The organism is Enterobacter cloacae complex sp. P38RS, assembly GCF_014930775.1.
GTDB classification, from domain to species: domain Bacteria; phylum Pseudomonadota; class Gammaproteobacteria; order Enterobacterales; family Enterobacteriaceae; genus Enterobacter; species Enterobacter bugandensis.
The window spans coordinates 340,073-395,833 of the sequence record NZ_JADBRS010000001.1; the positions used below are offsets into that span (position 1 = coordinate 340,073).

Sequence of the window (55,761 nt, forward strand, 5' to 3'; positions counted from 1 at the left end):
TGCTCCAGGATCTGCGTCTGCTCTTTGGTGCTGCGAAAACGCGACAGCATCTCGATGCGTACCGGCCAGTTGGCGAAACGGTCCCGGAAGTTGTCGAAGTGCTGCTGGGCGAGCAGGGTGGTCGGCACCAGCACCGCCACCTGCTTGTTGTTTTCCACCGCAAGGAAGGCGGCGCGCATTGCCACTTCGGTTTTGCCGAAGCCGACGTCGCCGCAGACTAAGCGGTCCATTGCCAGCGGCTGGCACATGTCGCTCAGCACGGCATTAATGGCCTGGGCCTGATCCGGCGTAGTTTCAAACGGGAAGCTGTCGCAGAACAGCTGGTACTGTTCTTTGTCGTGCTTAAAGGCGAAGCCCTCTTTGGCCGCGCGCTGGGCGTAGATATCCAGCAGTTCGGCCGCCACGTCGCGCACTTTTTCCGCCGCTTTCTGGCGTGCACGCGCCCAGGCGTCGCCGCCCAGCTTGTGCAGCGGCGCATTTTCCTCCGCGCCGCCCGCATAGCGGCTGATCAGGTGCAGCGACGAGACCGGTACATAGAGTTTGGCGTCGTTGGCGTAGGTCAGCATCAGGTATTCACCTTTGATACCGCCCGCTTCCAGCGTGGTCATCCCCTGATAGCGGCCAACGCCGTGCTCCAGGTGAACAATCGGCTGGCCTGGATGCAGCTCGGCCAGGTTGCGGATCAGCGTGTCCGGGTTGATGGTCCGACGGCTGTCCTGACGGCGGCGCGCGACGCGCTCGCCCAGCAGGTCGCTTTCGCAAATCAGCGCCAGGTTGTTGAGCGTGTCGATGAACCCGTGCTCGGCGGCGCCGATCATCAGATAACGACCGTTTCCGGTTGCTTCGCTCAGGCGAAGAATGCGCTTCGGCGCCACCTTAATGCGTCCCAGCAGCTCACCCAAAGCTTCGCGGCGGCCTTCACTCTCAACGGAGAACACCACCGGCCCGGTAAAGGATTCCAGGAACTTGCGCAGATTATCCAGCGGCGATTTCTGCTGCGCCTGTACGGCCAGCTCCGGCAGCGTGCGGAAGGCGAGGTTGGTATTGGCGGCCTTATCGGCAAGCGAATCGGTTTTCAGCTGCATGCGCGGCCAGCGCTTCAGCTCGGCGTTGAGTTCGTCGGTGCGCAGCCACAGCGCTTCCGGCGGCAGGAGCGGACGCATCGGGTCAACGCCCCGGTTTTCGAAGCGTGCGCGGGTTTCGCTTTCAAAGCGGCTGGCGCTGGCGTCGATATCGCCGGTGTTCACAATCAGCGTATTCGCCGGGAAGTAGCTGAACAGGGCGGGCAGCGGCTCGCTGAAGAACAGCGGCTGCCAGTATTCGATTCCGGCCGGGAGCGTACCTTTGCTGACCTGCTGATAGATATGTTCTGCATCGCGCTTTACGTCGAATCTGTCGCGCCACTGGCTGCGGAACAGCTCGATGGCGGTTTTGTCCGTCGGGAACTCGTGGGCAGGCAGTAAATTGATGGATTCCACCTCTTCCAGCGTGCGCTGGGTGTCGGCATCGAACACGCGCAGGCTGTCGATTTCATCATCAAAGAAATCCAGACGATACGGCTGGTCGCTGCCCATCGGGTAAAGGTCGAGCAGCGCGCCGCGGGTGGCATATTCCCCGTGCTCCATGACCTGATCGACATGGCGATATCCGGCACCGTCAAGCTGGTCTCGCAGGGTGTCGCGAGACAGGCGCTGGCCTTTTTTCATCACCAGCGCGTGGCCGTGCAGATAGCTGTGCGGGCAGACGCGCTGCATCAGGGTATTCACCGGCACAATCAGCACGCCGCGCTGCATGGTCGGGAGTTGATATAGCGTCGACAGGCGCGAGGAGATGATCTCCTGATGCGGGGAGAAACTGTCATACGGCAGCGTTTCCCAGTCGGCCAGGCTGAACACCAGGCTATCGGTGAACTGGCGGATTTCATCGTGCAGGCGCAGGGCGTTTTGCATATCCGGGGCAACCAGCACCACCGGGCCAGGGTGCCGCTCAGCGATTTCTGCCACCAGCGTGGCGCAGGCCGCGCCCGTGAGTTCACCCAGCTGGCGCTGGTCGCCCGCTTTGACGGGCAAGGAATAACGATAGTGTTCAGGCATGGCTATGTCAGAGTCTCTTATGGATATACCAACAGTATTGGGGCATATCACTGATACGCAATGTCTTTATTATCCTCGATCGTTTTACATAAGCAAATTGTAACCGCACGGCAGGGCTAAACGCCCCCAAAACGGGGGCGGAGAGGGCATTAACGGGTGGCAGGTGACAGGCTCCGCGCAGACGGAGGAGAGAAGAAAAGGTCCCCGAACAGCGCGGTGGAAATTTTACGCACCCCAAGCCCGGCAAGGGTACAGATCAGCAGGCTGGCAAACGGGTAGATCAGAATTAAGCACAGCTCTGCCCAGACCGGCCAGTAAGCGGCATTCATCTCGCCAATCAGGATCAGGCTGAAGGCCTCAATTAAGATGCGGTGGGTGGTATAGATCGCAATGGTGTTTGAGCCAATCACGTTCAGCAGGTTGTTGGGATGTACGGCATAACGCTGCTCAAGGCTGTAGAACAGTTTCATGATCAACACGATCGACAGCAGAGAAAGCAGGAGAGGAACGTTAGTAAACCACAGCACCACGGAGACGGCCGCGAAAGCGCCAGTAGCCAGCCAGGTGCGGCGCAGGTTGAAACTTTTCATCCACGCCATCAGCTCGGCGCCATACCACGCCCCCAGGCTGTAGTAGATCATGTTGCGTACCACGCTGTTCATTCCCCACCACGGCAGCGGCAGGAAGTTGATCGCGATGCTCGCCAGCGCAAGCAGTCCGAGTACCGGCAGCTTCCAGCGGCTCAGCAGTTTACACAGCGTGAAGTAGACCACCAGAGCATACAGATACCACAGGCTGGTGCTGGCGGTGAGCATGCCCCGCACAAATCCTGCCAGGGAATCGGCGTAGGCCGCGTTCGACGAGGTGGCAAGCTCGCGATCGGGCGCCAGCCAGGCGTTCAGGTGGGTCAGCGCCTGCCATTGCAGGATCCCCCACAGCGCCAGAACCCAGACAATACTCCAGATCCGCTTGTCGAGGCTGGTGCGCCAGTCTACCTCATCAATATAACGACGGATCAGATAGCCGGAGATAAAGAAGAAAACCGGCATCCGGAACGGGGCGAGATAGAGGTTAAAATAGACCCAGCATTTGGCGAGGAGACCGGAGAGCGGATGCTGTAGCCCGCTGAGATGAGGATAAAAGGTGATGACCGAGTGGTAAATCACCACCAGACAGATGCACAGCCCTTTTATCTGGTTTATCCATAATGCTTTTTGCTTCATTGTTCGCAACTACCTTATTGCCATAGACGAACGAGCAATTGTTGTTAAACGAAACCGTGATGTAATGGGTAACAGTCTGTATCAGGAGGTTTTTCGGAAAAGGTGGAGGTTGCGAGGCGCGGTTTCAGACATTAGTACCCTGATTTATCTGAATTTTTCGGAAAAATGATTACCAAAGCTTACGGTTTCAGTCATTTACCCTTAACGGATTCGCTTATATACTCGTGGGTCTGCTATCAGCAAACAGACGGACTTCATGTATCAACCTGTCGCACTCTTCATAGGCTTACGTTACATGCGTGGGCGCGCCGCGGACCGCTTCGGTCGCTTTGTCTCCTGGCTTTCGACTATTGGCATTACGCTCGGCGTGATGGCTCTGGTGACGGTGCTTTCCGTCATGAATGGCTTCGAGCGCGAGCTGCAAAACAACATCCTGGGGCTGATGCCGCAGGCCGTTCTCTCATCGAATAACGGTTCCGTTAACCCGCAACAGCTGCCGGAAAGCGCGGCGAAGTTACAGGGCGTCACGCGCGTTGCGCCCTTAACCACTGGCGATGTGGTGCTGCAAAGCGCCCGCAGCGTGGCGGTCGGCGTGATGCTGGGGATTGACCCGGCGCAAAAAGACCCGCTGACGCCGTTCCTGGTTAACGTGAAGCAAACCGATCTGGAAGCCGGAAAATACAACGTGATTCTGGGTGAGCAGCTTGCCGGACAGCTTGGCGTCAACCGCGGCGATCAGCTGCGCGTGATGGTGCCGTCCGCCAGCCAGTTTACGCCAATGGGTCGCCTGCCGAGCCAGCGCCTGTTTAACGTGATTGGTACTTTTGCCGCCAACAGCGAAGTTGACGGCTATCAGATGCTGGTGAACATTCAGGATGCGTCACGCCTGATGCGCTACCCGGCGGGAAATATCACCGGCTGGCGCCTGTGGCTCGATCAGCCCCTGAAGGTCGATACCCTCAGCCAGCAAAAACTGCCGGACGGCACCAAATGGCAGGACTGGCGCGAGCGTAAAGGCGAGCTGTTCCAGGCCGTGCGCATGGAAAAAAACATGATGGGGCTGCTGCTGAGCCTGATCGTCGCCGTGGCTGCATTTAACATCATCACCTCGCTGGGCCTGATGGTGATGGAGAAGCAGGGCGAAGTCGCCATCCTGCAAACCCAGGGGCTGACGCCGCGCCAGATCATGGCGGTCTTTATGGTGCAGGGGGCCAGTGCAGGCATTATCGGCGCGCTGCTGGGCGCCGTGCTCGGCGCGCTGCTTGCCAGCCAGCTTAATAACTTAATGCCGATCATCGGCGCGCTCCTTGACGGCGCGGCGCTGCCGGTGGCTATCGAGCCGCTGCAGGTGGTCGGAATTGCGCTGGCCGCGATGGCCATTGCGCTGCTTTCTACGCTTTACCCTTCCTGGCGCGCTGCCGCCACTCAACCCGCTGAGGCTTTACGTTATGAATAAGATCCTGTTGCAATGCGACAACCTGTCCAAACGCTATCAGGAAGGCACTGTGCAGACTGACGTGCTGCACAATGTGAGCTTCAGCGTGGGCGAGGGCGAGATGATGGCGATTGTCGGCAGCTCCGGCTCGGGGAAAAGTACGCTGCTGCACCTGCTGGGCGGGCTGGACACGCCAACCAACGGCGACGTGATCTTCTCCGGTCAGCCGATGAGCAAAATGTCCTCTGCGGCGAAGGCCGAGCTGCGTAACCGCGAGCTGGGCTTTATCTACCAGTTCCACCACCTGCTGCCGGACTTTACGGCGCTGGAAAACGTGGCGATGCCGCTGCTGATTGGCAAAAAGAAACCGGCAGAAATCAACGCCCGCGCCAGCGATATGCTGAAAGCGGTAGGGCTGGGCCACCGGGGAAATCACCGCCCGTCGGAGCTGTCCGGTGGCGAGCGCCAGCGTGTGGCGATTGCCCGTGCGCTGGTCAACAACCCGCGTCTGGTGCTGGCGGATGAACCGACCGGTAACCTGGACGCGCGCAATGCGGACAGTATCTTCCAGCTTCTCGGCGAGCTGAACGCCTCGCAGGGAACCGCGTTTCTTGTGGTGACTCACGATCTGCAGCTGGCAAAACGCATGGGTCGCCAGCTTGAGATGCGCGACGGCCATCTGAATGCGGAACTGACCCTGATGGGGGCAGAGTAATGGCGTCACCGTTATCGTTACTCATCGGGTTACGCTTTAGCCGCGGCCGCCGTCGCGGCGGTATGGTGTCGCTGATCTCCGTGATCTCCACCATCGGTATTGCGCTGGGCGTGGCGGTCCTGATTGTCGGCTTAAGCGCCATGAACGGCTTTGAGCGCGAACTGAATAACCGCATTCTGGCGGTGGTGCCGCACGGGGAGATCGAGCCGGTTAACCAGCCGTGGGCCAACTGGAGCGATGCGCTCGCCAAAGTGGAAAAAGTGCCGGGCATTGCCGCGGCCGCGCCATACATTAACTTTACCGGGCTGGTGGAGAGCGGGGTAAACCTGCGCGCCATTCAGGTGAAAGGGGTGAATCCGGCCCAGGAGGAGCGGCTCAGCGCGCTGCCGAAATATGTGCAGAACGGCGCGTGGGCGAACTTTAAGGCCGGCGAGCAGCAGATCATTATGGGTAAAGGCGTTGCCGATGCCCTGAAGGTGAAGCAGGGCGACTGGGTGTCAATCATGATCCCGAATGCCAGCGCCGATCACAAACTGCAGCAGCCAAAACGCGTGCGCCTGCACGTCACCGGTATTCTTCAGCTGAGCGGCCAGCTTGACCATAGCTTTGCGATGGTTCCGCTGGAAGATGCGCGCCAGTATCTCGACATGGGCGACAGCGTGACGGGCATTGCCATTAAGGTGAACGACGTCTTTAACGCCAACAAACTGGTGCGTGATGCCGGCAGCGTGACCAATAACTATGTCTACATCAAAAGCTGGATCGGCACTTACGGCTATATGTACCGTGATATCCAGATGATCCGTGCGATCATGTATCTGGCGATGGTGCTGGTGATAGGCGTGGCGTGCTTTAATATCGTCTCGACGCTGGTAATGGCGGTTAAGGACAAGAGCGGCGACATCGCCGTGTTGCGTACCCTTGGGGCAAAAGACGGTCTTATTCGCGCCATCTTTGTCTGGTACGGTTTGCTGGCAGGGCTGTTCGGCAGCCTTTGCGGCGTGGTGATTGGCGTGGTGGTTTCTCTGCAGCTGACGCCGATTATCAACGGCATTGAAAAGCTTATTGGTCACCAGTTCCTGTCCGGTGACATCTATTTTATTGACTTCCTGCCGTCTGAACTGCACTGGCTGGACGTTTTTTATGTGCTGGTTACAGCACTTTTACTGAGTCTGCTGGCAAGCTGGTATCCGGCGCGTCGCGCAAGCCGAATTGATCCGGCGAGGGTATTAAGTGGCCAGTAATTACGTCATGGTGTAGCGGTCCTGAGGCCGCTATGTCAGAAAGAGGAATGCGTTATGTATTATGGATTTGATATTGGCGGCACCAAGATTGCGCTCGGCGTGTTTGATAAAGACCTCAAACTGCAGTGGGAAACCCGCGTTCCCACGCCGCGCGAAAGCTACGATGAATTTTTAACCGCCATTACTGCGCTGGTGGCGCAGGCGGATGAACGCTTTGGCGTGAAAGGCAGCGTCGGCATTGGTATTCCGGGCATGCCCGAAACCGACAACGGTACGCTGTATGCCGCCAACGTGCCTGCCGCCAGCGGTAAACCGCTCCGCGCCGACCTCTCGGCCCTCCTTAAACGCGACGTGCGTTTAGATAACGATGCCAACTGCTTTGCCCTCTCTGAAGCCTGGGACGATGAATTCCGCCGCTATCCGCTGGTGATGGGGCTGATCCTCGGTACCGGCGTAGGCGGGGGGATTGTCATCAACGGCAAGCCGATTACCGGGCGCAGCTACATCACCGGGGAGTTTGGTCATATCCGTCTCCCGGTGGATGCGCTGGAGGTGGTAGGGCGTGATTTCCCGCTGACCCGCTGCGGCTGCGGCCAGCACGGCTGCATCGAGAACTCTCTCTCAGGACGCGGGTTTGCATGGCTTTACGAACACTTCTATCATCAGAAACTTGAGGCCCCTCAAATCATTACCCTGTGGGAGCAGGGGGATGCGCAGGCGCATGAGCACGTCGAGCGCTATCTGGATCTGCTGGCGGTGTGTCTGGGAAATATTCTCACCATCATCGACCCGGATCTGCTGGTGATCGGGGGAGGGCTGTCAAACTTTACTGCGATTACGGAACGGTTGTCCGGGCGTCTGCCCCGACATTTATTGCCGGTCGCCCGCGTGCCGCGCATTGAACGCGCGCGACACGGGGACGCGGGAGGCATGCGCGGAGCCGCATTCCTTCATCTCACCGATTAGTTTACGAGGTCTTTATGCTGTCGCGTCGCCAGGGTCGACTCAGCCGTTTTCGCAAAAACAAACGCCGCTTACGAGAGCGCTTGCGCCAGCGGATCTTTTTCAGAGACAGAATCATGCCAGAAGCGATGGATAAACCCAGAGTGGTGGTACTGACCGGGGCGGGGATCTCCGCCGAGTCAGGAATTCAAACCTTCCGTGCGGCAGACGGGCTGTGGGAAGAGCACCGCGTCGAGGACGTGGCGACGCCGGAAGGCTTTGCCCGCGATCCGGATCTCGTGCAGGCGTTTTACAACGCTCGCCGTCGACAGCTTCAGCAGCCTGAGATTGCGCCGAACGCGGCGCATCTGGCGCTGGCGAAGCTGGAAGAGGCGCTCGGGGATCGTTTTCTGCTGGTGACGCAGAATATCGACAACCTGCACGAGCGGGCCGGTAACAAGAACATCATCCACATGCATGGCGAGCTGCTTAAAGTTCGCTGCGCCTGGAGCGGCCAGGTGCTGGACTGGAAAGAGGACGTGCTGCCAGAGGACAAGTGCCACTGCTGCCAGTTCCCGTCGCGCCTGCGTCCGCACGTGGTCTGGTTTGGCGAAATGCCGCTGGGGATGGATGAGATCTACAGCGCGCTGGCGATGGCGGACGTGTTTATCGCTATTGGCACATCAGGTCACGTTTACCCGGCGGCGGGGTTTGTTCACGAAGCGCGACTGCACGGGGCGCATACGGTGGAGCTCAATCTGGAGCCGAGCCAGGTGGGCAGCGAGTTTGAAGAGAAGCAATATGGCCTGGCGAGCGAGGTGGTGCCAGCGTTTGTAGATAAGCTTCTGAAGGGGCTGTAAGAGTAACGGGCGACGTTGCGTCGCCCGTTATGTATTGCATTAACGACCTGCTTTTAACTTCTGATAATACTCTTCGTAAAGGCGGCTCGCGTCGCCTACATCGTTCTGCCATTCTCCTTTGCTGATGGTTTCGGCATCCGGATAGAGTGACTTATCGTTAGCCACGTCAGGCTTCAGCAGCTTGCGGGCGGCCAGGTTTGGCGTCGGGTAGCCAATCGTCTCGGCTACCTGTTTCGCCACGTCCGGACGCAGCAGGAAATTAATCAGCTTCAGCGCACCGTCCACGTTCTTCGCGTTGGCCGGGATCGCGAGGCTATCCATCCAGAAGATCCCGCCTTCCTTCGGCCAGACCACCTCCAGCGGCGTCCCGGCCTGACGGGCAACATACGCAGAGCCGTTCCACACCATCCCCAGGTTTACTTCGCCTTCCATATACGGGTTTGCCGGGTTATCAGAGTTGAATGCCGCCACGTTAGGCATCAGCTTTTTCAGCTCGTTGTAAGCCGCGTCGATCTCTTTCGGATCGGTGGTGTTACCGGAATAGCCAAGCTTACGCAGCGCGATCTGGAACACTTCACGCGCATCGTCGGTTAACAGCAGGCTGCCTTTGTATTCCGGTTTCCACAGATCCGCCCAGCCGGTGACCGTTTTCGGATCAATGGCCTCGCTGTTCACGCCAATCGCCGTCGCCCCCCAGATATACGGAATGGAGTAGTCGTTATTCGGGTCGAACGGCTTGTTGAGCATCTCAGGATCGAGGTTTGAAAAATTAGTTAGCTTCGTTTTGTCGATCTTCTGGATCATGCCCTCTTTGCGCATTTTGTCGACAAAGTAGGTGGAAGGAACCACCAGATCGTAGGCGCCGTCCTTGTAGGTTTTGAGCTTGGCATACATGGTTTCATTCGACTCATAGGTCGAATAGATAACCTTGATGCCCGTCTCCTTTGTGAACTGCTCCAGCAGGCCCGGCGGCACGTATTCCGTCCAGTTGTAGAAGTAGAGCGTTTTGCTGTCATCAGCGTGCGCGGCACCCATGCCAAGCACCAGCGCCGCAGCGGCGAGCATTTTTTTCATTTCATTGTCCCCTGAGATTTTGTTTTATCACGAGCAAGAACCTGGCTGGCGATCACCAGAACCAGCGAAAACAGCAGCAGTATGGTCGCCAGCGCGTTCACCTCCGGTGAGACGCCAACTTTTACCATCGAATAGATCTTCAACGGCAGAATTTCGTAGCTCGGCCCGGTCACGAAGGAGGAAACCACGACGTCATCCATCGACAGGGTAAAGCTGAGCAGCCATCCGGCGGCGACGGCAGGCATCGCCAGCGGCAGGATGATTTTGCGCAGGATGATCATCTCGCTGGCACCCAGATCTTTGGCCGCCTCCAGCATGCGCACGTCGAACCCTTTCAGACGCGCGTAGACGGTGACCACCACAAACGGCAGGCAGAAGGTGATATGGGAAAAAAGCAGCGACCAGAAGCCAAGCTGTACGCCCAGCAGCATAAACAGCACCAGCAGCGAAATCGCCATCACGATGTCCGGCGACATCATCACTACAAACAGCATGCCGCTGACGAACGGCTTGCCGGGAAAACGGTAGCGATACAGCGCCACGGCGGTCAGCGAGCCAATCAGCGTGGCGAAGGTGGCGGAGACGATCGCCATCGTCAGCGAGTGCTGTGCGGCCTGCAGCAGGCTGTCATTGTTCATCAGCAGGCTGTACCAGTTGGTGGTAAACCCCTGCCAGTTGATCCCGAACCGCGAGCTGTTAAACGAGTTCACGATCAAAATGATAATCGGGATATAAAGGTAAGCGTAAATGGCGGTCATAAAACCGCCGCGAAGCAGTCGACCGATCATTCGAGTTCCACCTTCTTGTTGAGCAGGCGAGAAGCGCGCCAGTAGACGAGCAGCATCAGCCCCATCACCACCGTGAGCGTAATGCTGGTCGCGGAGCCGAACGGCCAGTCGCGGATGTTCAGGAACTGGCTCTTGATCACGTTCCCAATCAGCAGGTTTTTCGCCCCGCCCATCAGGTCAGACACGTAGAACAGGCCCATCGCCGGGAGCATCACCAGCAGACAGCCCGCAATAATGCCGGGCATGGTCAGCGGAATGATAATGCGGATAAAGGTCTGCAGCTTGCTGGCCCCCAGATCTTTTGCCGCTTCCAGCAGCGGTTTATCGAGCTTCTCAATGCTGGAGTAGAGCGGCATCACCATAAACGGCAGCAGGATATAGACCAAGCCAATGATTACCGCACCTGGGGTAAACATGATGCGCACTGGCGTATCAATCACGCCCAGCCACAGCAGAAACGCGTTGAGGTAGCCTTTGGTGCTGAGGAAGATTTTCAGCCCGTAGATGCGAATCAGCGAGTTGGTCCAGAACGGCACAATCAGCAGAAACAGCAGCAGCGGGCGCACCTTTTGCGGCAGTCCCGCCAGGAACCATGCGAAAGGGTACCCCAGCAGCAGGCAGGCCACGGTGGCAATCAGCGCCATATTGAGCGAGTGCAACAGCACGTCGAAATAGAGCGGATCGAGCAGGCGCGCGTAGTTGTCCAGCGTAAAGACCAGCGAAACGAAGTTTGCATCGTCGCGGGTCAGGAAGCTGGTGGCGATGATCATCAGGTTGGGTAAAAAGACAAATAACACAAGCCAACCGACGATAGTGGCAATGACCACCTTCTGGAACTTACTTGTGTTCTTCATCAGCCAGCACAACCTCCCAGCTTTCTACCCAGTTGATAACCATTTTCTGGTCAAGAGAGTGGTCAAAGTCAGGATCGTCCTCGTTAAAGAATTCGCTGACCATCACCATTTTGCCGTTCTCCAGTTCCACAACGGACTCGAGGGTCATCCCTTTATAGTTACGTTCGCGAACGTAACCGATCAGACCTTCGACGTCGGCCGTGTCGTGGATCTCATCAACGCGGAGATCTTCCGGGCGCAGCAGGACGTTGAGTTTTTGTCCTTTCTCGACGGCAAAGTTCACGGTGATAATGCAGTCGCGTCCCTCGACGTTCGCGCGAACGCGCTGTGCATCCAGACGCTCAAGTACGGTGGCGTTGAAGATATTGATCTCGCCAATAAAGCTGGCGACAAACAGGTTTTTCGGCTCTTCGTATATTTCACGCGGCGTACCGTCCTGTTCAATCTTACCGTCACGCATTACCACGATACGGTCTGACATGGTCAGCGCCTCTTCCTGATCGTGGGTGACGAAGACAAAGGTGATACCGAGCTTGCGCTGTAGCGCTTTCAACTCGTTCTGCATCTGCTTGCGCAGCTTGTAATCCAGCGCGGAGAGGGATTCATCCAGCAGAAGCAGGCGCGGTTTATTGACGACCGCGCGGGCAATGGCCACGCGCTGCTGCTGACCGCCGGAGAGCTGGTGGGGCTTTCGCTGGGCAAACGTCTCCAGCTGAACCATGCGCAGGGCTTCGGTGACGCGCGGTTCGATCTCATTAGCCGGGGTTTTTTGCATCCGCAGGCCAAACGCCACGTTCTCAAACACGGTCATGTGCGGGAACAGGGCGTAGCTCTGAAAAACGGTATTGACGTGGCGATCTTCGGCAGGAACCTGGGTTATGTCCTGGTTCTCAAGATGGATGCGGCCATTATCAACGCTTTCCAGCCCGGCGATAAGGCGCAGTACGGTGGTTTTGCCGCAGCCGGAAGGGCCAAGCAGCGTAAGAAACTCACCATCATTGATGGTCAGGTTGAGGTCGGAAATGACGTCTTTGCCATCAAAGCTTTTACGAATTCGTTCCAGTTGCACCAGCGGTGAACGAGAACGGGATTGTGTATTCAATTTTTGCGCTGTCCCATATAGACGCCTCAGGCAGCAGACTGAAGCGGGGTTTGTGTGTAACCACCTTGGTGACTCGTAATGAGGGCGGACATTCTACGGCAATCCCCCGTAATCGCCAATCCTTGTCACTGATTCATAAGCTACATTTATTAACGCATAAAGATATAAACGTAAAAAGTTCTCGTTTGCGGGATAAAAGTGACCTGACGCAATATTTGCGTTTTGATGCTTACTGATAATGTTGTCACAAAAAGTGAGGGTGACTGCATGGATAAATTACTTGAGCGTTTTTTACAGTATGTTTCGCTGGATACCCAATCTAAGCCGGGTGTCCGCCAGGTGCCAAGCACCGAAGGCCAGTGGAAGTTGTTAAACCTGCTTAAAGAGCAGCTTGAGGCCATGGGGCTGGTCAACGTCACGTTAAGCGAAAAAGGCACTGTGATGGGAACGCTGCCGGCGAATGTGCCGGGTGATATTCCGGCGATTGGCTTTATTTCTCATGTCGATACCTCACCTGATTTTAGCGGCAAACACGTGAACCCGCAGATCGTGGAAAACTACCGCGGCGGTGATATCGCGCTGGGGATTGGCGACGAAGTGCTCTCTCCGGTGATGTTCCCGGTGCTGCACCAGTTGCTCGGCCAGACGCTGATCACCACCGACGGCAAAACGCTGCTGGGGGCGGATGACAAGGCGGGCATCGCGGAAATCATGACGGCGCTGGCGGTGCTGAAAGGTAAAAACATCCCGCACGGGGACATCCGCGTTGCTTTTACCCCAGATGAAGAGGTGGGTAAGGGCGCGAAGCACTTCGACGTGGACGCTTTTAACGCGCAGTGGGCGTATACCGTCGACGGCGGTGGCGTGGGCGAGCTGGAGTATGAAAACTTCAACGCGGCGTCGGTGACCATAAAAATTGTCGGAAACAACGTTCACCCAGGGTCTGCCAAAGGGGTGATGGTGAACGCGCTGTCGCTGGCGTCGCGTATTCATGCGGAAGTCCCGACGGAAGAGAGCCCTGAACAGACAGAGGGGTACGAGGGCTTTTATCACCTCACCAGCATCAAAGGCACCGTGGACAGCGCGCAGATGCACTACATCATCCGCGATTTCGACCGTAAAGCTTTTGAGGCGCGCAAGCGCAAAATGATGGAGATTGCCAAGAAGGTTGGGAAGGGATTGCATCCTGACTGCTATATTGAGCTGATCATTGAAGACAGCTATTACAATATGCGCGACAAGGTGATGGCCCATCCGCACATTCTGGATATCGCCCAGCAGGCGATGCGAGACTGCGATATTGAACCGGTCTTAAAACCGATTCGCGGCGGAACTGACGGCTCGCAGCTATCGTTTATGGGGCTACCGTGCCCGAACCTGTTTACCGGGGGCTATAACTACCACGGCAAGCATGAGTTTGTGACGCTGGAAGGGATGGAAAAGGCGGTGAAGGTAATTGTGCGCATAGCCGAGTTAACCGCTAAACGCTAAAAAAATGCCCGGTGGCGCAGCGCCACCGGGCATTATCACAACTCAGTCCTCAAAGAACCAGTACCCGCTGTTGACCAGCGCGGCCAGCATCGCGAGGAAGGATGGGTCTTCCAGCGCGTCGCCAAAGGTTTCTGCAGTCAGTACCATATGGCTGGCAATGGCTTCCAGCGCCGGGCGGTGCGGGGAGTCGAGCTTCTCACCGTTGACGAAGACCTCTTCACCAATGCGCAGCACGCGTAATCCGCCCAGACGAACCAGCTTGTCACCCTGCTGCAGCGCATCATAGATCTCATCTGCCTGATACGGCGGCTCCGGCGGTGCAACGTCCAGCTCGTGACGTGACTGGCTAATAAATTCGCCAAACCACTGCCTGAAATGTTCCGGCTCGTTGATCAGATCCAGCATCATGCCGCGCAGCTTATCCAGCTCTTCTGGCACGATGTCTGCCGGATGCTCGCGCGCAGGCACATCCGGATCGCTGTAGCGATAGCTTCCCAGCTCGCGCTGCAGGACATAGTCTGCAAAGCCGCTGATCATTTCGCGGCCGCTTGGCGCACGGAACCCGACAGAGTAGTTCAGCGAGTTCTCCAGGGAGTAACCTTCGTGAGGGAATCCTGGTGGAATGTAGAGAATATCGCCTGGCTCCAGCTCTTCGTCGATAATGCCTTCGAACGGATCCACCTGAAGCAGATCCGGGTGCGGGCAGTGCTGCTTCATCGGCACTTTTTCGCCCACGCGCCAGCGGCGGCGGCCCGTGCCCTGAATGATAAACACGTCGTACTGGTCCAGATGCGGACCCACGCCGCCGCCAGGTACGGAGAAGGAGATCATCAGATCGTCCATTCGCCAGTCTGGCAGGGCGCGGAACGGGCGCATTAGCGCGGCAGTCGGCTCGTGCCAGTGGTTAACCGCCTGCACCAGCAGCGACCAGTTGCTTTCGCCGAGATGATCGTAGCTTTCGAAAGGACCGTGGCTGACCTGCCATTTCCCGTCCTGGTGGCTGACCAGACGGCTGTCGACTTCGTTTTCCATGGCCAGACCGGCCAGCTCGTCAGGTGAGATAGGGTCGACAAAGTTGCTGAACCCGCGTTTCAGAACCACCGGGCGCTTTTGCCAGTAACGTTCAATAAACTCGGGCCAGTTAAGTGTTAAGTGATAATCCATATTTTTTTATCCGCAGGCTCTTACTGACTCGGATTATAACGGAAGCTCAGCCCCCCGGCTGCGAGATCCTCGCATTTTTCACATAACGGGTTAACTATCGTCCGATGTGGGCTGCTGACGACCAAAAATCACTTCCATTCTGGCCCCGCCGAGCAAGCTTTCGCTGGTTTCGATTTTTCCGTCATACTGGTCGACAATCTCGCGGGCGACGGCTAAACCCACGCCCTGACCGGGGCGCAGCGTATCCGCTCGCTGACCGCGATCGAACACCACATCACGTTTATTAAGCGGGATCCCGGGGCCATCATCCTCAACGATAATGTGTAACTCGTTATCCGTCTGGCGCGCCGATACTTCAACAAACTCCAGGCAGTATTTACAGGCGTTATCCAGCAGGTTGCCCATCACTTCCATAAAGTCATTTTTTTCGCCAACAAAGCTAATTTCAGGCGAAATGTCGAGGCTGATGTTGACCCCTTTACGCTGATACACCTTGTTAAGGGCGGACGTGAGATTATCCAGCAGCGGGGCCACCGGGTGCAGCTCGCGGCTCAGGAGCGCGCTGCCGGAACGCATGCTGGCGCGGTGCAGATAGTAGCCAATTTGCTGCGAGATTCGGCTGATTTGTTCCAGCATCACCGGCTCGGCATCGTCGACGCTCAGCCTTGAGCTGCGCATGGAACGCAGGGTGCTTTGCATTACGGCCAGCGGCGTTTTCAGGCTGTGGGTGAGGTCGGTCAGGGTCGTACGGTACTTATCATAGCGTTCACGCTCGCTTTTCAGCAGGCGATTGAGGTTACGCACCAGACTGGTCAGCTCACGGGTGGTTTCCGGATTGAGCTTTTCACGATGATGTTCCTCAAGCTCGCGCACCTCTCGCGCCAGGGACTCAATAGGGCGCAAGCTCCACCACGCCGCCACCCAAAGCAGCGGGATCACCAGCAGCAGGTTTGCGGCCAGAACATAAACGAACCAGCCCCAGACCTTATAGGAACGTTTTAGCTCAACCGGAATGGTGTCGATCACCACAATGGTTAACTGCGGCATGTTCATGGTCGCCGGGTAGATATTGATCGCCACCGAGTGCGTCATTTCCGTCTCGGCATCGTCAGCCCGGATTTCATTGAGCTTTTGCTGCATCGAGCGATCTTCGCGAATCAGCGTGCTGGTGGTATTGAGATCGGCTTCTATCTCATGAAACCCGTTGGTTTTGAGCCACTCCGGACGAATGCTTTTCGCCAGCCACGGAATATCGCGTTGCGCCCAAAGCAACTTTCCCTTTTCATTGTAAATCAGGGCTAAAGTAGGACTCTGTTGATCCAGGTTCTCTGGCATTTCAACGGTGATGTGGTTGTCTTCCCATGTGGCCAGGGTATAAAACAGATTACTTTCGCCGCGTAACAGTCGGAAGGTCGTTTTATCGAAGCTGACGCTGTAGCCCACCAGGGCGACCAGACCGTAGGAGAGCGACAGCACCAGCACCACCGCGGCCGTTGCCAGTAAAAAACGAACCCGCAGCGAGAGGGGCAGAATGTGGCGCAAAATCCGTCTCATTTAGCGTAATTCGAACAGGTAGCCCTGGCCGCGGACGGTCGTAATCACGTCCTGCGGATACTGCGCCTGAATTTTCTTACGCAAACGGCCCATCAGCACGTCTATGGTGTGACTCTCGCGCAGCTCAGCGTCAGGGTAGAGCTGGAGCATTAAGGAGTCTTTGCTCACTACTTTTCCGCTGTTACGGATCAGCGTTTCCATAATGGTGTATTCGAACGCGGTGAGCTTGATCACTTCATCGTTAATCGAGAGCTCGCGACGGGAGAGATCCACCTGGAAAGGCGGAATGGAGATAACCTGTGAAGCCAGCCCGCTGTTGCGGCGTAACAGCGCCTGCATGCGCGCCGCCACTTCTTCAATGTGAAACGGTTTGGTGACGTAATCATCCGCACCGGCGCTGAGCACTTCAACTTTGTCCTGCCAGCCTTCGCGGGCGGTGAGAACCAGAACCGGCAGGGAAACGTCATGGCTGCGCCAGCGACGAATTAACGACAGGCCGTCTTCATCAGGCAGGCCTAAATCGACAATGGCGATGTCCGGCAGGTGTTCATTGAGATAATAATCGGCTTCTTTTGCATCTTCAGCATCATCCACCTGATGTCCCATCTCCTGAAGCTGAACCTTCAGGTGGTGGCGTAGCAATGCGTTATCCTCAACAACCAGTACGCGCATCATCTTTTCTCCCAGAATAAATAGTATGAATAGTTTAACGCTGATTATGTTGCTGTGGGGATAAACATTCAGTAAACCGGGGAAAAGCAACCCCCTTTCCGGGCGGAAAGGGGGGAAGGAACATTACTTCAGCTCATCAACCATGGTGATGGCGCGGCCAATGTAATTCGCCGGAGTCATGGCCTTCAGGCGGGTTTTCTCTTCTTCCGGCAGTGCCAGACCGTCGATAAACTGTTTCATGCCTTCGGCATCGACGCGTTTACCGCGTGTCAGCTCTTTCAGCTTCTCGTACGGTTTTTCGATACCGTAGCGGCGCATCACGGTCTGAATCGGCTCTGCCAATACTTCCCAGTTGTGATCCAGCTCGTCCAGAAGACGGTCACGGTTCACTTCGAGCTTGCTCACGCCCTTCAGGGTGGACTGATACGCGATCAGCGCGTAGCCAATGCCCACGCCCAGGTTACGCAGCACGGTGGAGTCGGTCAGGTCACGCTGCCAGCGGGATACCGGCAGCTTGCTCGCCATATGCTGCAGCACGGCATTCGCCAGGCCCAGGTTGCCTTCGGAGTTTTCGAAGTCGATTGGGTTCACTTTGTGCGGCATGGTGGAGGAGCCAATTTCCCCGGCGATGGTCTTCTGCTTGAAGTGGTTCAGCGCGATGTAGCCCCACACGTCGCGATCGAAGTCGATCAGGATGGTGTTGAAGCGCGCGATGCAGTCAAACAGCTCTGCAATGTAGTCGTGCGGCTCAATCTGGGTGGTGTACGGGTTCCACTGGATCCCCAGAGAGGTCACGAACTCTTCGCTGAACTGATGCCAGTCCACTTCCGGGTACGCGGCAATGTGGGCATTGTAGTTACCGACCGCGCCGTTGATTTTACCCAGAATTTCAACCTGCTCCAGCTGACGATACTGGCGCTCCATACGGTACGCCACGTTCGCCATCTCTTTACCCATCGTGGATGGGGTGGCTGGCTGGCCGTGAGTACGGGAAAGCAACGGAATGTCGCGGTATTCCACGGACAGCGCTTTCACCGCGTCGATGATTTTACGCCAGTAAGGCAGCACCACTTCTTTACGCGCGGTGGAGAGCATCAGCGCGTGAGACAGGTTGTTGATATCTTCGGACGTACAGGCGAAGTGAATGAACTCGGATACCGCATGCAGGGCCGGGACGCTTTCCACTTTCTCTTTCAGGAAGTACTCAACCGCTTTCACGTCGTGGTTGGTGGTGCGTTCAATGGTCTTAATGCGCGCGGCATCTTCTTCGCTAAACTCAGCAACGATTTTATCAAGGTAATCGTTTGCCTTTTCGTCAAAAGCAGGAACTTCCTTGATTGCTGCCTGGGCGGCCAGCTTCTGCAGCCAGCGTACTTCAACCTGAACACGGAACTTCAGCAAACCATATTCGCTGAAGATCCCGCGCAGCGCGCTGACTTTATCGCCGTAGCGTCCATCGACAGGGGATACGGCGGTCAGTGAGGATAATTCCATAATTCGCAACTCCGGGAGGTTAACAATGAGCAAGAATTTGTTTTGCCTGAGTAGTCAGGCGATTACGAGAAAACATTAACTGCAGGCGGCCACCGCCAACCTGATGCCACAGCACGGCGGCGCGGATCCCAGCCAGCAGGGAAGCGCGAACCTTCGCCTGCACCTGCGGGCTTTGCAGTACGGCAGGGGATCCGGTGACCTGAATGCGCGGGCCCAGCGGGCTGATGACGTCAACGTAAATGCCCGCCATGGCGCTCAGCAGCGTTTCAGACTGCAGGTCAAAATGGTCGAGCTGACGCTGTAGCCCGGCGATGCGATCGCCCAGGGTATTGAGCGCGCCTTTTGCCGCGCTCAGCTTACGCTCAAGCACCATCAGGCTTAAGGTGTAGCGGGTCAGTTCCGCGTTTAACCCCTGACGGCTGCTGGCGTTAAGCACGCCAAGCAGGGTTTCAAGACCGAGACGAAGATTGGTTTCACTGCCGCCGAACACGCCCAGGGTTGAACCGGGGTTGAGGTCGATAACGCTGTTGAGCGAAACGTGCAGGGCATCAGCGTCACAGTGACCCTGATGCGCCAGCTGTTGCACCAGACGAGCAGACTGGCAAATTCCTGCCAGCGCCAGGGTGATGTCATAATAATTCTTCGCCACACGGTCTCCTTTATGTGTGCAATCGGTTAAACAGCGGGCAGCGGCAGGCGCTGTTCAATGATCCCGCCGCCCAGGCAGATTTCGCCGCTGTAGAAGACAGCAGACTGGCCCGGGGTAACGGCGGCGACCGGCTCGTCGAAACGGACGTCAATACGGTCGTCATCAAGCGCGGTGATGGTGCAAGGAATATCGGTCTGGCGGTAGCGCGTTTTCACCGTGCAGCGCAGCGTGCCTTTCAGGGGCTCGCGATCGACCCAGTGCAACTGCTGTGCGATAAGGCCAACGGACATCAGACGCGGGTGGTCGTGACCCTGAGCCACCACCAGAATATTGTTTTCGACGTCTTTGTCGACCACGTACCACGGATCTTCGCTGCCTTCTTTCGTCCCACCAATACCCAGGCCTTTACGCTGGCCTAAGGTGTGGTACATCAGCCCCTGATGCTGACCAATCTCGTCGCCATCAACGGTGACAATTTTACCTGGCTGTGCAGGCAGGTAGCGGCCCAGGAAATCACGGAATTTGCGCTCGCCGATAAAGCAGATACCGGTGGAGTCTTTTTTCTTCGCGGTGATCAGGTCCAGCTCTTCGGCAATTTTACGCACTTCCGGCTTTTCCAGTTCGCCGACCGGGAACAGGCTTTGCGCAATCTGTTCGTGGCTCAGCGTATAAAGGAAGTAGCTCTGATCTTTATTGCCGTCGAGGCCGCGCAGCAGCTGGCTTTTGCCATTCACGTCCGCACGACGCACGTAGTGACCGGTCGCAATGTAGTCAGCGCCCAGATCTTCCGCGGCGAATTCCAGGAAGGCTTTAAATTTGATCTCTTTGTTGCACAGAATATCCGGGTTCGGGGTACGGCCCGCTTTGTACTCTTCCAGGAACAGTTCAAAGACGTTGTCCCAGTACTCTGCGGCAAAGTTAACGGTGTGCAGTTCAATGCCGAGCTTGTCGCATACGGCCTGCGCGTCGGCGAGATCCGCTGCGGCAGTGCAGTATTCCTCGCCATCGTCTTCCTCCCAGTTCTTCATGAACAGGCCCTCCACCTTATAGCCCTGTTGCTGCAACAGGTAGGCGGAAACGGAGGAATCGACACCGCCGGACATGCCGACGATCACTTTTTTCTGGCTGTTATCTGACATGGAATACTCACGACATTGAACTTCAAGGCGGCGTATTCTATCACGCCCCCCCACCGTTGACACCCTCTGTAAACGGCCAGTTAAATTCTCCGATGACACCCAGCGGCAGGCGTGCGCCTGACTGCCAGCAGCGGATGCTTTCCGCAACCAGCGGCGAGCGCAGGTTTGGCGCGTTCAGGATCTCTTCGGCGGTGACCCACAGGCAGCGATCGATATCGTCATCATGCGGTTCTGTGGCGCACGTTTCGCTAAGCTCAACGGCGAATAAAAAGCGCAGGAAGGGGGTGCTGTCGGGCGCAATCCACTGGTGCATGCGAATGAAGTGCTGGGGCTCAGCGCGAATGCCGGTCTCTTCCCAGAGCTCGCGCTTCGCGGCCTGCAGCAACGTTTCATTGGCTTCAAGATGCCCGGCAGGCTGATTCCACAGCGCCCTGCCGTTGATGCTCTCTTCCACAACGAGGAATTTTCCCTGCGCGTGCACCACGCAGGCGACCGTAACATGAGGTTTAAACATCGTTTCTCCTTAAGGGGCAGCGTCGCGCCATTCGCCGTTTGCCAGCGTATCCAGCGTGTAGCTGCCCATGGCGTAGCGAATCAGACGTAGGGTAGGGAAGCCGACGTGCGCGGTCATTCGCCTCACCTGGCGGTTGCGGCCTTCATACAGGGTGATTTTGAGCCAGCTTGTCGGGATGGATTTGCGCTCGCGAATGGGCGGGTTACGCGGCCACAGCCACTCCGGCTCATTCACGCGTTCAATACCGGCGGGCAGGGTGGGACCGTCGTTCAGCGTCACCCCGCTGCGCAGTTTCGCCAGCGTCTCTTCGTCCGGCTCGCCTTCAACCTGCACAAAGTAAATTTTGCCGGTGCGTTTGCCCGGTTGTGTAAGCTTTGCCTGTAGGGCGCCGTCGTTGGTTAGGACCAAAAGTCCTTCGCTGTCCCGGTCCAGGCGACCGGCGGCGTAGACGCCCTGAACGGGGATGTAATCCTTGAGCGTGCTGCGTCCGGCCTCATCGGTAAACTGCGGCAAAACATCGTAGGGTTTATTGAACAAAATCACCCGCTTCGGCTGGGTTTGCTGGGGTCTTCTGGTGGCTTGTCGCGAGCTGAATCGCTCAACCCGGTGTTTTGTAAAAGAAGTTTTCTTCATGGTATTTTCAGGCGTTATCAATTGCCGCATTATAGCCTAATAACGAAGACCTTTCATGGCGCAGGACAATCAGGTACTATCGAAGGGCTCATTACAATTTATTAACATAAGATCAGTAACAACCAGAAGCGCTCGAAGGAGAGGTTAATGGAAAGCAAAGTAGTTGTTCCGGCGGAAGGTAAAAAGATCACCCTGCAAAACGGCAAGATTAACGTTCCTCACAATCCGATTATTCCGTTCATCGAAGGCGACGGTATCGGTGTAGACGTTACCCCGGCAATGCTGAAAGTGGTTGATGCCGCTGTTGAGAAAGCCTACAAAGGCGAGCGTAAAATTTCCTGGATGGAAATTTACACCGGTGAGAAATCGACGCAAGTTTATGGCCAGGACGTCTGGCTGCCAGCAGAAACGCTGGACCTGATCCGCGACTACCGCGTTGCTATTAAAGGCCCACTGACCACTCCGGTCGGCGGCGGCATCCGTTCTCTGAACGTGGCGCTGCGTCAGGAGCTGGACCTGTACGTGTGTCTGCGTCCGGTTCGTTACTATCAGGGCACCCCAAGCCCGGTTAAGCACCCTGAACTGACCGACATGGTTATCTTCCGCGAAAACTCAGAAGACATCTACGCGGGTATCGAGTGGAAAGCGGACTCTGCTGATGCAGAAAAAGTGATTAAATTCCTGCGCGAAGAGATGGGCGTGAAGAAAATTCGCTTCCCTGAGCACTGCGGTATCGGCATTAAGCCGTGCTCTGAAGAAGGGACCAAGCGCCTGGTGCGTGCGGCCATCGAATACGCGATCACCAACGACCGTGATTCTGTGACCCTGGTTCACAAGGGCAACATCATGAAGTTCACCGAAGGCGCGTTCAAAGACTGGGGCTACCAGCTGGCGACCGAAGAGTTCGGCGGTGAGCCGATCGACGGCGGCCCGTGGCAGAAGATCAAGAACCCGAACACCGGCAAAGAGATCATCATTAAAGATGTGATCGCCGATGCGTTCCTGCAGCAGATCCTGCTGCGTCCTGCTGAATACGACGTGATCGCCTGTATGAACCTGAACGGTGACTACATTTCTGACGCCCTGGCGGCACAGGTTGGCGGTATCGGTATCGCCCCTGGCGCGAACATCGGCGACGAGTGCGCCCTGTTCGAAGCAACCCACGGTACTGCACCAAAATACGCAGGCCAGGACAAAGTGAACCCAGGCTCTATCATCCTCTCCGCAGAGATGATGCTGCGTCATATGGAATGGTTCGAAGCCGCGGACCTGATCGTTAAAGGTATGGAAGGCGCGATCAACGCGAAAACCGTAACGTACGATTTCGAACGTCTGATGGAAGGCGCTAAGCTGCTGAAATGTTCAGAGTTTGGCGACGCGATTATCGCGAACATGTAATCCAGATTCTGGGTTAAACAAGAGCGGGGGCCTGAGGGTTCCCGTTTTTTTTGCTTCTGCCTGCAGGAAATAACACGATGCTCGCTACTGTTCTTATCGCTGTCGTTGCATTCATCCATATCTACATTCTTGTGCTGGAAATGTTCCTGTGGAACACCAGAACAGGGCACAAGGCCTTTAATCTGCGTCCCGATTTTGCGCGCGACACCCGCGTGCTGGCCGCGAATCAGGGGCTGTATAATGGTTTTCTGGCTGCGGGTCTGCTCTGGAGCCTCTGGCTTGGTGAGAAGGGTATATCTGTGGCCATCTTCTTCCTGACCTGCGTGTTGATTGCCGGACTCTTTGGCGCAGCGACCGCCAGCCGAAAGATACTGTACGTTCAGGCCATACCTGCTCTTGCAGCCCTGCTTGCCCTGCTTATCTGACGCAACGCGTTGGTTAACCGTACGTCGTCGGATATAATTGTGGCTTCACCCTCAGAGATTAACGCTGTTATGAATAACGAAATCCCACTGAAGTATTATGACATCGTCGAAGAGTACGCGACGGAAGCCACAAAGCCCGTGAGTGAGTCAGAGCAGGACTCGCTGGCGCATTATTTCCAGCTGCTTCTCACGCGTTTGTCGAATAATGAGGAGATCGATGAGGAAGCTCAGCAGGAGATGGCGCGTGAAGCCGGGGTTCGTGCCGAACGTATTGATGATATTGCGAACTTTCTCAATCAGTGGGGAAACGAGTAACCTACCGCGCGATCCCAGCGAGTCGCTTCGCAAGCTCGCTTCGGGTGACGGATTTTGAGAAATACCATCCCTGAATCAGCGCCTCGGGGTATCTTTCAGCAATAAAGCGATACTGTATTTCGCTCTCTACGCCTTCGAAAACAAGCGTTTTATTCAGTTTTGCGAGGGCGTCGCTAAAGATGACAAAAATGTTCTGCTTGTAATGTTCACTGATGCCATCGACCAGCGACTTGTCGATTTTGATCTCATCATATTCAAGCAGCGAAAGCCTTGCCAGGTTTGAGTTTTGCACCCCGAAGTCATCAATGGATATTCTCACGCCAAGGTTTTTTAAATCCTTGCAGAAATCTTCCAGAATATTCCCCGTTGAAATGGCTTTTTCAGAAAGCTCGATTTTGATCAGAGAGAGCGGAATATTATTAGCTAAACAGCTACGGCGCAAAATGCTGATAAACTGTCCGTCTTCAATTTCCGTTCGGCCAACATTGAGCGAAACAACCAGATGATATTTAATAATAAGTGGCGCGATATCCGAAAGGGATTTTTGGAGAATATTTATATAGTAATTTTTATACAGGCCAATTTTTTTGATTAATGGAATAAACAGTTCCGGGGAGACGTCACCGTATCTTGCGTCACGCCATCTCGACAAGACCTCCACGCCTACAATTTTTTTATCCTCAATCCGAACAATGGGCTGGTAATGAACGCCGATAGTATTAGTGATAACAGCTTTGACCAGCGTCCGCTCCAGGGAGAACCGGTCCTCGTTGAGTCGAAAGAAAAAGAGCGTTATCGCAATCCAGATAAAACATAAAATGACCGCGAGAACGATAAATACAACGGGAGATAACGAGGCCAGTCCCGCGTTGTGATGCTTCACAATGACGCACAAATCCCACGTGGTGCTGCACCGGGTGAGGGTCAGGGTAAACAAGGAGGAATTCAGTTCGCTCTGTTGGTTTAATTCAGGCGTAGCCGAAAAAAACGTTCTGCTTAAGTCCCTGGTGGTGGTGCTCAGAGAATAGCTCTCCGTAACCGGGGTGAATTTATCGTAAGCATAGCGGGAGGTGAAGATAATGTGATTATTATAGATGGCCGCATTGCCGGTAAAAAAATCTTTTCTCGAAAATTGCGCGAGGAGAAATCCTCTGGGCGTTTCATGGAGCTCTTCAGGAAGCGGGACAGGATTAACGAGTTTACCCCAAAAAGCGGTACAGACTATTTTTCCCTTTTCAATAAAACCGACGTCAGCGACATAGCGGCTTTCGAGCTTGACCTGCCGGTAGCGATCGAGGCTGTCTCTGTCGCATCCCTGTGTGGTCAGGTTTTTGAGCGTCTGCGCCATGCTCTGGGTCAGACTTTCTGAATGCTGTAAAAGGGTTCGGGAAATCTCAAGCTGTTTGCTTTTCTGCTGGCTCCCGATAACTGCATTAACCGCAAAAAGAGACAGGAAGACCAGAAACGCTGAAACGATAGTAACGGCAATGATCTTTTTCATTTTCCAGATACCCTGTCCGCTCCCTCATCTCTCAAATCTTATCACAGGCAGTGCAAGCTACAAGCCTGATAATAACGGCAGCCGTTATGCTTAAGTGCAATTTGTTTTCCTCTTAACCTGAGCTTTGTTACAGTGACAAGAGTTGTCAGCCAGGGATGCCAGGCGTGATAAGGTGGAAAAGCTCGTGCATGTGAAAAATACTTTTTACACAACAACCATTACCGTCATCATTGTCTCATTGATTGTTTCATTGTCGCTTGCCGTCCAGATTGCCACGTCCCGACAGCAGTCAATCCAGCAAATCAATACCAGCGTTGCCAACCTGAGCCATACCCTTAACGTCTACACGGAAGGGATCATTCGCCAAAGTGAAATGTTGATTACCACCGTTTCCGACACAATCGAAATTTATGGTATGACCCCCCAACAGGCGATCAATATTCAGCGAATGATAAGCAATCAGGATAATCTTCTTACTCAGATTAATAATGTGGTTGTCTATGATGCGCATGGGGATATCTTCACTGCATTGCACAAGAATTTTGCGGGCACCCATAATGGCGCGGACAGGGCATTTTTTGTCTATCACAAGGAAAATAAAAGTCAGCAGATTTATATCGGTGAGCCGGTGATAAGCAGAACCAATGGTAAATGGGTTATTACTCTTAGCCGACGCCTTGAAACCCACACCGGTGCATTTAACGGTGTTGTGGTGGTGACGCTGGGTATCGAAAATTTTCTGGCGCTTTATGGACAAATTTATATTGGTCACGCGGGCGTTATTGGTTTAACGACGCAAGCAGGCGTTTTACTGATTCGTTATCCCTTTAAAAATAACTATATCGGTACGATTTTTTCTGACTCACCTCTCTTCAGAAAATACCTCAAGGTACAAAATACAGGGATAGCCAGCTCTGTCTCCAGGTTTGATAAAATCGAACGCATTTATGCCTATGAGAAAAACAGGCGCTACGGACTGGTTACGACGGTAGCGGTAAGCATTGATGAAGCCCTTTCACCGTGGCGCAAGCAGGCGATTCAGCTTGCCGCACTTATTTTGGTGTTTACCGCGACGCTCATCGTGGCGTCCTGTTTCCTCTATTCCGACTTATCCAGAAAAGCACGGGATAACAAAGCGCTAAAGATTATTGCCTCGGAGGATGCGCTGACAGGGCTTTATAACAGGCGCATCTTTGATGAAAAAATCCTCTCGGAAATTGCGGCGTGTGCGGCAAAGGACGCGCCGGTTTCGCTGCTCCTTGTGGATGTGGACTACTTCAAAAAGTACAACGATAACTACGGTCATCCGGAAGGGGACAGATGCCTGGCGTTGCTGGGAAACTGCCTCAGGGAAAGTCTCACCCACGACAACCAGATTGTGGCGCGCTATGGCGGGGAGGAGTTTGCGCTGATTTTGCCTGAAACGGATATCCAGGAGGCGCTCCGCCTTGCGCAGACGATTATTCGCTATGTTTTCTCTCAGCAAATTGAACACGCGTTTAGCCCCTTCGGGCGGGTTACGGTAAGCGTAGGGGTCTCCAGTGCGCGTGCTGTCAACATCGCGGGTAGCCAGCAGAATATTATTAATGCTGCTGACCAGGCGCTCTATCAGGCAAAACGCGGCGGGCGCAACCGGCACGCTTTCATTGGGGCTTGATCAAAAAAAAGCCCACTCATGAGTGGGCAAGAAATACTGGAAGCAATGTGAGCAATGTCGTACTGAATACCTGAGTGTTTAGCTCAACTATTCAGTGTTGAGAAAGATAATCTTTCTCAACAAAAGATGCAACCCCACAGTTATTGTGGAAGGGCATGTTGATGAAGAAATGCGCAGACTCTCTCTGTGAGGCTTATCACAAATTTCCTTTCTCAGATCCTGTGCTATCCTTTTTGTGTCGTTGATTTAATGACAAAAACCATACAGAGAGGAAAGTTATGGGAATTTTATCCTGGATTATCTTTGGGCTTATTGCGGGTATTCTGGCGAAGTGGATCATGCCGGGCAAAGATGGCGGTGGGTTTATCGTCACCATAATACTGGGTATTGTCGGCGCGGTAGTCGGCGGTTGGATCAGTACGCTGTTCGGTTTTGGTAAAGTCGATGGCTTTAACTTCGGCAGTTTCGCTGTCGCGGTGATCGGCGCGCTGGTTGTGCTGTTTATCTACAGAAAGATCAAAAGCTAATACTGAAGCGTTAAAAAGGCTGCCATATGGCGGCCTTTTTACGTAACGGGTTTACCACCAGCCAAACTGCGTGCCGGCAAACGCCACGACGGCAACGATCAACATTATAAGGGTGGTTTTTCTCATTTATGCCCCCGGAGCAGCGTAACCACCGACAAAAAACCACGCCAGAAACACCACCGCCGTTATAAAAATAACGACCGGGAAGAGGATCCCTATTCTCATATCATCACCTGTTTCGGTTTTTATAACGCCGTAGAGTGTACGGGGTTAATCCATCGCGAGAAAGCCTGTTTTGCTTTTTCCTTTCTTATCCTGATACATCGCGATATCCGCGGCACGTAACGCACTGTCCGGATCGGTTACGCCGGGATCCACTTCGATAACGCCGAGGCTGGCGCCAGGATAAATGATGCTGATGCTACCCAGCCAGTATTCCCCCGCAATTCGGGCGCTGAGGCGCGTTCTGAGAAGGTGAATTTGCTCCTCATTCTCGACGTTGCTCAGAGTGGCCACCAGGAACTCATCGCCGCCCAGCCGGCCGATGATATCGTCCTGCTGTTTTTCTGCGGTCAAACGCTTGCCCACTTCAATCAGGAACTGGTCGCCTGCTTCATGCCCGTATCGATCGTTAATCAGTTTAAAATCATCCAGATCGATAAAGGCAATGATGGCGTTACGTTTCAGATGCCGTGCCAGAGAAAACAGGGTCGTTAAATCCTCAAAAATGGCGCGACGATTGGGCAGACCGGTCAGAGCATCGGTATAGGAGTGTGCAATGAGGGCCGCATTGGCTTCACGAAGCTGGGTGACCAGAGACTCTTTTTGAATGTACTGACCGATCAACCCGGCGAAAAGTTTTAATATCTGTTCACCGCGTTCGCTGAGCGGTTTCTTTGCCGTACTGGTGGCGCAGAGCGTACCGTAAAGTGAGCCATCGGCAAGATGCACTGGGATGCTCATGTAAGTGGTAATGCCGAGCGCTTTAGCCGCTTCGCATTCCGGCCAACGCTCGGGCACATCGTTACTGAATAATGTGTCGCTATCCAGCGCGCGCTTACACAGCGTTTCATCCCATGGCACGCTTAACCCTTCCGGGATAGTCATCTGCTTGCTGTTGCGGGCATACAGGATATGCTGCAGCCGGGCTGTTATATCCACCTTCGTCAGATACGTCGACTCCATGTCGGTGACGATTTCCAGCATCTCCAGCAACTGACGAACGAGGCTTTCAAGGGATTGCTCGGTGGCAAGGGTTTCTGAAACGCGAGCGAGGATAAGATCCGACATGACGTAGAATGACTCCCAGGCAGAAGACGTCTGCATCTGCATGTTATGCTGAATTTTTAGGCTTCCGGCATAGTAAAACATGAATATATAAAATTTAATATATGCAGAGGCGGGCAGCAGGCGGGAAAAAAAGCCCCGTTGTTGAGAACGGGGCAAAGACATCTTGATTACGGAATGATGTTCTCTGGTCAAAGTGAGAACATGCCAGACTGTAGCGTTGAAAAGTGCAGTTAGAATGGAGAAATCATGGAGAAAGCGGCGACAAGCCGTTACCCTTAGCCAATGATGATGTCAAAAGGATCAACAAGATGAGATTTCTGCTACTGGCGCTGGCGCTTCCCCTAGTTGCCTGCACCGCAAAAACAACCCCACCCGACGCCCCGAAACCGCCGCACGCCGTGGGCATGGCGAACCCGGCTTCCGTTTACTGCCTTGAAAAGGGCGGGGAACAGGTCCCAATTCAAAGCCCGCAGGGGGTCCGCACCGAGTGCAAGCTGCCCGGTGGCGAAGTGATCGACGAATGGACGCTCTATCGTCGCGATCATCCGCAACCTGCCAGGTGACAGAGGGACAGTAGCTGCGATACACTTCTCTTTAGGATTATTCTTAGCCAATTTCTGGCTACCGTTACCGCGAGAGAAGTATGTTTCAGCTTAAACCGGGCAGCGTGGCGATGATCGTCGGTGCCCGCACGGCGTCAGGCCGTCGCAATATTGGTAAATCTGTGGAGCTATTTGGTCTCTGCCAACCCGGCCAGCGTTTCGTTAACCCGGTCAACGGCGTGATGACGCAGTTACCCGCAAGCGCGGACCGCGCGCTCTGGCTGGTGACGGGAGACGTCTACGCCTTTGACAATCAGCACGGCTTTGCGTTTGTGCGCGCCGAACACCTGATGCCGCTCACCCCGGACGAAGCTCCGCAAATTCACGATGAGCTGACGGTCAGCTGATCACAGATGGCGCAGCCAGTCGGCTAAGACCAGAGCGTGATTCTGCTTCGTGTCCTTCGCGCCGTAGAGCAGGGTTACGGTCTGCTTTTTCGCCAGCGCCGCCAGACGCTCTCCTTCGTCCTTATGCTGCGCCAGCTCTTCCTTGTAGGCTTTAGTGAAGGCCGCGAAATCAATCGCTTCGCTATGAAAGTCCTTGCGTAACGCGCTGGACGGTGTGAGCGTTTTACACCATTCGTCATACGCGAGGTCCGTTTTTTTCACCCCACGGGGCCAGAGCCTGTCCACCAGAACCCGATAGCCATCGCCCGGGCTCGCCTGTTCATAGACGCGTTTGCACTGAATCATAATTCCACCCTCCCAATTTAAGGTATTGTGATAATTGCAGAAGATCGGTAGTCTGAGGTTCCTTATGTTATCTGATAATACTCTGGCATAAGGAACCTTTCATGGAACACCTCCCGGTTAAAACGACGCTGCGCATTGCGCTGGTTGGCGATTACAATCCTGATGTTATTGCACACAAGGCGATCCCGCTGGCCATTGACGACGCCGCCGCGGTCCTTGACCTCACCGCCGATTACGACTGGCTTGCCACCACGGAATTAACCAGTTCTGAGGATCTGGTGGGCTACGATGCCATCTGGCTGGTTCCCGCAAGCCCCTATAAAAATACCGAGGCGGCCTTTATTGCCGCACGCTACGCGCGTGAAAACAGCATTCCGTTCCTGGGCACCTGCGGTGGGTTCCAGCATGCGTTAATTGAGTATGCCCGTAACGTGCTGGGCTGGAGCGACGCGGCACATGCTGAGACGGATACCGAAGGCACGATGGTGATTGCGCCGCTGAACTGCTCGCTGGTGGAGAAAACCGATGCCATTGAGCTGCGCAATAATACGCTGATCGCGAAGGCCTACGGAAAGCCGGAAATCGTAGAGGGTTATCACTGTAACTATGGCGTATCGGCGGCGTTTGCTCAGGAACTGGAGAGCGGTGATATGCGCGTAACGGGCTGGGACGAGCAGGGGGAAATTCGCGCTGCGGAGCTGGTGACCCATCCGTTCTTTGTTATCACCTTATTCCAGCACGAGCGTGCTGCGCTGGAAGGGCGTCCGGTGGTGCTGGTGCAGGCAATGCTGCGCGCGGCGCGCGGGTAAAAAAGGCAGACCCGATGGTCTGCCACTGTGTTTATCGGGGCGCGATTTCCCGGTCGCGCCCGGCAAGTACGCCGCAGATGGCCATGACGACAGCGGCCAGCGCGCAGGCGAGAAGCGGGATCCGCCAGTCTCCAGCCGAATCGTGAATTTTACCCATCAGCGGCGGACCGCAGGCGGCGAGCAGATAACCAATAGACTGTGCCATACCGGACAACGCTGCCGCCTGGTGTGCGGAGCTGGCGCGCAGGCCGATGAACGTCAGGCCGAGGATCATCGTTGCCCCGGTACCAAAGCCAAACACCAGCGTCCACATCACCGCCATCTCAGGCATAAACCACAAACCCGCCGCGCTAACCGCGCACATCAGCCCAACCGCTCCGGCGATGGTTCGCTGATCCTTCAGGCGCTGGAGGACGAGCGGAACGGCAAGCCCCGGCACGGCCGTGGCAAGCTGTAAAAGACCGTGCACCGAGCCGGCCTGCGCTTCGCTGAAGCCATGGCTGAGTAATATGGCCGGCAGCCAGCCGATGATGACATAATAAATCAGCGAGTTAATCCCCAGAAAGAGCGTCACCTGCCAGGCGAGTGCCGAGCGCCAGATCGCGCGGTTATGCAGCGCGCCTGCGCCCGTTACCGTTGCGACGTGTTTTTGACGCCACTGCGGCAGCCAGAGCAGCAGTGCGATCAGCGGAAACGCCATCAGCATCAACAGCGCGCCGTGCCAGCCCGCATCACCCTGCGCCAGGGGAACAATCAGCGCCGAGCCTAACGCGGCAGAGACACCCATCGTCAGGGAATAGGCGCCGGTGAGTTTTGCCACCTGACCCGGAAAGTCACGCTTAATTAAGCCGGGCAGCAGCACATTCCCCAGCGCGATCCCGCAACCAATCACCGCCGTTCCGATGAAAAGCAGGGTAGCGGAAGGCAGGGAGCGAACCGCAATCCCGATGCAAATCAGCATCAGGGCGATAAACAGGCTGCGCTCCATGCCGATACGCCGGGCAACGCCCGCCGCGAGCGGGGAGACAAGAGCAAAGGCAAGCAGGGGCAGGGTGGTCAGCAGACCGGTTTGCGCCGTGCTTAAGCCATAATCAAGGCGAATGGTATCGAGCAGCGGCGCTGCGCCGGTAAAGGTGACGCGAAGCGTGGTGGCAATCATCAGGATGCCTGCAATCAACAGCGCGCCCTGTTTTCCTGAGGTGCGAAGAGCAGTAGTCATTGTGTTCTCATACGTTCAAGCGAGCGCACACAATACCGATTTTCTCAGCGGTTGAAATCAGGCTAAAATGACAGTTTATCGCTAATATCGGACAACCTGATGATTGGTCTGGGACTGGACGGCTACGATCCTGATAGCCAGCACGATGCGGCCGTCGCGTTTCGCATCCGCGTGGTGACGGAAGAACAATATATTCCGCAGCATCAACACCGTAAGGGGCAGCTGATTCTGGCCCTTGGCGGCGCGATCACCTGCGAAGTGGAAAATGCGATGCTGATGGTACCGCCCCAGTATGCCGTCTGGATCCCAGGCCAAATGCCGCACAGCAACAGGGCCACGCCGGGGGCGCAGCTCTGCTTTTTGTTTATTGAGCCTGGTGCCGCCAGCCTGCCCGACCGCTGCTGCACCCTGAAAATCTCTCCCCTGGTGCGGGAGCTGATTTTATCCCTGGCGGAAAAACCGCGAGAACAGCTGCATCTTGCGGCCACATCGCGTCTGGTGGACGTCCTGTTTGACGAACTGCCGCTCCAGCGCCAGGAGCATCTGCAGCTGCCCGTCTCTCCCCATCCTAAAATCCGGCTGATGAGCGAGAAGATGGCGGAAGAGCACGCCGCCTGGCAGACGCTGGCACAGTGGGCGAGCCATTTCGCGATGAGTGAACGCAACCTGGCGCGGCTGGTGGTCAAAGAGACCGGTTTAAGCTTTCGCCGCTGGCGTCACCAGCTTCAGCTGATCGTGGCGTTACAGCATTTGATTAGCGGGAAATCGGTGCAGCAGGTGGCACAGTCTCTGGGCTATGACTCTACCACCGCGTTTATCACCATGTTCAAAAAGGGGCTGGGCCAGACGCCGGCGCGTTACATGGCCAGCCTGACTATGACTTCCCGATAAACAGGGACACCAGCCCTGCCGCAATCAGCGGGCCTACCGGCACGCCGCGGAAGAGCGCCACGCCGAGTACCGTGCCCACCAGCAGGCCCGCCACCAGCGAGGGCTGGCTGCTCATCAGCGTCACGCCGCGTCCGCCCAGCCACGAAACAAAAATCCCCACCGCGATCGCCACCAGCGATTTCCAGTTCACAAACGAGTGCAGCAGCGTTGAGGCGGGAAGGGTGCCGCTGGCGATGGGAGCCATCACCCCGATGGTTAAAATGATGATCCCGATGGTGAGGCCTTGTTTTTCTATCCACGGGAAAAAGCTATTTAACGGGGTCACGCGCACAATAATCAGCACCAGAATCGAGATGGCGACGGTGGTGTTATGGCTGATAAAGCCGAGCGCGGCGAGCGCCAGAAGAATGAGCAGAGTCGGGTCAAACATGGGGGATCCTTGCCAGAATAATTATCCTGCTTACTGTACGCGCAAACGCGGCGGAGGACAGCGTTTAAAAGATTTTATCGCTGTCATTACCCTGTCATTTACGCGGATTAAAACGAAGGCAGGTATCGCAAAGGGATCGCCATCATGAACGATCACATGTTTGTTGAAACGCTCATTATCTCCTCATCGTTTTTCGCTATTGCCGTGATTCTCGTCGCCTCCGTGCTGTTTCTGGAAAGAAGAGGCTAGCGCCGTCACGACGACGCTTTATGGAAGTTTACAAGCTCAGGACGGGCGATGCGCAGGTAATCCTGGGTGTCCATGATCACGGATTTCTCCAGTAAACCGGCGTTAAAAGCAATTTCGTCGAAACGCTCGAACAGCAGCGGGTCGGCCACCAGCGCCAAATCAGGATGGAAGCTAAAGGGCGGGATCGCGCCAAAAACGCAGGCGGTAAGGGTATCGACCTCGGCCGGGCTGGCGAGGGAGGCTTTAAGCCCGCCAAAATGGCTGGCAAGCTGGCTCAGATCGGCCTGCAGGTCGGCGGCCAGGATCGCCAGTACATGTTTTTTAACGCCGTTGCCCTTCACCTTGCAGACCAGGGCTTTTGCCCCCTGGCGCAGATCGGTCCCGCGAATTTCACTCACCGCTTCGCATTTCCCCACCGCCTCGTGCTCCATGACGCGAAAACGCGCGCCCTGCTCGGTGAGTAAGGTAATCAGCTGATGGTAGGTACTTGTCCCCATAACGTCGTCAGTCATCACAATTTTCCCGGTGATAATCCAGTATGCAGCTTGCTACATTAGCACGGGATAAACGGGGTCGAAAGAAAACAGCCAGCGGATTCGCTGGCTGTTGGGTTATGCGTTGCTGGTAGCAGATTGCTTGTGGAACAGCTCCCTGAACACAGGATAAATATCATCCTGATCGCGGATATGCTGCATGGCAAAGTTATCGAACATGGACTGCAGATGTTCATATTCCCGCCACAGGGTCTGGTGGGCGCGACGGGTGATTTCGATATAGCTGTAGTAACGCACCACCGGCAGAATTTTCTTCGCCAGGATCTCGTGACACAGCGGTGAGTCGTCGGCCCAGTTGTCGCCATCCGACGCCTGGGCGGCATAAATGTTCCACTGCGCCGGGTCGTAACGCTCTTTCACTACTTCATCCATCAGCTTCAGGGCGCTTGATACGATGGTCCCCCCGGTCTCCTGGGAGTAGAAGAACTCATGTTCATCCACCTCTTTGGCCTGGGTGTGATGGCGGATATAGACCACTTCCACGTTCTTATAGGTTCTGCTCAGGAACAAGTAGAGCAGGATATAGAAACGCTTCGCCATATCCTTGGTGGCCTGGTCCATCGAGCCGGAGACGTCCATCAGACAGAACATCACCGCCTGGCTGGAGGGTTCGGGACGTTTTTCGTAGTTCTTGTAGCGCAGGTCGAAGGTATCGATAAACGGCACGCGGTCGATCTTCGCTCTTAGCTCGGCAATCTCTTTACGCAGGCGCTCCTCTTCCAGCAGCTGCGCCGGCTCCGTGTTTTCCACGACCTTCAGGCTGCTCTCCAGCTCGCGCAGTTCGCGACGTTTGCCTGCCGTCATGGCCGTGCGACGCGCCAGAGAATTCTGCAACGAACGCACAACGCTGATATTGGCGGGCACGCCGTTAGCGGTATAGCCCGCGCGATGGGTTTTATACTCGTTAAGCTGACGATGCTGATTCTTTTTCAGATTCGGCAGCGCAAGGTCCTCAAACAGCAGGTCGAGATATTCATCTTTCGAAATCTGGAAAACGAACTCATCCTGGCCTTCACCGTCCTGGCTGGCCTGCCCCTGACCGCTTCCTGAACCACCGCCGCCGCCCTGAGGGCGCTCAATCCTGTCGTTCTGAACGAAGTGGTCGTTACCTGGATGAACGCGATGGCGCAGGCCGCCGCGCCCCTGATGAAACATCGGTTCGCTGATGTCATCGGTAGGGATGGAGACAGACTCGCCGCTGTCGACGTCGGTCACCGAGCGTTTGTTGATGGCCTCGGAGATCGACTGTTTAATTTGCGCTTTATAACGGCGCAAGAAGCGCTGGCGGTTCACCGTGCTCTTGTTTTTGCCGTTAAGACGCCGGTCAATAAACCAGGTCATATACCCCCCGTACTGCATTTGCCAACTTGCGTTTTTGTTGGCCCGGCAGGCGCAGGCGCTACCGGGCACTTGTTTTAGGACGATTTACGCACGCGCAGATACCATTCGCAGAGCAGGCGAACCTGTTTGCGGGTGTAGCCTTTTTCCATCATACGGTCGACAAAATCGTCGTGTTTCTTCTGCTCGTCGGTTGAGGTTTTGGTGTTGAACGAGATCACCGGCAGCAGCTCTTCGGTATTGGAGAACATTTTCTTCTCAATAACCGTGCGCAGCTTCTCGTAGCTGGTCCAGTTCGGATTGCGCCCGTTATTATGCGCTCTGGCGCGCAGGACGAAGTTCACAATCTCATTACGGAAGTCTTTCGGGTTGCTGATCCCGGCAGGCTTCTCGATTTTTTCCAGCTCCGCGTTCAGGGATTCACGATCAAACAGCTGGCCGGTATCCGGGTCGCGGTACTCCTGATCCTGGATCCAGAAGTCAGCATAGGTGACATAGCGGTCGAAAATGTTCTGCCCGTATTCTGAATAGGATTCCAGATAGGCCGTCTGGATCTCTTTGCCAATGAACTCGGCATATTTCGGGATCAGGTAGCCTTTCAGGAACTCAAGGTAGCGTTCGGCCTGCTCCTGCGGGAACTGCTCGCGCTCGATTTGCTGCTCCAGGACGTAGAACAGATGAACCGGGTTGGCCGCCACTTCCGCGTGGTCGAAGTTAAAGACCCGGGAGAGGATCTTAAACGCGAAACGCGTGGAGAGGCCGTTCATCCCTTCATCAACCCCGGCGTAATCGCGGTATTCCTGGTACGATTTCGCTTTCGGGTCGGTATCTTTCAGGCTTTCACCGTCGTAGACGCGCATTTTCGAATAGATGCTGGAGTTTTCCGGCTCTTTCAGACGCGACAGGATGGAGAAGCGTGAGAGCGTTTCCAGCGTGCCAGGAGCGCATGGCGCATGCACCAGCTCACTATGGTTAAGCAGTTTTTCGTAAATTTTGATCTCTTCGGAGATCCGCAGGCAATAAGGCACCTTGACGATGTACACGCGGTCAAGGAAGGCCTCATTGTTTTTGTTATTACGGAAGGTCACCCATTCCGATTCGTTCGAGTGGGCGAGAATAATCCCGTTAAACGGCAGGGCGGAGATACCTTCCGTCCCGTTATAGTTCCCTTCCTGGGTCGCCGTCAGCAGAGGATGCAGCACTTTGATCGGTGCTTTAAACATCTCGACGAATTCCATAATCCCCTGGTTGGCGCGGCACAGCGCACCGGAATAGCCATAGGCATCCGGGTCGTTTTGTGCGAAGTTTTCCAGCTTACGGATATCGACTTTACCCACCAGCGCCGAGATATCCTGGTTGTTCTCATCACCCGGTTCCGTTTTGGCGATAGCGATCTGCTCCAGTATGGATGGCCACACTTTCACGACGCGGAATTTGGTGATATCACCGCCAAATTCGTGCAGGCGTTTTGCCGCCCACGGCGACATAATGGTGCCGAGGTAGCGACGCGGGATGCCAAACTCTTTATCCAGAATTTGCGCATCTTCCTGCGGGTTAAACAGGCACAGCGGATGGTCGTTCACCGGGCTGCGTTCGCCGTTGGCGCTCAGCACATAAATCGGTACGCGCTGCATCAGCGACTTCAGGCGTTCAGCCAGCGAGGATTTACCGCCGCCGACGGGGCCGAGTAAATAGAGGATCTGTTTCTTCTCTTCCAGACCCTGGGCGGCATGCTTCAGATAGGAGACAATCTGTTCAATGGCATCTTCCATACCATAGAACTCTTCGAACGCCGGATATCGGGCGACCACCCGATTCGAAAATAGACGGGAAAGCCGTGGCTCCAGGGCAGTATCAACCATGTTTGGCTCACCGATAGCCATCAATAGCCGTTCTGCCGCATTGGCATAGGCACTGCGATCTTGCCGACAAATGGTAAGAAACTCCTGCAGTGTGAACTCTTCGTCCTTGGCAGCTTCGTAGCGCTGGCGATAGTGATCGAATATATTCATGGCATGCCGTCCTTTCGTTTTTTAGCACAGGATAAGAGCCGTTCGTATGAGTAGTGGAGGCTCCCGGAAGAGAATCTCTCGCACCCCACTGCCAGAGCAGCAACCTGTGTGCCAGGTCAGACGCTAAGAACCGCAGGTGTTCAGGAAAACTCTTCTTAAATTTAAGCGTAGATGGCATTTGCCAAACTTGCATGCTGAGAAAAACTAATTTCAATGACATATCAATAACTCATCCAAAAATTTCCACCCTGGTTATAAGGCTTAAGCACGTTTTTCATTCAGCGGTCATATAAATGAAAGCGGGTTGTCATCTGAAAAGTTAAAAATAATGGGTTAATCAGACTGATTAGCAGGCAAAAAATTTTGGGATGTACGGGAATGGCGGTTACACTTCACCCGCTGATTATTTGACTACAGGAAAGAATGGATTGTGACCAAACTCAAACTTCTGGCATTGGGCATCCTTGCCGCGACCGCAGTTAGCACCGCTCAGGCGGAAAGTCAGTGGACGGTGGGTGCGGGCGTTGGCGTCATTAACAGCCCATACAAACAGTATGACCGCGATGTTTATCCTGTACCCGTTATCACCTATGAAGGCGATAACTTCTGGTTCCGCGGTCTCGGCGGCGGCTACTATCTGTGGAACGATACGGCCGATAAGCTTTCTATCATGGCCTACTACGATCCAACGCACTTCAAGCCGGGCGACAGCGACAGCCACGCGCTTCGCCAGCTCGACAAGCGCAAAAGCTCCATGATGGCCGGGCTTTCATACGTGCATAACACCCAGTATGGCTTCCTCCGTACGGCCCTGGCGGGTGATACGCTGGATAACAGCAACGGCTTTATCTGGGATCTGGCGTGGTTGTATCGCTATACCAACGGTGGGCTCACCCTGACGCCGGGTATCGGCGTGCAGTACAACAGTGAAAACTACAACGACTATTACTACGGCGTTTCTAAAAACGAGTCCCGCCGCAGTGGGCTGAAAAGCTACAGCGCCGATGATGGCTGGGATCCTTACCTGGAGCTGACCGCGAGCTATAACTTCCTCGGCGACTGGAACGTCTACGGTACCGGCCGTTACGAGCGTCTGAGCGACGAAGTGAAGGATAGCCCGATGGTTGATAAGTCCTGGGCTGGCATCTTCTCGGTGGGTGTGACCTACAAGTTCTGATTGTGCATTATTGCGGTGCAATCATTGCATCAAAACGGGGCGCTTGCGCCCCGTTTGCTTTGGTGTGGTGCAGCGACCTTATCGCTTAACGATGCGAATTGTCTGCCCTAAACGAGACGGCTTTTCCTCGCTCGCTTTTTGCGGGGTCGTCACGCAGGCTGTTTCCACGCAGACGAACGTTTTGTAACCGTCATCAGGGATGTCGGCCATGCTGATGGAGAGTGCAGGCCCCGGGTTCCAGCCCACCACGTTGCTGTGATGGTGATGAACCACCTCAATGCCGCGGTTCAGAGCACCGTCGTGGATCACGCTGCACGCTTCCGGATGCAGATAGACGCGGTCAGTACGGTCAGGGAACGCCTGAACGCCGTCACTCAGCTTACCTTCATTCGCGTTATCAACTTTGTCGATAAAGGTATCGCCCAGGCCGCTCACCTTCACTGCATTGATGTCACCCACGTTGAAGTAGGTATGCAGGGCAGAGGTGGTCTCGAACTCGCCGTGGGCTTCCAGCTCAATCTCGCAGCTTTGACCCAGTTTGAAGCGGGCATACAGGGTGAAATCATGCGGCCACAGGGCGCGGGTTTCATCATTAGCCTGCAGCTCAAAGGTCAGCACTGCGCCGTTGTCGTCTTCGTTATGCGCTTTCAGCGTCCACTGCTGGTTACGGGCGAAACCGTGAGAAGGCAAACCCGGCTGTGAGGACGGGCCAAACCACGGCCAGCAGATCGGTACGCCGCCGCGAATCGCATCCCCTTTTTTGAACGAGGTGGCGTCACTCAGCCACAGCGCTTCCGCTTCGCCTTCCGGTTTCCAGGAGAGCAGGTGTGCGCCGTTCAGCGCCACGGAGGCTTTAACGCGCGGGTGGTCAACGACGATAACGTCGGCACCGTCAATCTGACGGCGGGAGAGCACAGGGGTAAGTTGTTCGACTACCGGAAGTGCAAAAATTTTATTTATCATTAAGCAATCCTCTGTCTAAAAACAATAAAAAAGGCGACCGAAGTCGCCTTTTTGGATCAAACACTCATCTCAACTTATTTGGAGATGTGAGCGATCAGGTCCAGTACTTTGTTAGAGTAGCCGGTTTCGTTGTCGTACCAGGAAACCAGTTTCACGAAGTTGTCGTTCAGTGCGATACCTGCTTTAGCATCGAACACGGAAGTGCACACTTCGCCGTTGAAATCGGTAGATACAACGTCGTCTTCGGTGTAACCCAGAACGCCTTTCATTGGGCCTTCGGAAGCAGCTTTGATTGCTTTCTTAATTTCTTCATAAGAAGCAGCTTTTTCCAGACGAACGGTCAGGTCAACAACGGATACGTTAGGAGTTGGAACGCGGAACGCCATACCAGTCAGTTTGCCATTCAGTTCTGGCAGTACTTTACCTACCGCTTTAGCAGCACCGGTAGAGGATGGGATGATGTTCTGAGCCGCGCCACGGCCGCCGCGCCAGTCTTTGTGAGACGGGCCATCAACGGTTTTCTGAGTAGCGGTGGTCGCGTGAACGGTAGTCATCAGACCTTCGATGATGCCGAAGTTATCGTTGATCACTTTAGCCAGCGGTGCCAGGCAGTTGGTGGTGCAGGATGCGTTAGAAACGATGTCCTGGCCAGCGTAAGTTTCGAAGTTTGCACCGCGAACGAACATTGGGGTGTTGTCTTTGGAAGGACCAGTCAGAACAACTTTCTTCGCACCCGCAGTGATGTGTTTACGTGCAGTTTCGTCGGTCAGGAAGATACCGGTTGCTTCAGCAACAACGTCAACACCGATTTCGTTCCATTTCAGGTTAGCTGGGTCTTTCTCAGCAGTAACGCGGATGGTTTTGCCGTTAACAACCAGGTGGCCGTCTTTCACTTCAACGGTGCCGTCGAAACGACCGTGAGTTGAGTCGTACTTCAGCATGTACGCCATGTATTCAGCGTCCAGGAGATCGTTGATACCAACGATTTCGATGTCAGAACGTTTCTGAGCAGCACGGAAAACAATACGGCCGATACGGCCAAAACCGTTGATACCTACTTTGATAGTCATATATTCCACCAGCTATTTGTTAGTGAATAAAAGGTTGCCTGTAAAATTACAAAAACCTTACGCAGCGTCAAGCGGAATCGTGTCAATCATTGCGACAAATCAATCCTGTGACTAACGTTTGTGCGACTGACTCGCCTCACTTTCCCTTTGAGCTTGCAACCACATGGGGGCTGCGCCCGGAATTTTAAAGTCCTCGCAGGATAAAAATGTGAACGTGATCACAATTGCCTGACCGCCTTTTCGCGACACATAAGTTTAGAACAAAAGTGCACGCAAGGGTGTTAATGTTTTGTTAGAATCCGGGTTAAAAGATGTCTGTTTCTACAGCGAGATGTAAGCATATGTCGAACCAACATAACCCTGACGATTTGAAAAAAAACCTCACCGAAATGCAGTTTTACGTGACCCAGAATCACGGCACGGAGCCGCCATTTACCGGGCGATTACTGCACAACAAGCGAGACGGTGTCTATCACTGTCTGGTCTGCGATGCCCCGCTGTTCAATTCACAAACGAAATACGACTCCGGCTGCGGCTGGCCGAGCTTTTACGAGCCGGTGAGCGATGACGCAATCCGCTATCTGACCGACTCGTCGCACGGTATGGTGCGCACGGAAATTCGCTGCGGTAACTGCGACGCGCACCTGGGGCACGTCTTCCCGGATGGTCCTCAGCCAACCGGTGAGCGTTTCTGCGTGAATTCGGCCTCAATGAGCTTTACCGATGATGAAAACGGCGACCAGATTAAGGGTTGAAAAAACGATTCAGCAAATTATTCCTTTGAAAGGGAGAGATCGTGAATATTGAGGACATGATTAACGGGATGACCCCGGAAGTTTATCAGCGTCTGGTGACCGCCGTTGAGCTGGGAAAATGGCCGGACGGTGTGGCGCTCACGCCTGAGCAAAAAGAGAACAGTTTGCAGCTTGTGATGCTGTGGCAGGCGCGCAATAACATCGATGCGCAACACATGACTATCGACACTAACGGTCAGATGGTGATGAAGAGCAAGCGCGAGCTGAAGGAAGATTTTGGCATCACGCCGAAGCCGATTGCGACGATCAAAATGCAATAACGGTACGGGTTGATGCCCTCACCAGGCCCTCTCTCTGTGGGAGAGGGCCTGGTGTCTTACTACTTATGCGGGATCCCGAGCGACTCCGCCAGCTGTTTCGCTAACAGATTATTGTCGTCCGCTCCGTACTCCCAGAACATCGCCCCGGCGAGGCCTTTCTCTTTGATGTAGTCCGCCTTGATCTCGACAGAACGCGGATTCTCATACGAAATCGCAAACAGCGCGTTGCCATCGGCACCCTTTACCGAGAGCCACGGTACCTTCGCCTGGTCGTCCCAGTGCTCGGTAAAACGCTTCTGCGGATCGTTCAGCAGCTTCTTCACGATATCGTTGTACTTCACGTAGGTATCTTTAGTCAGGTCATAGCCGAGCGACTTAAACAGGGCGATCTCCTGCGGTCCAAAGTAGGGCTGTGTGACCGGATTTTTTTGCGCGTCCGGCTTGCTCCAGTCAATGCCCGGTTCAACCGCACGTTTCGGTACGCGGCCGTAAAAACCGATCCCGAGGTTCATCTGCTTCGGCTTAAGTCCGGCGGCCAGATAGTTGTTCACTACAAAATCGACGCTGTATTTGTCGGCGGCAGCCACCGTTGGCCAGGCGCTGGAGTCATACAGGTTCGCGTTGAAGTACTGTGTCCCGTACGCCATGTCGTAGGTCATCAGGTTGATGTAGTCGAGGAGCGGGGCGATGGCTTTGACATCCACCCAGCTTTTCGGACTTTCCGCATTCGCGCCCACCGCAATGGTCACCAGCTTTTTCTGCCCGAACGCGTCGCGCATCTCTTTCAGCAGGGCGGTGAAGTTATCCCTGTCGGCGGGCTGGCTTGCAACCAGCCCCCACGCGCCGTTGACTGGATATTCCCAGTCGAGATCGATCCCGTCCAGACCGTATTTCTCAACAATTTCCTTCGCGGAGCGGATAAACACCGCGCGACTTTCTTTGGTTGCCGCTGCGCCAGAGAAACCGCGCGCTCCCCAGCCGCCAACGGAGAGCAGGACTTTCAGGTTCGGGTTTTGTTTACGCAGGGTCGGGATAAGGGCCAGATCGGACGCCACTTTTGGCGAAAGCCAGATTTGATGCAGCTTCGCCGGATCTTTCAGCGCGGGGTTGGTCTCGTCTTTCTCGTTGTTATAAACAAGCCCAAACGAGTAGTTCAGATGGGTGATCTGACGAACGTCCAGTTTATTGATATCGCCACCCGGTCCGGCGGTGACGTCGCCACCCCCGTTAAAGTAGCCCACGGACATCAGAGGTGCGGCGGAAGCAAGCGACGCGCAAAGCAAGGGTAATGCTGCCAGCAGGGGCAAACGTTTCATACAAGTTCCTCTTTGACTTAATGAAAATAACCACGCCACAGAAAAGGCGTGGCGAAAAAACAGTCTGAAGAGAATAGCATTGCCGCTTCGCTGAGGATGCGAGGGAGTTCACTTTATGGGGATTGGGGAGGGGTTTTGCCGGGTAAGCATCAGCGCCACCCGGCTTAAAAGGCTACGCCTGCGTTTCCTGCCAGTCTGCCAGCGTATACAGCGTGGCACCTTCGGCGGCCATATCCATAAACGCCTGGGCGCTGTCCTGTGGTTGGATGTTCACACCACGACAGCCGTCGGTGATGACGCTAACGGTATAACCCAGCTGGAGCGCGTCCAGCACGGTAAACTTCACGCAGTAATCCGTCGCCAGACCCAGTACGATCAGCTCCGTGATTTCATGGTGACGGAACCACGCATCCAGCGCCGTCTTCTGGCGATGCCCGTTATCGAAAAACGCGCTGTAGCTGTCGATAGCCGGGTTTTCACCTTTATGGAACACCGCGTCGATGGCCTTCTGATTCAGGAGCGGGTGCAGCTCCGCTCCTTCGGTCTGCTGCACGCAGTGATCCGGCCAGAAGGTTTGCGCCAGACCGTCGAGTTCACCCTGGGTGAAAGGCTCAACGTTGTGCTGGCTGGCAAAGCTGCCGTGGTTCGCCGGGTGCCAGTCCTGGCTGGCGACAACCGCTTCACCGCGGGCTTTGCACCAGTCAATCAGGGTATTTGCCACGTCAACGGTGCTGTCACCTTCGGCGACGGCCAGCGCGCCGCCCGCGCAGAAATCATTTTGCAAATCGACCAGTAGTAGGGCGCGTTGCTTCATGAGAGCTCCTTATTCGTCCGGGGTCAGCTCGCCACGCAGGTTTTGCATCATTGCGCGGCGAATGGACTGAATGTCCAGATCCTGACTCAGTAAATAATGAAGTTTAGTCAGCGTCGCCTCAACGGTCATATCGAAGCCGCTGATCACCCCCGCGTGCGCCAGCGCGTTGCCGGTGGCATAGCCGCCCATATTGACCTTGCCAGACATGCACTGGGTCAGGTTTACCACCACAATTCCGCGCTCGCTGGCTTCCTGAAGCTCCTTCAGAAATTCGCCGTTCTGCGGAGCGTTGCCGACGCCATAGGAACGGAGTATCAGCGCTTTCACCGGCTGGCGCAGGAAGTTGCGCACCACGTCCGCGGAGATGCCCGGATAAATGGTGACCACGCCAATCGGCTGCGGGGTAATCGGATGCACAATCAGCTCGCCGGCGGTGTTCGGTGCCGGAGGCGTTCCCAGACGACGGATATGAATACCCGCTTCCAGCAGCGGCTGCAGGTTAGGGGAGGCAAAGGCGTCAAAACCGTCGGCATGGGCTTTGGTGGTGCGGTTGCCGCGATACAGGCGATTGTTAAAGAACAGCGACACTTCGTTGATCGGGTAATTCGCCGCCACGTACAGGGAGTTCAGCAGGTTGATCTGCCCGTCCGAGCGCAGCTCCGCCAGCGGTATTTGCGACCCGGTGACGATCACCGGCTTGCTCAGGTTCTCCAGCATGAAGGAGAGCGCCGAAGCGGTGAACGCCATGGTGTCGGTGCCGTGCAGGATCACGAAGCCGTCGTACTGGTCGTAATGGGCTTTAATGTCATCCGCGATGTGCTGCCAGTCTTCCGGCGTCATGTCGGAGGAGTCCATCAGCGGCTCGTATTCGTGGATGGTGAAGTCAGGCATTTCCGGACGGTGGAATTCAGGCATCAGCGCAAGCTGACGCTGCAGATGGCCGGAGACGGGGATATAGCCATTTTCAGAGCGCTGCATACCGATGGTACCGCCAGTGTAGGCTACATAAATCGATTTCTTCTGCATGGTAGTGAGTTCTTGTTCTTCAAAAGAAAAAAATCCCCTCTTCACGGGAAGAGGGGACGGTTTTTAACGGACGTTCGCGCAGGTCAGGCAAAACGCGTAACGACTTTGTGGATCGTTAAAGGCCGCGAGCTTATCGCTTTCCGCCTTCATCGCTTTCGCAGCCGTGGTCACCGGGGCCGGCAGGTACGCCTGCAGCGCCTCCGGCAGCATGGCGCGTACGGAGACGGACATGCTGTCCATCACCATATCGAAGAACGACGGTTCGTCCTGATAATACTCAACGTGCCACTGCTTGAGCTTCGCCAGTTCGGCGGCTTTCTTCACCGCGTCGTCGAAGTCGCCCAGGCTGTCGACCAGACCGTTACTCTTCGCATCCTGTCCGGTCCAGACGTGGCCCTGAGCAATCTGGTCGATCTGTTCCGGCGTCTTTTTACGCGAGTCGGCAACCAGCGTGATAAAGCGTTTATAGCCGTTCTCAATGCTCAGCTGCATCATCTCTGAAACTTCCGGCGGCAGAGATTTGGTCATCGACACATCCGCCAGCGGCGACGTGGAAACGCCATCGGTATGCACGCCCAGATAATCCAGGCTGTTTTCCACGGTGTTAATCACCCCGAAGATGCCAATCGAGCCGGTCAGCGTGCTTGGGTTCGCCACAATATAGTTGGCAGGCGTGGAGATCCAGTACCCACCAGACGCGGCCATGCCGCCCATGGATACGACGATCGGCTTGCCAGCGGCACGCGCTGCGGCCAGCTCGGCGCGGATCACTTCGGAAGCGCTAACGCTGCCGCCAGGGCTGTTCACCCGCAGGACAATCGCTTTCACTTTCGGGTCAAGGCGTGCATCACGAATTTGCGACGCGGTAGTATCACCGCCGACGTTCCCCGGTGTTTCCTGACCGTCCATGATAGCGCCGTTAGCAAACACCACGGCTACGCTGTCGCCGCTGTCGTCCGGCTTTTTCGCAGCATAGTCATACATGCTGATGGCGCTGTAGTTTTTGTCCTCTTTGCTCCAGCCAAACTGTTTGGTCAGGGCTTTTTCGATATCTGCACTGGTGCCCAGCGCGTCAACCAGCTTGTTGTCGAGCGCATATTTCGCGGTATCACCGTCGACCTTGCGCAGTCCATCCAGCACGCCGCGAGCGCCAGGGAACACCTGCTCAGCGGTAATTTGACGGTTAGCGGCAACGGTACCCAGATAGTTCTGCCACAGCTCGCCAATCCAGCGGCTGTCCGCTTCACGGGCGGCAGGGGACATATCGTCGCGGATAAACGGCTCCACGGCAGATTTATAGGTACCGACGCGGAAGACGTGGGTGGTGACCTTCAGCTTGTCGAGCAGCGATTTGTAGTACAGGCCGTTGGTGGCAAAACCGTGCAGATCGACCGTACCCTGCGGCGAAAGCCAGATCTTATTGGCGAAGCTTGCCAGATAATATTGCCCCTGGCTGTAGCTGTCGCCCACGGCAATCACCGGCTTGCCGCTGTCGCGGAACTCGCGCAGCGCTTTACCGATGTACTGCATAGAAGGCTGGTCGCCGCCGGCAAAATCTTTCAGATCCAGCACGATCCCGGTGATGTTTCGGTCGTCTTTGGCCTGACGGATAGTATCGACGATATCGAACAGGGAGTTCTCCTGCAGGCGGTCTGACGTCGCGCCAAACAGCTGGCGGCCGATCACCCCCAGACGGTTGCTGGTGGACGGTTTATCAACGATCACGCCGGTGATATCGAGTAACAGGGCCCCACGTGTCGAATGCTGCGCCTGATTCGCGTTGCTGATATGCATCCAGATGCCCGCGCAAACCAGAACCAGCAGGATGAAGAAGATGTTCATCACCAGGTTGCGGACGAAGTTGAGCAGTCGCCACGTCCATTTAAAGAAACCGGCAAAGATTCGCCAAAGGGTTCGCATGTATTCTCCCTAACCAGAAAATGACTGTTTCCGTCGCCACTGGACGGTAATGTTGGGTTATCGTAATGACCCAACTGCCACTTGTCAGCAGGAATCGCCTGCCAGGCTGTAACAAAATCTGCCGTCGTGTTAATTTTGTGAGTAAATTTCAAGAAAGGAGTTAACCAATGGATGCACTCGAACTGCTTGTTAACCGTCGTAGCGCGTCACGTCTGGCCGAACCCGCCCCAGCGGGCGAGCAGCTGGAAAACATTCTGCGTGCCGGCATGCGTGCGCCGGATCATGGCACGCTGCAGCCGTGGCACTTCTTTGTGATTGAAGGCGAAGGCCGCGATCGCTTCAGCCAGCTGCTGGAGCAGGGGGCAGTTGCCGCCGGGCAGGATGAGAAAGGTATCGACAAGGCGCGTAACGCGCCGTTCCGCGCCCCGATGATTATCGCTGTCGTGGCGAAATGCCAGGCCGACCATAAGGTGCCGGTCTGGGAGCAGGAAATGTCTGCCGGCTGTGCGGTGATGGCGATGCAGATGGCCGCCGTTGCGCAGGGTTATAACGGTATCTGGCGCACCGGGCCGCTGACCGAGAGCGCCGCAGTGCGGGCAGGATTCTCCTGCGGTGAGCACGACAAAATTGTCGGTTTCCTTTACCTCGGCACCCCGCAGCTTAAAGCCTCCAGCACCATTAGCGTGCCGGACACCACGCTTTTCGTCAGCCGTTTTTAATTACACGCGCTAAACTGTCTGGATTCTGAGCATCCGCCGCAGAATTCAGACAGTCATACTTACCTCTTTATGGAATGAGCGCTACCATAGCGCGATTGAGATGACAGGAGACGTCCATGAGCGAGCAAACCATTCGTTTAACGCAGTACAGCCACGGAGCCGGTTGCGGTTGTAAAATTTCCCCGAAAGTGCTGGAGACTATTCTGCACAGTGAACAGGCGAAGTTTGTCGACCCGAACCTGCTTGTCGGCAACGAAACGCGTGACGATGCGGCGGTTTATGACTTAGGTAACGGCACCAGCATTATCAGCACCACTGACTTCTTTATGCCGATTGTTGATAACCCGTTCGACTTCGGGCGCATCGCGGCCACCAACGCCATCAGCGATATCTTCGCCATGGGCGGTAAGCCGATCATGGCCATCGCCATTCTGGGCTGGCCGATCAACACCATTCCACCGGAAATCGCCCGCGAGGTGATTGATGGCGGGCGTTTCGCCTGCCAGCAGGCGGGGATTGCCCTGGCTGGGGGCCACTCGATTGATGCGCCAGAGCCGATCTTCGGCCTGGCCGTTACCGGCGTGGTGCCGACCGAGCGCGTGAAGCGCAACAGCACCGCGCAGGCGGGCTGCAAGCTGTTCCTCACCAAGCCGCTGGGCATTGGCGTGCTCACCACCGCTGAGAAAAAATCCCTGCTCAAACCGGAGCACAAAGGGCTGGCGACGGAGGTCATGTGCCAGATGAACCTCGCCGGCGCGGCGTTCGCCAATATCAACGGCGTAAAGGCGATGACCGACGTCACCGGTTTTGGCCTGCTGGGGCACCTCTCTGAAGTCTGTCAGGGGGCGGGCGTGCAGGCGCAGGTCTGGTATCAGGACGTGCCGAAGCTGCCTGGCGTGGAAGAGTACATTGCCCAGGGCGCGGTTCCGGGCGGTACCCAGCGCAACTTCGCCAGCTACGGTCACCTGATGGGCGAAATGCCTGAGGCGTGGCGCAACCTGCTATGCGATCCGCAAACCTCCGGCGGCCTGCTGCTGGCCGTCACGCCGGAATCCGAAGCCGAGGTTCAGGCAACCGCCGCCGAGTTTGGCATCACCCTGACGGCGATCGGCGAACTGGTGACCGCCCGCGGCGGCCGACCGATGATTGAGATCCGTTAATTCGATGCGGTTGTTTATTGCCGAAAAGCCGAGCCTGGCCCGTGCCATCGCCGACGTGTTGCCTAAACCGCATCGCAAAGGCGACGGCTTTATCGAATGCGGTAACGGGCAGGTGGTCACCTGGTGTATCGGCCACCTGCTTGAACAGGCGCAGCCGGACGTCTACGACAGCCGCTACGCCCGCTGGAACCTCAACGATCTGCCCATCGTGCCGGAAAAGTGGCGTCTTCAGCCTCGTCCGTCCGTCACCAAACAGCTCAACGTCATCAAGCGCTTCCTGCATGAGGCAACGGAGGTGGTCCACGCAGGTGACCCGGACAGAGAAGGGCAGCTGCTGGTGGACGAAGTGCTGGACTATCTTGAGCTGGCGCCGGAAAAGCGCCAGCAGGTGCAGCGCTGCCTGATCAACGACCTCAACCCGCAGGCCGTTGAGCGGGCGATCTCGCGCCTGCGTTCCAATAGCGAGTTTATTCCGCTGTGCGTCTCTGCTTTAGCGCGCGCCCGAGCGGACTGGCTGTACGGCATCAACATGACCCGCGCCTACACCATCCTCGGGCGTAACGCGGGCTATCAGGGCGTACTCTCCGTGGGCCGCGTGCAGACGCCGGTGCTGGGGCTGGTGGTGCGTCGCGACGAAGAGATCGAGAACTTTGTCGCCAAAGATTTCTTTGAAGTGAAAGCGCATATCGTCACGCCTAAAGACGAGCGCTTTACCGCCGTCTGGCAACCGAGCGACGCCTGCGAGTCGTACCAGGATGAAGAGGGGCGTTTGCTGCATCGTCCGCTGGCGGAGCATGTGGTTAACCGTATTACCGGCCAGCCGGCCATCGTTACCAGCTATAACGATAAACGGGAATCAGAACCCGCGCCGCTGCCGTTCTCCCTTTCTGCTCTGCAGATTGAGGCCGCGAAGCGCTTTGGCCTCAGCGCGCAGAACGTGCTGGATATCTGCCAGAAACTCTACGAAACCCACAAGCTGATCACCTATCCACGTTCGGACAGCCGCTACCTGCCGGAAGAGCACTTTGCCGGACGCCATTCGGTGATGAATGCTATCGGCGTCCACGCGCCGGATCTGCTCCCGCAGTCCGTCGTTAACCCGGACACCCATAACCGCTGCTGGGACGACAAAAAGGTCGATGCCCACCACGCGATTATCCCGACGGCGCGCGCCAGCAAGGTCAACCTGACCGATAACGAAGCGAAGGTCTATAACCTGATCGCCCGTCAGTACCTGATGCAGTTCTGCCCGGACGCGGTGTTCCGCAAGTGCGTCATCGAGCTGGAAATTGCCAAAGGCAAGTTTATCGCTAAAGCGCGTTTCCTCGCGGAAGCGGGCTGGCGCACGCTCCTCGGCAATAAAGAGCGCGATGAGGAGAACGACGGCACGCCGCTGCCGGTGGTCGCTAAAGATGACGAACTGCTGTGCGAGAAGGGCGAAGTGGTTGAACGTCAGACCCAGCCGCCGCGCCACTTCACCGATGCGACGCTGCTGTCGGCCATGACCGGGATCGCCCGCTTTGTGCAGGATAAAGATCTGAAGAAGATCCTGCGCGCCACCGATGGACTGGGTACGGAAGCAACCCGCGCGGGGATCATCGAGCTGCTCTTTAAGCGCGGTTTTCTTGAGAAAAAGGGGCGCTACATCCACTCAACGGAACCGGGCCGGGCGCTCATACACTCCCTGCCGGAGCTGGCCGCAAGGCCGGACATGACCGCGCACTGGGAATCCGTACTGACGCAAATCAGCGAAAAGCAGTGCCGCTATCAGGACTTTATGCAGCCGCTGGTGGGGACGCTTTACCAGCTGATCGATCAGGCGCGCAGCACGCCGGTGAAGCGGTTCAGAGGGATGGTTGCACCCGGTGGTGGCGCGAAGAAACCGTTCAAAAAGAAAAAGAGCGCGGCCTGATACACCCGGTTTTCTCCCTCTCCCTGTGGGAGAGGGCACCCGGCCGCACGATATAAACCTTAAATCACACCCTGCCCAATCATCGCATCCGCCACCTTCACGAACCCGGCGATATTCGCCCCGCGCACGTAGTTGGTTTGCGATGCCTCGCCGCCGTACTCGACGCAGGCATGGTGAATATCCAGCATGATGTGGTGCAAACGGGCATCCACTTTCTCCGCCTTCCAGCCGAGCCGCGCCGCGTTTTGCGCCATCTCCAGGCCGGAGGTTGCCACGCCGCCCGCGTTCGCCGCCTTGCCTGGCGCAAACAGCACGCCCGCCTCCAGGAACAGATCCGTTGCCTCGATAGTGGTCGGCATATTCGCCCCTTCGGCCACCGCCTTCACACCGTTGCTAATCAGCGTGCGCGCGGCGTCCGCGTCCAGTTCGTTTTGCGTGGCGCACGGCAGGGCGATATCCACCGGTACGCCCCACGGCTGTTTGCCTTCCAGATACGTCAGGCCAAACTCCGCGGCATAATCGGCAAGTCGGCCATCGCGGCTGGCTTTGATTTCGCACAGGCGCGCCAGTTTCTCCGCCGTAAAGCCCGCTTCGTCCACTACCGTGCCTTTAGAGTCGGAGGCCGTCACCACGCGGGCACCAAACTGCATCGCTTTTTCGATAGCGTACTGCGCCACGTTACCGGAGCCGGAGACCGCCACGCGCATCCCCTCGAAACCTAAGCCGTGACGCTTGAGCATTGCCTCGGTGAAGTAAACCAGGCCGTAGCCGGTCGCCTCCGGGCGGATCAGGCTGCCGCCAAACGATAACCCTTTGCCGGTAAAGACGCAGGCGCTGTTGTTGGAGAGTTTTTTCATCATCCCGGCCATAAAGCCCACTTCACGTCCGCCCACGCCGATATCACCGGCAGGCACGTCGGTATCCGGGCCGAGGTGGCGGTAGAGCTCGGTCATCAGCGCCTGGCAGAAACGCATGACTTCACCTTCGCTTTTGCCTTTCGGGTCGAAATCGCTCCCGCCTTTACCGCCGCCCATTGGCAGGGTGGTGAGGGCGTTTTTAAACGTCTGTTCAAAGCCAAGGAATTTCAGAATCGACAGGTTCACGGAAGGGTGGAAGCGCATGCCGCCCTTAAACGGGCCGATGGCGGAGTTAAACTGCACGCGCCAGGCACGGTTGACCTGTACCTGGTTGCGGTCATCCACCCAGGTCACGCGGAACTGGATCACACGCTCTGGTTCAACCAGACGTTCCAGCAGCGACAGTTGACGATAGCGCGGGTTTTCTTCAAGGAACGGCCAGAGGGTAGTCATTACTTCACGAACGGCCTGAGCAAATTCGCTTTGGTGCGGGTCGCGCTGCTGAACATAGGCAAGGAAACTTTCCAGAGAGCGTGTCTGATCCATAGATATAAGAACCTCTTATAGTAATTAATGTATGTTGCTTATGCGATTTGTGTTGTTTTTTTGACTATACCACCCGTACCGCTTTGTGAAGCAAGCAGAAATGTGGACCGAAAGGGAAATTAATGACCCGGGCCGCGTCATAACAAAAAGCGATGGCGCGCTAAATTAAAGATTCTGCCCGATTTACCGTTATAGTCATTATCAGGACACAACAGGAAGAGAAGTCTATGAACCGTTACGTGATGGCCGCGTTATCATTGATGTTGACCGCAGGCGCTCAGGCTGACCGCATTCGCCCGGATGTAGAAGTGAACGTGCCGCCGGAGGTGTTTAGCTCCAGCGGCCAGCGCGCGCAGCCGTGTAACCAGTGCTGCATCTACCAGGATCAAAACTATTCTGAAGGGGCCGTCGTGAAGGCGGATGGCGTGCTGCTGCAGTGCCAGCGCGATGAACGTACCATCAGCACGAATCCGCTGGTCTGGCGTCGCGTAAAAGAATAAACGCCTCCAGCAGCGGAATATCCGCCGGAGCTAACTCATAACTGAAAGCCTCTTCCGGCGTACACCACGCCAGCGCGCTGTGGTAGTGCGCCGTTAACTCTCCGCTGAAGCGGGGTACGTGCCAGGCGTGCAGGTTGATTAACCGCTGTGATACCTCGCGCTGATGGCTCGCCACGTACTGCTCAGGCTGAGCCTCGATACCCAGCTCTTCACGCAGCTCGCGGATAAGCGCCTCAGGCTGGGTTTCTCCGGCCTCCACTTTGCCGCCAGCGAACTCCCACATTCCCGGCTGGTCGGCGTGAGCAGGGCGCTGCGCCAGTAAAATTTTGTCGTCTTTTTCGATGATGGCCGCAACGACATCGACTGTTTTTAGCATGGTCGTCAATACTTGATAGCGAAAAACGCCATATTATCGTGCCCTTTCAAAGAGTCCAGCCATCAGGAGAATCAGGTGAAAGAGACGTCCACCTGGGTAGAGCCCATCCCAACCCTTCCGGCGAGCGTAAAACCCATTGCCGCCATGCAGCAAAAACACTTCGGCGCCGTGCTGAACCCCACGCGCTGGTGGGGACGCATGCCGCGTCTGTTCTGGCTGGTCGCTTTGTTTGTGGGGTTTCTGGAGCGCAGAAAAGCGCGCCTGACGCCAGTGCTGCGCTCGCTGCTTATGACGCGCGTATCGCAGCTGTGCCACTGTGCGTTCTGCATTGACGCCAACAGCCTGCGTCTGGCCGAGCGCTGCGGCGCGCTGGATAAAGTCCAGGCCGTAAGCGGCTGGGCTGATTCTGACGTGTTCAGTGAACAGGAACGCGCGGCGCTGGCCTATGCGGAGGCGGTGACCGCCACGCCGCCCAGGGTGGATGAAGCAATCAAAACGGCGATGAAACGCCACTTTACGGATGATGCCATCACTGAAATGACGGCGCTCATTGCCTTTCAGAATCTCTCGGCCCGGTTTAATGCCGCGCTGGATATACCGGCACAGGGGCTGTGCGCCACGTTTAAAGGGAAGCCTGATGCTTGACCGTCACCTGCACCCGCGGGTAAAGCCCGCTCTGGACCGTCTGGTATCCGTGCTGGATAAGCCGGGCGTTACGCCCGACGGATTAACGCTTGCCGGGTTTGCCATCGGCCTGCTGGCGCTGCCGTTTCTGGCCCTCGGCTGGTATCCGGCGGCGCTGGCCGCCATCGTCCTGAACCGCCTGCTGGATGGTCTGGACGGCGCGCTGGCGCGTCGGAGAGGGCTGACGGATGCGGGAGGGTTTCTCGATATCGCCCTCGATTTTCTGTTCTATGCGCTTGTGCCGTTTGGCTTTGCGCTGGCTGCACCCGCAGAGAATGCGCTGGCGGCGGCCTGGCTGTTGTTTGCATTTATCGGCACCGGCAGCAGTTTTCTCGCCTTTGCCGCGCTGGCGGCGAAGCACGATATCGACAACCCCGGCTATGCGCATAAGTCGTTTTACTATATCGGCGGGTTAACGGAAGGGACGGAGACCATCGCGCTGTTCGTGCTGTGCTGCCTGTTTCCGGCACAGTTTACGCTGTTCGCGTGGATATTCGGCGCGCTGTGCTGGTTGACCACCACAACGCGCATCTGGAGCGGCTACGTGACGCTGAAGTCACTCACCCGTTAGAGAGCACTCTCTGGTCCGCGCTCTCCGGCGGTGACCGGGTTCTGCGGGTGGCTGCTCCATTCGTACCAGCCGCCGTCATAGACGGCGATATTTTTCCAGCCCATCGCCCGGGCGTACATAAAGGTTTCGGACGCCCGCCAGCCGGTGCCGCAGTAAAACGCGACCTGCTGTTCCGGCAGAATATTCCAGCGCTTCCACTGGGCGGCGATGTCGTCAGCGCTGCGCATGGTGCCATCCGGGTTATGGAAATCCTCCATGTGGGTGGCATCGCTGCCCGCATGGCCCCAGCGGGCGCCGGCAATTTCACCTTTTGACTTGATGTAGCTGTAGCCGCTGGTTTCGCCGATAAACTCCGGCCATGAACGAATGCTGACCAGGGAGGCATCCTGACGGTGCAGCATGCCGCGCGCCTGTTCCATATCCACCATCAGCTGCGGCTGGCCGGGGATCGGCGCGCCAAAATCAGGGGCAGGAGCCACTTTGCCGGGCGTACCGCGCTCAACCGGCAGACCGGCATCTGACCACGCCTTCCAGCCGCCATCGAGAAGGCGCACATCCTTCACGCCCGCGTAGAGCATGATCTGCGCCACGCGCGCGGCGGCGTAAACGTCGCGCCCGTACAGAATAACGGTGGTATCGTTACGGATCCCGTGCTTTGCCAGCATTGCTTTCAGCCTGTCGTCGGAGACTTTGTTCCACAGCGGCTCGCTTTCCACCTCGTTGGTGTCAATGTAGCCCGCGCCGGGAATGTGGTTAAGCAGGTAAAACTTCGGCGCGCCCCAGGCCGCTTCTATGACTTTCCATTCGCCCGCCGGCGCGGAGGTCACCGGTTTGCCCTGCTGAAGCCGGTGGATCCACTGCGGGTAGACGAGCTGTTCAAAGTGGGGCAGGCGCTGAAGGCGGTCGGTCGTCCGCAGAGCATCGCTGAGCAGCGAAACGTGGCGGTAACCAGCTTTCTCCAGACGGGCTTTCACCGCCTGGTTATCGTTCTCGTCGCCATACAGCGCGATGGACGTCGCAGGGGTAAGCTGATGCTGTTTTGCCCAAAGTGCAATCTGCTCGTCGCTCATGGCGCTAAGCCAGGCGGCTGCCAGGTTGAGCGCAGCGGGTTCGTGCCCGGAAGGACCGCTGAGGGTCTGCGGCCAGCCGTTATAGAAGGCGCTGGGGCGGGTGTCGATTGCCGCGCCGTGCTGCGCCTGAAGCTGAGACAGCGTCATCGCGTTGGCCATATCAGCAGCCTGAGAGGAAAAAGAGGCGAGGCCGCAGATCAGGGCCAGCGCGGTCAGTTGAGAAACACGTTTCATCGAATAACCTGACGTCAGTAAAAGAGGAGGGCATTGTCGTCTCTCCCGAAACGGAAAACATTGCGTTAGCACATTATTGCCAGCGAGAAATCTCCATCACCTCGCCGCCGGGCGGAATATCGTCCTCGTCATGGGTGACCAGCACCACCGGAATATTGCGCGCGCGGACGGCGTCAAATACCCATGCCCGGAACGTCGTGCGTAACGCTTTATCAAGGCGGC

Annotated in this window: 58 protein-coding genes (2 of these 58 only partly in view); 25 read left to right on the forward strand and 33 right to left on the reverse strand. The window is 56.0% G+C overall.

What is annotated here, in order from left to right; genetic code table 11:
• Together mfd and IM303_RS01640 are read right to left on the reverse strand one after the other, a co-directional pair.
• On the reverse strand, window positions 1-2,093 hold the 5' portion of the coding sequence (gene mfd, locus IM303_RS01635; RefSeq protein WP_193359522.1) for a transcription-repair coupling factor. 1,354 nt of this gene lie to the left of the window's left edge; 2,093 of the gene's 3,447 nt are visible here — the first part of the coding sequence; the start codon lies at window positions 2,091-2,093; its stop codon lies off the left edge, out of view.
• A 149-nt stretch (window positions 2,094-2,242) separates the two neighbouring features.
• The gene (locus IM303_RS01640; protein WP_193359523.1) at window positions 2,243-3,316 is read right to left on the reverse strand and encodes an acyltransferase family protein; all 1,074 of its coding nucleotides are present in this window, start codon (window positions 3,314-3,316) and stop codon (window positions 2,243-2,245) included.
• 256 nt (window positions 3,317-3,572) lie between these two features.
• Here IM303_RS01640 and lolC point away from each other — a divergent pair, with 256 nt between their 5' ends.
• The 5 genes from lolC to cobB are packed head-to-tail and all read left to right on the forward strand — an operon-like array spanning window position 3,573 to window position 8,512.
• Window positions 3,573-4,772 carry a lipoprotein-releasing ABC transporter permease subunit LolC gene (lolC, locus tag IM303_RS01645; protein WP_028012739.1) on the forward strand — a complete coding sequence of 400 codons (1,200 nt, stop codon included), beginning with the start codon at window positions 3,573-3,575 and terminating at the stop codon, window positions 4,770-4,772.
• Complete coding sequence (lolD, locus tag IM303_RS01650) at window positions 4,765-5,466, forward strand: lipoprotein-releasing ABC transporter ATP-binding protein LolD (protein ID WP_008500772.1); 702 nt, start codon at window positions 4,765-4,767, stop codon at window positions 5,464-5,466. Before lolC ends, lolD begins: the two co-directional genes overlap by 8 nt.
• On the forward strand, window positions 5,466-6,710 hold the full coding sequence (gene lolE, locus IM303_RS01655; protein WP_047368298.1) for a lipoprotein-releasing ABC transporter permease subunit LolE: 1,245 nt from the start codon (window positions 5,466-5,468) through the stop codon (window positions 6,708-6,710). The genes lolD and lolE overlap by 1 nt, the downstream gene beginning before the upstream one ends.
• Window positions 6,711-6,764: 54 nt before the next feature.
• Window positions 6,765-7,676 carry an N-acetylglucosamine kinase gene (gene nagK / locus IM303_RS01660; protein WP_193359524.1) on the forward strand — a complete coding sequence of 304 codons (912 nt, stop codon included), beginning with the start codon at window positions 6,765-6,767 and terminating at the stop codon, window positions 7,674-7,676.
• A gap of 14 nt (window positions 7,677-7,690) precedes the next feature.
• Window positions 7,691-8,512 carry a Sir2 family NAD+-dependent deacetylase gene (gene cobB, locus IM303_RS01665; protein ID WP_041910499.1) on the forward strand — a complete coding sequence of 274 codons (822 nt, stop codon included), beginning with the start codon at window positions 7,691-7,693 and terminating at the stop codon, window positions 8,510-8,512.
• A 39-nt stretch (window positions 8,513-8,551) separates the two neighbouring features.
• On the opposite strand, the gene potD is transcribed toward cobB, so the two are convergent.
• From potD to potA, 4 genes are read right to left on the reverse strand one after another with little or no spacing between them, the layout of a single operon-like run.
• A complete protein-coding gene (potD, locus tag IM303_RS01670; protein WP_028012743.1) occupies window positions 8,552-9,586 on the reverse strand; it encodes a spermidine/putrescine ABC transporter substrate-binding protein PotD in 1,035 nt (344 codons plus the stop codon).
• Window positions 9,583-10,374, reverse strand: coding sequence for a spermidine/putrescine ABC transporter permease PotC (gene potC / locus IM303_RS01675; protein ID WP_193359525.1), 792 nt, complete (start codon window positions 10,372-10,374; stop codon window positions 9,583-9,585). Before potC ends, potD begins: the two co-directional genes overlap by 4 nt.
• A complete protein-coding gene (gene potB / locus IM303_RS01680; protein WP_041910497.1) occupies window positions 10,371-11,228 on the reverse strand; it encodes a spermidine/putrescine ABC transporter permease PotB in 858 nt (285 codons plus the stop codon). The genes potC and potB overlap by 4 nt, the downstream gene beginning before the upstream one ends.
• On the reverse strand, window positions 11,212-12,360 hold the full coding sequence (gene potA / locus IM303_RS01685; protein WP_167401640.1) for a spermidine/putrescine ABC transporter ATP-binding protein PotA: 1,149 nt from the start codon (window positions 12,358-12,360) through the stop codon (window positions 11,212-11,214). The genes potB and potA overlap by 17 nt, the downstream gene beginning before the upstream one ends.
• 237 nt (window positions 12,361-12,597) lie before the next feature.
• Here potA and pepT point away from each other — a divergent pair, with 237 nt between their 5' ends.
• Window positions 12,598-13,821 carry a peptidase T gene (gene pepT, locus IM303_RS01690; protein ID WP_192985962.1) on the forward strand — a complete coding sequence of 408 codons (1,224 nt, stop codon included), beginning with the start codon at window positions 12,598-12,600 and terminating at the stop codon, window positions 13,819-13,821.
• 42 nt (window positions 13,822-13,863) lie between these two features.
• Here pepT and IM303_RS01695 read toward each other — a convergent pair whose 3' ends face one another.
• From IM303_RS01695 to rluE, 8 genes are all read right to left on the reverse strand, one after another.
• Window positions 13,864-14,985: a cupin domain-containing protein gene (locus tag IM303_RS01695; RefSeq protein WP_047364295.1), complete on the reverse strand. Its 1,122-nt coding sequence runs from the start codon at window positions 14,983-14,985 to the stop codon at window positions 13,864-13,866.
• A 90-nt stretch (window positions 14,986-15,075) separates the two neighbouring features.
• Window positions 15,076-16,539, reverse strand: a complete 1,464-nt coding sequence (gene phoQ, locus IM303_RS01700) for a two-component system sensor histidine kinase PhoQ (protein ID WP_045630113.1) — start codon at window positions 16,537-16,539, stop codon at window positions 15,076-15,078.
• Complete coding sequence (phoP, locus tag IM303_RS01705; protein WP_025911763.1) at window positions 16,540-17,211, reverse strand: two-component system response regulator PhoP; 672 nt, start codon at window positions 17,209-17,211, stop codon at window positions 16,540-16,542.
• A gap of 123 nt (window positions 17,212-17,334) precedes the next feature.
• Window positions 17,335-18,705, reverse strand: a complete 1,371-nt coding sequence (purB, locus tag IM303_RS01710) for an adenylosuccinate lyase (RefSeq protein WP_014883421.1) — start codon at window positions 18,703-18,705, stop codon at window positions 17,335-17,337.
• Window positions 18,706-18,724: 19 nt separating this feature from the next.
• Window positions 18,725-19,354 (reverse strand): high frequency lysogenization protein HflD, encoded by a 630-nt coding sequence (gene hflD / locus IM303_RS01715; protein WP_013097081.1) that lies wholly within the window; start codon window positions 19,352-19,354, stop codon window positions 18,725-18,727.
• Window positions 19,355-19,380: 26 nt separating this feature from the next.
• Window positions 19,381-20,493 carry a tRNA 2-thiouridine(34) synthase MnmA gene (gene mnmA, locus IM303_RS01720; RefSeq protein ID WP_028012751.1) on the reverse strand — a complete coding sequence of 371 codons (1,113 nt, stop codon included), beginning with the start codon at window positions 20,491-20,493 and terminating at the stop codon, window positions 19,381-19,383.
• A gap of 40 nt (window positions 20,494-20,533) precedes the next feature.
• The gene (locus IM303_RS01725; protein WP_028012752.1) at window positions 20,534-21,007 is read right to left on the reverse strand and encodes an NUDIX hydrolase; all 474 of its coding nucleotides are present in this window, start codon (window positions 21,005-21,007) and stop codon (window positions 20,534-20,536) included.
• 9 nt (window positions 21,008-21,016) lie between these two features.
• On the reverse strand, window positions 21,017-21,670 hold the full coding sequence (gene rluE / locus IM303_RS01730) for a 23S rRNA pseudouridine(2457) synthase RluE (protein WP_028012753.1): 654 nt from the start codon (window positions 21,668-21,670) through the stop codon (window positions 21,017-21,019).
• A 117-nt stretch (window positions 21,671-21,787) separates the two neighbouring features.
• Here rluE and icd point away from each other — a divergent pair, with 117 nt between their 5' ends.
• The 3 genes from icd (at window position 21,788) to IM303_RS01745 (ending at window position 23,778) form a co-directional block, all read left to right on the forward strand.
• Window positions 21,788-23,038: an NADP-dependent isocitrate dehydrogenase gene (icd, locus tag IM303_RS01735; RefSeq protein ID WP_193359526.1), complete on the forward strand. Its 1,251-nt coding sequence runs from the start codon at window positions 21,788-21,790 to the stop codon at window positions 23,036-23,038.
• 77 nt (window positions 23,039-23,115) lie between these two features.
• Window positions 23,116-23,463: a DUF1304 domain-containing protein gene (locus IM303_RS01740; protein ID WP_028012754.1), complete on the forward strand. Its 348-nt coding sequence runs from the start codon at window positions 23,116-23,118 to the stop codon at window positions 23,461-23,463.
• A gap of 69 nt (window positions 23,464-23,532) precedes the next feature.
• Entirely contained in the window at window positions 23,533-23,778 is a 246-nt protein-coding gene (locus IM303_RS01745) for a DUF2543 family protein (RefSeq protein ID WP_028012755.1), read from the forward strand.
• A gap of 1 nt (window position 23,779) precedes the next feature.
• Here the strand turns inward: IM303_RS01745 and IM303_RS01750 are convergent, their stop codons facing one another.
• On the reverse strand, window positions 23,780-25,279 hold the full coding sequence (locus IM303_RS01750) for an EAL domain-containing protein (RefSeq protein ID WP_028012756.1): 1,500 nt from the start codon (window positions 25,277-25,279) through the stop codon (window positions 23,780-23,782).
• Window positions 25,280-25,451: 172 nt separating this feature from the next.
• On the opposite strand from IM303_RS01750, the gene IM303_RS01755 reads away from it, so the two are divergent.
• Both IM303_RS01755 and IM303_RS01760 read left to right on the forward strand, forming a co-directional pair.
• Window positions 25,452-26,936 carry a diguanylate cyclase gene (locus IM303_RS01755; RefSeq protein WP_370552686.1) on the forward strand — a complete coding sequence of 495 codons (1,485 nt, stop codon included), beginning with the start codon at window positions 25,452-25,454 and terminating at the stop codon, window positions 26,934-26,936.
• Window positions 26,937-27,214: 278 nt separating this feature from the next.
• On the forward strand, window positions 27,215-27,463 hold the full coding sequence (locus IM303_RS01760; protein WP_028012758.1) for a GlsB/YeaQ/YmgE family stress response membrane protein: 249 nt from the start codon (window positions 27,215-27,217) through the stop codon (window positions 27,461-27,463).
• Between the two features lie 126 nt (window positions 27,464-27,589).
• Here IM303_RS01760 and IM303_RS01765 read toward each other — a convergent pair whose 3' ends face one another.
• Window positions 27,590-27,688, reverse strand: a complete 99-nt coding sequence (locus IM303_RS01765) for a YoaK family small membrane protein (RefSeq protein ID WP_014883431.1) — start codon at window positions 27,686-27,688, stop codon at window positions 27,590-27,592.
• 45 nt (window positions 27,689-27,733) lie between these two features.
• Window positions 27,734-28,753 (reverse strand): sensor domain-containing diguanylate cyclase, encoded by a 1,020-nt coding sequence (locus IM303_RS01770; RefSeq protein WP_063437681.1) that lies wholly within the window; start codon window positions 28,751-28,753, stop codon window positions 27,734-27,736.
• A gap of 308 nt (window positions 28,754-29,061) precedes the next feature.
• Here IM303_RS01770 and IM303_RS01775 point away from each other — a divergent pair, with 308 nt between their 5' ends.
• Entirely contained in the window at window positions 29,062-29,316 is a 255-nt protein-coding gene (locus IM303_RS01775; protein ID WP_045261615.1) for a DUF333 domain-containing protein, read from the forward strand.
• 80 nt (window positions 29,317-29,396) lie between these two features.
• Window positions 29,397-29,702, forward strand: a complete 306-nt coding sequence (locus IM303_RS01780) for a hypothetical protein (RefSeq protein ID WP_193359527.1) — start codon at window positions 29,397-29,399, stop codon at window positions 29,700-29,702.
• Here the strand turns inward: IM303_RS01780 and IM303_RS01785 are convergent, their stop codons facing one another.
• Window positions 29,703-30,047 (reverse strand): DUF488 domain-containing protein, encoded by a 345-nt coding sequence (locus IM303_RS01785; protein ID WP_041910484.1) that lies wholly within the window; start codon window positions 30,045-30,047, stop codon window positions 29,703-29,705. It abuts the gene before it with no gap.
• Window positions 30,048-30,148: 101 nt separating this feature from the next.
• On the opposite strand from IM303_RS01785, the gene IM303_RS01790 reads away from it, so the two are divergent.
• Window positions 30,149-30,856 (forward strand): CTP synthase, encoded by a 708-nt coding sequence (locus tag IM303_RS01790; protein WP_193359528.1) that lies wholly within the window; start codon window positions 30,149-30,151, stop codon window positions 30,854-30,856.
• A gap of 31 nt (window positions 30,857-30,887) precedes the next feature.
• Here IM303_RS01790 and IM303_RS01795 read toward each other — a convergent pair whose 3' ends face one another.
• A complete protein-coding gene (locus IM303_RS01795) occupies window positions 30,888-32,075 on the reverse strand; it encodes a CynX/NimT family MFS transporter (RefSeq protein WP_028012764.1) in 1,188 nt (395 codons plus the stop codon).
• 99 nt (window positions 32,076-32,174) lie between these two features.
• Here IM303_RS01795 and IM303_RS01800 point away from each other — a divergent pair, with 99 nt between their 5' ends.
• Window positions 32,175-32,966, forward strand: a complete 792-nt coding sequence (locus IM303_RS01800; RefSeq protein ID WP_305038773.1) for a helix-turn-helix transcriptional regulator — start codon at window positions 32,175-32,177, stop codon at window positions 32,964-32,966.
• Here IM303_RS01800 and IM303_RS01805 read toward each other — a convergent pair.
• Entirely contained in the window at window positions 32,950-33,396 is a 447-nt protein-coding gene (locus tag IM303_RS01805; RefSeq protein WP_045261610.1) for a DUF441 domain-containing protein, read from the reverse strand. The genes IM303_RS01800 and IM303_RS01805 overlap by 17 nt on opposite strands.
• A gap of 144 nt (window positions 33,397-33,540) precedes the next feature.
• Between IM303_RS01805 and yoaI the strand changes: the two genes are divergently transcribed.
• Window positions 33,541-33,645, forward strand: coding sequence for a small membrane protein YoaI (gene yoaI, locus IM303_RS01810; RefSeq protein ID WP_088205013.1), 105 nt, complete (start codon window positions 33,541-33,543; stop codon window positions 33,643-33,645).
• 5 nt (window positions 33,646-33,650) lie between these two features.
• On the opposite strand, the gene IM303_RS01815 is transcribed toward yoaI, so the two are convergent.
• From IM303_RS01815 to yeaG, 3 genes are all read right to left on the reverse strand, one after another.
• Window positions 33,651-34,157, reverse strand: coding sequence for a YbaK/prolyl-tRNA synthetase associated domain-containing protein (locus IM303_RS01815; RefSeq protein ID WP_193359529.1), 507 nt, complete (start codon window positions 34,155-34,157; stop codon window positions 33,651-33,653).
• 99 nt (window positions 34,158-34,256) lie between these two features.
• The gene (locus IM303_RS01820; RefSeq protein WP_028012767.1) at window positions 34,257-35,540 is read right to left on the reverse strand and encodes a YeaH/YhbH family protein; all 1,284 of its coding nucleotides are present in this window, start codon (window positions 35,538-35,540) and stop codon (window positions 34,257-34,259) included.
• Between the two features lie 74 nt (window positions 35,541-35,614).
• The gene (gene yeaG / locus IM303_RS01825; RefSeq protein ID WP_014883443.1) at window positions 35,615-37,549 is read right to left on the reverse strand and encodes a protein kinase YeaG; all 1,935 of its coding nucleotides are present in this window, start codon (window positions 37,547-37,549) and stop codon (window positions 35,615-35,617) included.
• A gap of 430 nt (window positions 37,550-37,979) precedes the next feature.
• On the opposite strand from yeaG, the gene IM303_RS01830 reads away from it, so the two are divergent.
• Window positions 37,980-38,726, forward strand: coding sequence for a MipA/OmpV family protein (locus IM303_RS01830; RefSeq protein WP_041910477.1), 747 nt, complete (start codon window positions 37,980-37,982; stop codon window positions 38,724-38,726).
• Window positions 38,727-38,804: 78 nt separating this feature from the next.
• Here IM303_RS01830 and IM303_RS01835 read toward each other — a convergent pair whose 3' ends face one another.
• Window positions 38,805-39,689, reverse strand: a complete 885-nt coding sequence (locus IM303_RS01835; RefSeq protein WP_193359530.1) for a D-hexose-6-phosphate mutarotase — start codon at window positions 39,687-39,689, stop codon at window positions 38,805-38,807.
• A gap of 74 nt (window positions 39,690-39,763) precedes the next feature.
• Window positions 39,764-40,759, reverse strand: coding sequence for a glyceraldehyde-3-phosphate dehydrogenase (gapA, locus tag IM303_RS01840; protein WP_006809136.1), 996 nt, complete (start codon window positions 40,757-40,759; stop codon window positions 39,764-39,766).
• 341 nt (window positions 40,760-41,100) lie between these two features.
• On the opposite strand from gapA, the gene msrB reads away from it, so the two are divergent.
• Window positions 41,101-41,514, forward strand: coding sequence for a peptide-methionine (R)-S-oxide reductase MsrB (msrB, locus tag IM303_RS01845; RefSeq protein WP_028012770.1), 414 nt, complete (start codon window positions 41,101-41,103; stop codon window positions 41,512-41,514).
• Between the two features lie 41 nt (window positions 41,515-41,555).
• Window positions 41,556-41,834 (forward strand): YeaC family protein, encoded by a 279-nt coding sequence (locus IM303_RS01850; protein WP_150143501.1) that lies wholly within the window; start codon window positions 41,556-41,558, stop codon window positions 41,832-41,834.
• 59 nt (window positions 41,835-41,893) lie between these two features.
• Here IM303_RS01850 and IM303_RS01855 read toward each other — a convergent pair whose 3' ends face one another.
• The 4 genes from IM303_RS01855 to sppA all read right to left on the reverse strand — a co-directional run bounded on the left by IM303_RS01855 (window position 41,894) and on the right by sppA (window position 46,910).
• Window positions 41,894-43,150, reverse strand: a complete 1,257-nt coding sequence (locus tag IM303_RS01855; protein WP_193359531.1) for a glycoside hydrolase family 18 protein — start codon at window positions 43,148-43,150, stop codon at window positions 41,894-41,896.
• Between the two features lie 172 nt (window positions 43,151-43,322).
• Complete coding sequence (gene pncA, locus IM303_RS01860; RefSeq protein ID WP_193359532.1) at window positions 43,323-43,964, reverse strand: bifunctional nicotinamidase/pyrazinamidase; 642 nt, start codon at window positions 43,962-43,964, stop codon at window positions 43,323-43,325.
• Window positions 43,965-43,973: 9 nt separating this feature from the next.
• Window positions 43,974-44,990, reverse strand: coding sequence for an asparaginase (gene ansA, locus IM303_RS01865; RefSeq protein ID WP_028012774.1), 1,017 nt, complete (start codon window positions 44,988-44,990; stop codon window positions 43,974-43,976).
• 63 nt (window positions 44,991-45,053) lie between these two features.
• Complete coding sequence (sppA, locus tag IM303_RS01870; protein WP_028012775.1) at window positions 45,054-46,910, reverse strand: signal peptide peptidase SppA; 1,857 nt, start codon at window positions 46,908-46,910, stop codon at window positions 45,054-45,056.
• 167 nt (window positions 46,911-47,077) lie between these two features.
• Between sppA and IM303_RS01875 the strand changes: the two genes are divergently transcribed.
• From IM303_RS01875 to IM303_RS01885, 3 genes are all read left to right on the forward strand, one after another.
• The gene (locus tag IM303_RS01875; protein ID WP_049001714.1) at window positions 47,078-47,629 is read left to right on the forward strand and encodes an NAD(P)H nitroreductase; all 552 of its coding nucleotides are present in this window, start codon (window positions 47,078-47,080) and stop codon (window positions 47,627-47,629) included.
• 116 nt (window positions 47,630-47,745) lie between these two features.
• On the forward strand, window positions 47,746-48,789 hold the full coding sequence (selD, locus tag IM303_RS01880; RefSeq protein WP_049001717.1) for a selenide, water dikinase SelD: 1,044 nt from the start codon (window positions 47,746-47,748) through the stop codon (window positions 48,787-48,789).
• A 4-nt stretch (window positions 48,790-48,793) separates the two neighbouring features.
• On the forward strand, window positions 48,794-50,701 hold the full coding sequence (locus IM303_RS01885; protein WP_041910472.1) for a DNA topoisomerase III: 1,908 nt from the start codon (window positions 48,794-48,796) through the stop codon (window positions 50,699-50,701).
• Window positions 50,702-50,760: 59 nt separating this feature from the next.
• Here IM303_RS01885 and gdhA read toward each other — a convergent pair whose 3' ends face one another.
• Window positions 50,761-52,104, reverse strand: a complete 1,344-nt coding sequence (gene gdhA / locus IM303_RS01890) for an NADP-specific glutamate dehydrogenase (protein WP_049001719.1) — start codon at window positions 52,102-52,104, stop codon at window positions 50,761-50,763.
• A 227-nt stretch (window positions 52,105-52,331) separates the two neighbouring features.
• Between gdhA and IM303_RS01895 the strand changes: the two genes are divergently transcribed.
• A complete protein-coding gene (locus IM303_RS01895) occupies window positions 52,332-52,604 on the forward strand; it encodes a YnjH family protein (RefSeq protein ID WP_028012780.1) in 273 nt (90 codons plus the stop codon).
• Here IM303_RS01895 and IM303_RS01900 read toward each other — a convergent pair.
• Window positions 52,564-52,980: a pyrimidine (deoxy)nucleoside triphosphate diphosphatase gene (locus IM303_RS01900; protein WP_045261602.1), complete on the reverse strand. Its 417-nt coding sequence runs from the start codon at window positions 52,978-52,980 to the stop codon at window positions 52,564-52,566. The genes IM303_RS01895 and IM303_RS01900 overlap by 41 nt on opposite strands.
• Before the next feature lie 75 nt (window positions 52,981-53,055).
• On the opposite strand from IM303_RS01900, the gene IM303_RS01905 reads away from it, so the two are divergent.
• Together IM303_RS01905 and IM303_RS01910 are read left to right on the forward strand one after the other, a co-directional pair.
• Window positions 53,056-53,625: a carboxymuconolactone decarboxylase family protein gene (locus tag IM303_RS01905; protein WP_045261601.1), complete on the forward strand. Its 570-nt coding sequence runs from the start codon at window positions 53,056-53,058 to the stop codon at window positions 53,623-53,625.
• The gene (locus IM303_RS01910) at window positions 53,618-54,235 is read left to right on the forward strand and encodes a CDP-alcohol phosphatidyltransferase family protein (RefSeq protein WP_045261600.1); all 618 of its coding nucleotides are present in this window, start codon (window positions 53,618-53,620) and stop codon (window positions 54,233-54,235) included. The genes IM303_RS01905 and IM303_RS01910 overlap by 8 nt, the downstream gene beginning before the upstream one ends.
• Here the strand turns inward: IM303_RS01910 and IM303_RS01915 are convergent.
• Both IM303_RS01915 and IM303_RS01920 read right to left on the reverse strand, forming a co-directional pair.
• On the reverse strand, window positions 54,232-55,539 hold the full coding sequence (locus IM303_RS01915; RefSeq protein ID WP_193359533.1) for a sulfurtransferase: 1,308 nt from the start codon (window positions 55,537-55,539) through the stop codon (window positions 54,232-54,234). The two genes, IM303_RS01910 and IM303_RS01915, sit on opposite strands and share 4 nt — an antisense overlap.
• Window positions 55,540-55,612: 73 nt before the next feature.
• Window positions 55,613-55,761, reverse strand: the end of a protein-coding gene (locus tag IM303_RS01920) for an ATP-binding cassette domain-containing protein (protein WP_049001723.1). Its footprint extends 472 nt past the window's final position; the window shows 149 of its 621 coding nt (coding positions 473-621); its start codon lies off the right edge, out of view; it ends in the stop codon at window positions 55,613-55,615.

Coding starts and splice junctions, on each gene's coding strand:
- yoaI (WP_088205013.1), top strand. CDS start 33,541: ATGAACGATCACATGTTTGTTGAAACGCTCATTATCTCCTCATCGTTT.
- potB (WP_041910497.1), bottom strand. CDS start 11,228: ATGAAGAACACAAGTAAGTTCCAGAAGGTGGTCATTGCCACTATCGTC.
- IM303_RS01795 (WP_028012764.1), bottom strand. CDS start 32,075: ATGACTACTGCTCTTCGCACCTCAGGAAAACAGGGCGCGCTGTTGATT.
- IM303_RS01780 (WP_193359527.1), top strand. CDS start 29,397: ATGTTTCAGCTTAAACCGGGCAGCGTGGCGATGATCGTCGGTGCCCGC.
- IM303_RS01895 (WP_028012780.1), top strand. CDS start 52,332: ATGAACCGTTACGTGATGGCCGCGTTATCATTGATGTTGACCGCAGGC.
- IM303_RS01640 (WP_193359523.1), bottom strand. CDS start 3,316: ATGAAGCAAAAAGCATTATGGATAAACCAGATAAAAGGGCTGTGCATC.
- rluE (WP_028012753.1), bottom strand. CDS start 21,670: ATGCGGCAATTGATAACGCCTGAAAATACCATGAAGAAAACTTCTTTT.
- pncA (WP_193359532.1), bottom strand. CDS start 43,964: ATGAAGCAACGCGCCCTACTACTGGTCGATTTGCAAAATGATTTCTGC.
- sppA (WP_028012775.1), bottom strand. CDS start 46,910: ATGCGAACCCTTTGGCGAATCTTTGCCGGTTTCTTTAAATGGACGTGG.
- icd (WP_193359526.1), top strand. CDS start 21,788: ATGGAAAGCAAAGTAGTTGTTCCGGCGGAAGGTAAAAAGATCACCCTG.
- IM303_RS01885 (WP_041910472.1), top strand. CDS start 48,794: ATGCGGTTGTTTATTGCCGAAAAGCCGAGCCTGGCCCGTGCCATCGCC.
- IM303_RS01790 (WP_193359528.1), top strand. CDS start 30,149: ATGGAACACCTCCCGGTTAAAACGACGCTGCGCATTGCGCTGGTTGGC.
- IM303_RS01750 (WP_028012756.1), bottom strand. CDS start 25,279: ATGAAAAAGATCATTGCCGTTACTATCGTTTCAGCGTTTCTGGTCTTC.
- lolE (WP_047368298.1), top strand. CDS start 5,466: ATGGCGTCACCGTTATCGTTACTCATCGGGTTACGCTTTAGCCGCGGC.
- msrB (WP_028012770.1), top strand. CDS start 41,101: ATGTCGAACCAACATAACCCTGACGATTTGAAAAAAAACCTCACCGAA.
- potD (WP_028012743.1), bottom strand. CDS start 9,586: ATGAAAAAAATGCTCGCCGCTGCGGCGCTGGTGCTTGGCATGGGTGCC.
- selD (WP_049001717.1), top strand. CDS start 47,746: ATGAGCGAGCAAACCATTCGTTTAACGCAGTACAGCCACGGAGCCGGT.
- cobB (WP_041910499.1), top strand. CDS start 7,691: ATGCTGTCGCGTCGCCAGGGTCGACTCAGCCGTTTTCGCAAAAACAAA.
- IM303_RS01740 (WP_028012754.1), top strand. CDS start 23,116: ATGCTCGCTACTGTTCTTATCGCTGTCGTTGCATTCATCCATATCTAC.
- nagK (WP_193359524.1), top strand. CDS start 6,765: ATGTATTATGGATTTGATATTGGCGGCACCAAGATTGCGCTCGGCGTG.
- IM303_RS01855 (WP_193359531.1), bottom strand. CDS start 43,150: ATGAAACGTTTGCCCCTGCTGGCAGCATTACCCTTGCTTTGCGCGTCG.
- IM303_RS01820 (WP_028012767.1), bottom strand. CDS start 35,540: ATGACCTGGTTTATTGACCGGCGTCTTAACGGCAAAAACAAGAGCACG.
- IM303_RS01760 (WP_028012758.1), top strand. CDS start 27,215: ATGGGAATTTTATCCTGGATTATCTTTGGGCTTATTGCGGGTATTCTG.
- mnmA (WP_028012751.1), bottom strand. CDS start 20,493: ATGTCAGATAACAGCCAGAAAAAAGTGATCGTCGGCATGTCCGGCGGT.
- IM303_RS01815 (WP_193359529.1), bottom strand. CDS start 34,157: ATGACTGACGACGTTATGGGGACAAGTACCTACCATCAGCTGATTACC.
- IM303_RS01745 (WP_028012755.1), top strand. CDS start 23,533: ATGAATAACGAAATCCCACTGAAGTATTATGACATCGTCGAAGAGTAC.
- phoP (WP_025911763.1), bottom strand. CDS start 17,211: ATGCGCGTACTGGTTGTTGAGGATAACGCATTGCTACGCCACCACCTG.
- IM303_RS01695 (WP_047364295.1), bottom strand. CDS start 14,985: ATGGATTATCACTTAACACTTAACTGGCCCGAGTTTATTGAACGTTAC.
- lolD (WP_008500772.1), top strand. CDS start 4,765: ATGAATAAGATCCTGTTGCAATGCGACAACCTGTCCAAACGCTATCAG.
- IM303_RS01900 (WP_045261602.1), bottom strand. CDS start 52,980: ATGCTAAAAACAGTCGATGTCGTTGCGGCCATCATCGAAAAAGACGAC.
- pepT (WP_192985962.1), top strand. CDS start 12,598: ATGGATAAATTACTTGAGCGTTTTTTACAGTATGTTTCGCTGGATACC.
- IM303_RS01835 (WP_193359530.1), bottom strand. CDS start 39,689: ATGATAAATAAAATTTTTGCACTTCCGGTAGTCGAACAACTTACCCCT.
- potC (WP_193359525.1), bottom strand. CDS start 10,374: ATGATCGGTCGACTGCTTCGCGGCGGTTTTATGACCGCCATTTACGCT.
- IM303_RS01770 (WP_063437681.1), bottom strand. CDS start 28,753: ATGTCGGATCTTATCCTCGCTCGCGTTTCAGAAACCCTTGCCACCGAG.
- lolC (WP_028012739.1), top strand. CDS start 3,573: ATGTATCAACCTGTCGCACTCTTCATAGGCTTACGTTACATGCGTGGG.
- IM303_RS01875 (WP_049001714.1), top strand. CDS start 47,078: ATGGATGCACTCGAACTGCTTGTTAACCGTCGTAGCGCGTCACGTCTG.
- IM303_RS01910 (WP_045261600.1), top strand. CDS start 53,618: ATGCTTGACCGTCACCTGCACCCGCGGGTAAAGCCCGCTCTGGACCGT.
- gdhA (WP_049001719.1), bottom strand. CDS start 52,104: ATGGATCAGACACGCTCTCTGGAAAGTTTCCTTGCCTATGTTCAGCAG.
- IM303_RS01765 (WP_014883431.1), bottom strand. CDS start 27,688: ATGAGAATAGGGATCCTCTTCCCGGTCGTTATTTTTATAACGGCGGTG.
- IM303_RS01805 (WP_045261610.1), bottom strand. CDS start 33,396: ATGTTTGACCCGACTCTGCTCATTCTTCTGGCGCTCGCCGCGCTCGGC.
- IM303_RS01785 (WP_041910484.1), bottom strand. CDS start 30,047: ATGATTCAGTGCAAACGCGTCTATGAACAGGCGAGCCCGGGCGATGGC.
- IM303_RS01800 (WP_305038773.1), top strand. CDS start 32,175: ATGATTGGTCTGGGACTGGACGGCTACGATCCTGATAGCCAGCACGAT.
- yeaG (WP_014883443.1), bottom strand. CDS start 37,549: ATGAATATATTCGATCACTATCGCCAGCGCTACGAAGCTGCCAAGGAC.
- phoQ (WP_045630113.1), bottom strand. CDS start 16,539: ATGAGACGGATTTTGCGCCACATTCTGCCCCTCTCGCTGCGGGTTCGT.
- gapA (WP_006809136.1), bottom strand. CDS start 40,759: ATGACTATCAAAGTAGGTATCAACGGTTTTGGCCGTATCGGCCGTATT.
- IM303_RS01915 (WP_193359533.1), bottom strand. CDS start 55,539: ATGAAACGTGTTTCTCAACTGACCGCGCTGGCCCTGATCTGCGGCCTC.
- IM303_RS01725 (WP_028012752.1), bottom strand. CDS start 21,007: ATGTTTAAACCTCATGTTACGGTCGCCTGCGTGGTGCACGCGCAGGGA.
- ansA (WP_028012774.1), bottom strand. CDS start 44,990: ATGCAGAAGAAATCGATTTATGTAGCCTACACTGGCGGTACCATCGGT.
- IM303_RS01775 (WP_045261615.1), top strand. CDS start 29,062: ATGAGATTTCTGCTACTGGCGCTGGCGCTTCCCCTAGTTGCCTGCACC.
- purB (WP_014883421.1), bottom strand. CDS start 18,705: ATGGAATTATCCTCACTGACCGCCGTATCCCCTGTCGATGGACGCTAC.